51 protein-coding genes and 1 pseudogene (2 of these 52 cut by a window edge) are annotated in these 57,671 nt (G+C 57.3%); 33 read left to right on the top strand and 19 right to left on the bottom strand.

Translation table 11 applies throughout. The features are described from left to right. Positions 1-530, bottom strand: partial view of an asparaginase gene (locus ACT3UM_RS00515; protein WP_498895113.1) — the 5' portion only. The gene continues 466 nt to the left of window position 1, outside the view; 530 of the gene's 996 nt are visible here — the first part of the coding sequence; the start codon lies at positions 528-530; the stop codon falls past the left edge of the window. Between the two features lie 217 nt (positions 531-747). On the opposite strand from ACT3UM_RS00515, the gene ACT3UM_RS00510 reads away from it, so the two are divergent. Next, positions 748-1,506, top strand: coding sequence for a FadR/GntR family transcriptional regulator (locus ACT3UM_RS00510; RefSeq protein ID WP_144809570.1), 759 nt, complete (start codon positions 748-750; stop codon positions 1,504-1,506). On the opposite strand, the gene ACT3UM_RS00505 is transcribed toward ACT3UM_RS00510, so the two are convergent. Then, complete coding sequence (locus ACT3UM_RS00505; protein ID WP_498895111.1) at positions 1,503-2,408, bottom strand: LysR family transcriptional regulator; 906 nt, start codon at positions 2,406-2,408, stop codon at positions 1,503-1,505. The genes ACT3UM_RS00510 and ACT3UM_RS00505 overlap by 4 nt on opposite strands. Before the next feature lie 110 nt (positions 2,409-2,518). Between ACT3UM_RS00505 and ACT3UM_RS00500 the strand changes: the two genes are divergently transcribed. Together ACT3UM_RS00500 and ACT3UM_RS00495 are read left to right on the top strand one after the other, a co-directional pair. Continuing rightward, complete coding sequence (locus ACT3UM_RS00500) at positions 2,519-3,157, top strand: NAD(P)-dependent oxidoreductase (RefSeq protein WP_498895109.1); 639 nt, start codon at positions 2,519-2,521, stop codon at positions 3,155-3,157. A gap of 378 nt (positions 3,158-3,535) precedes the next feature. Further along, positions 3,536-4,381: an alpha/beta fold hydrolase gene (locus ACT3UM_RS00495; protein WP_498895107.1), complete on the top strand. Its 846-nt coding sequence runs from the start codon at positions 3,536-3,538 to the stop codon at positions 4,379-4,381. A 116-nt stretch (positions 4,382-4,497) separates the two neighbouring features. On the opposite strand, the gene ACT3UM_RS00490 is transcribed toward ACT3UM_RS00495, so the two are convergent. After that, positions 4,498-5,793: an amidohydrolase gene (locus tag ACT3UM_RS00490; RefSeq protein WP_498895105.1), complete on the bottom strand. Its 1,296-nt coding sequence runs from the start codon at positions 5,791-5,793 to the stop codon at positions 4,498-4,500. Between the two features lie 15 nt (positions 5,794-5,808). Next, entirely contained in the window at positions 5,809-6,678 is an 870-nt protein-coding gene (locus ACT3UM_RS00485) for a GNAT family N-acetyltransferase (RefSeq protein WP_498895103.1), read from the bottom strand. A gap of 265 nt (positions 6,679-6,943) precedes the next feature. On the opposite strand from ACT3UM_RS00485, the gene ACT3UM_RS00480 reads away from it, so the two are divergent. The 9 genes from ACT3UM_RS00480 (at position 6,944) to ACT3UM_RS00440 (ending at position 18,890) form a co-directional block, all read left to right on the top strand. Continuing rightward, positions 6,944-8,419, top strand: coding sequence for an aldehyde dehydrogenase family protein (locus ACT3UM_RS00480; RefSeq protein ID WP_498895101.1), 1,476 nt, complete (start codon positions 6,944-6,946; stop codon positions 8,417-8,419). Between the two features lie 51 nt (positions 8,420-8,470). Then, positions 8,471-9,802 (top strand): NAD(P)/FAD-dependent oxidoreductase, encoded by a 1,332-nt coding sequence (locus ACT3UM_RS00475; protein WP_498895099.1) that lies wholly within the window; start codon positions 8,471-8,473, stop codon positions 9,800-9,802. 168 nt (positions 9,803-9,970) lie between these two features. Continuing rightward, complete coding sequence (locus ACT3UM_RS00470) at positions 9,971-10,645, top strand: haloacid dehalogenase type II (protein ID WP_498895097.1); 675 nt, start codon at positions 9,971-9,973, stop codon at positions 10,643-10,645. A gap of 34 nt (positions 10,646-10,679) precedes the next feature. After that, positions 10,680-11,954: an NAD(P)/FAD-dependent oxidoreductase gene (locus ACT3UM_RS00465; protein ID WP_498895095.1), complete on the top strand. Its 1,275-nt coding sequence runs from the start codon at positions 10,680-10,682 to the stop codon at positions 11,952-11,954. Between the two features lie 175 nt (positions 11,955-12,129). After that, positions 12,130-13,770, top strand: coding sequence for an ABC transporter substrate-binding protein (locus ACT3UM_RS00460; RefSeq protein ID WP_498895093.1), 1,641 nt, complete (start codon positions 12,130-12,132; stop codon positions 13,768-13,770). Positions 13,771-13,872: 102 nt separating this feature from the next. After that, complete coding sequence (locus tag ACT3UM_RS00455) at positions 13,873-14,829, top strand: ABC transporter permease (RefSeq protein ID WP_498895091.1); 957 nt, start codon at positions 13,873-13,875, stop codon at positions 14,827-14,829. Continuing rightward, positions 14,826-15,734 (top strand): ABC transporter permease, encoded by a 909-nt coding sequence (locus tag ACT3UM_RS00450; RefSeq protein ID WP_498895089.1) that lies wholly within the window; start codon positions 14,826-14,828, stop codon positions 15,732-15,734. The genes ACT3UM_RS00455 and ACT3UM_RS00450 overlap by 4 nt, the downstream gene beginning before the upstream one ends. 4 nt (positions 15,735-15,738) lie before the next feature. Continuing rightward, on the top strand, positions 15,739-17,397 hold the full coding sequence (locus tag ACT3UM_RS00445) for an ABC transporter ATP-binding protein (protein WP_498895087.1): 1,659 nt from the start codon (positions 15,739-15,741) through the stop codon (positions 17,395-17,397). 32 nt (positions 17,398-17,429) lie between these two features. Continuing rightward, positions 17,430-18,890, top strand: coding sequence for an NAD-dependent succinate-semialdehyde dehydrogenase (locus ACT3UM_RS00440; protein ID WP_498895085.1), 1,461 nt, complete (start codon positions 17,430-17,432; stop codon positions 18,888-18,890). A gap of 72 nt (positions 18,891-18,962) precedes the next feature. Here ACT3UM_RS00440 and ACT3UM_RS00435 read toward each other — a convergent pair whose 3' ends face one another. Continuing rightward, complete coding sequence (locus ACT3UM_RS00435; RefSeq protein ID WP_498895083.1) at positions 18,963-19,889, bottom strand: 2-hydroxyacid dehydrogenase; 927 nt, start codon at positions 19,887-19,889, stop codon at positions 18,963-18,965. 340 nt (positions 19,890-20,229) lie between these two features. On the opposite strand from ACT3UM_RS00435, the gene gabT reads away from it, so the two are divergent. The 3 genes from gabT (at position 20,230) to ACT3UM_RS00420 (ending at position 22,762) form a co-directional block, all read left to right on the top strand. After that, entirely contained in the window at positions 20,230-21,522 is a 1,293-nt protein-coding gene (gene gabT / locus ACT3UM_RS00430) for a 4-aminobutyrate--2-oxoglutarate transaminase (protein ID WP_498895081.1), read from the top strand. A gap of 31 nt (positions 21,523-21,553) precedes the next feature. Continuing rightward, positions 21,554-22,198 carry a hypothetical protein gene (locus ACT3UM_RS00425; protein WP_498895079.1) on the top strand — a complete coding sequence of 215 codons (645 nt, stop codon included), beginning with the start codon at positions 21,554-21,556 and terminating at the stop codon, positions 22,196-22,198. 75 nt (positions 22,199-22,273) lie between these two features. Then, complete coding sequence (locus ACT3UM_RS00420) at positions 22,274-22,762, top strand: Lrp/AsnC family transcriptional regulator (protein WP_039857397.1); 489 nt, start codon at positions 22,274-22,276, stop codon at positions 22,760-22,762. A gap of 7 nt (positions 22,763-22,769) precedes the next feature. On the opposite strand, the gene ACT3UM_RS00415 is transcribed toward ACT3UM_RS00420, so the two are convergent. Continuing rightward, positions 22,770-23,663 carry a LysR substrate-binding domain-containing protein gene (locus ACT3UM_RS00415; protein ID WP_498895076.1) on the bottom strand — a complete coding sequence of 298 codons (894 nt, stop codon included), beginning with the start codon at positions 23,661-23,663 and terminating at the stop codon, positions 22,770-22,772. Positions 23,664-23,848: 185 nt separating this feature from the next. Here ACT3UM_RS00415 and ACT3UM_RS00410 point away from each other — a divergent pair, with 185 nt between their 5' ends. After that, positions 23,849-24,184 (top strand): hypothetical protein, encoded by a 336-nt coding sequence (locus ACT3UM_RS00410; RefSeq protein WP_498895074.1) that lies wholly within the window; start codon positions 23,849-23,851, stop codon positions 24,182-24,184. 75 nt (positions 24,185-24,259) lie between these two features. On the opposite strand, the gene ACT3UM_RS00405 is transcribed toward ACT3UM_RS00410, so the two are convergent. Further along, positions 24,260-26,395, bottom strand: a complete 2,136-nt coding sequence (locus tag ACT3UM_RS00405) for a PhoX family protein (RefSeq protein WP_498895072.1) — start codon at positions 26,393-26,395, stop codon at positions 24,260-24,262. A gap of 208 nt (positions 26,396-26,603) precedes the next feature. Between ACT3UM_RS00405 and hemP the strand changes: the two genes are divergently transcribed. The 7 genes and pseudogenes from hemP to ACT3UM_RS00370 all read left to right on the top strand — a co-directional run bounded on the left by hemP (position 26,604) and on the right by ACT3UM_RS00370 (position 33,172). Beyond that, a complete protein-coding gene (gene hemP, locus ACT3UM_RS00400; RefSeq protein ID WP_498895070.1) occupies positions 26,604-26,789 on the top strand; it encodes a hemin uptake protein HemP in 186 nt (61 codons plus the stop codon). 119 nt (positions 26,790-26,908) lie between these two features. Further along, a complete protein-coding gene (locus tag ACT3UM_RS00395; RefSeq protein ID WP_498895068.1) occupies positions 26,909-28,885 on the top strand; it encodes a TonB-dependent receptor domain-containing protein in 1,977 nt (658 codons plus the stop codon). A gap of 32 nt (positions 28,886-28,917) precedes the next feature. Beyond that, a complete protein-coding gene (locus tag ACT3UM_RS00390) occupies positions 28,918-29,973 on the top strand; it encodes a ChuX/HutX family heme-like substrate-binding protein (protein ID WP_498895066.1) in 1,056 nt (351 codons plus the stop codon). Then, positions 29,970-30,878, top strand: a complete 909-nt coding sequence (locus ACT3UM_RS00385) for a heme/hemin ABC transporter substrate-binding protein (RefSeq protein WP_498895064.1) — start codon at positions 29,970-29,972, stop codon at positions 30,876-30,878. The genes ACT3UM_RS00390 and ACT3UM_RS00385 overlap by 4 nt, the downstream gene beginning before the upstream one ends. After that, entirely contained in the window at positions 30,875-31,915 is a 1,041-nt protein-coding gene (locus ACT3UM_RS00380) for a FecCD family ABC transporter permease (RefSeq protein ID WP_498895062.1), read from the top strand. Before ACT3UM_RS00385 ends, ACT3UM_RS00380 begins: the two co-directional genes overlap by 4 nt. A gap of 53 nt (positions 31,916-31,968) precedes the next feature. Continuing rightward, positions 31,969-32,670: pseudogene (locus tag ACT3UM_RS00375) on the top strand (ATP-binding cassette domain-containing protein); the annotation flags it as partial. A 121-nt stretch (positions 32,671-32,791) separates the two neighbouring features. Then, positions 32,792-33,172, top strand: a complete 381-nt coding sequence (locus tag ACT3UM_RS00370) for a YbaN family protein (protein WP_498895060.1) — start codon at positions 32,792-32,794, stop codon at positions 33,170-33,172. A gap of 36 nt (positions 33,173-33,208) precedes the next feature. Here ACT3UM_RS00370 and ACT3UM_RS00365 read toward each other — a convergent pair whose 3' ends face one another. The 3 genes from ACT3UM_RS00365 to ACT3UM_RS00355 are packed head-to-tail and all read right to left on the bottom strand — an operon-like array spanning position 33,209 to position 36,128. After that, on the bottom strand, positions 33,209-34,474 hold the full coding sequence (locus tag ACT3UM_RS00365; RefSeq protein ID WP_498895058.1) for a hydroxymethylglutaryl-CoA reductase, degradative: 1,266 nt from the start codon (positions 34,472-34,474) through the stop codon (positions 33,209-33,211). A gap of 56 nt (positions 34,475-34,530) precedes the next feature. Then, positions 34,531-35,892: a tripartite tricarboxylate transporter permease gene (locus tag ACT3UM_RS00360; RefSeq protein WP_498895056.1), complete on the bottom strand. Its 1,362-nt coding sequence runs from the start codon at positions 35,890-35,892 to the stop codon at positions 34,531-34,533. A 2-nt stretch (positions 35,893-35,894) separates the two neighbouring features. Then, complete coding sequence (locus ACT3UM_RS00355; protein ID WP_498895054.1) at positions 35,895-36,128, bottom strand: hypothetical protein; 234 nt, start codon at positions 36,126-36,128, stop codon at positions 35,895-35,897. Between the two features lie 162 nt (positions 36,129-36,290). On the opposite strand from ACT3UM_RS00355, the gene ACT3UM_RS00350 reads away from it, so the two are divergent. Further along, complete coding sequence (locus ACT3UM_RS00350; RefSeq protein ID WP_498895052.1) at positions 36,291-37,664, top strand: aminotransferase-like domain-containing protein; 1,374 nt, start codon at positions 36,291-36,293, stop codon at positions 37,662-37,664. A 22-nt stretch (positions 37,665-37,686) separates the two neighbouring features. Here the strand turns inward: ACT3UM_RS00350 and ACT3UM_RS00345 are convergent, their stop codons facing one another. Then, positions 37,687-38,388: a GntR family transcriptional regulator gene (locus ACT3UM_RS00345; RefSeq protein ID WP_498895050.1), complete on the bottom strand. Its 702-nt coding sequence runs from the start codon at positions 38,386-38,388 to the stop codon at positions 37,687-37,689. Between the two features lie 245 nt (positions 38,389-38,633). On the opposite strand from ACT3UM_RS00345, the gene ACT3UM_RS00340 reads away from it, so the two are divergent. The 6 genes from ACT3UM_RS00340 to otnC all read left to right on the top strand — a co-directional run bounded on the left by ACT3UM_RS00340 (position 38,634) and on the right by otnC (position 45,193). Further along, the gene (locus ACT3UM_RS00340; RefSeq protein WP_498895048.1) at positions 38,634-40,058 is read left to right on the top strand and encodes a flagellar biosynthesis protein FlgA; all 1,425 of its coding nucleotides are present in this window, start codon (positions 38,634-38,636) and stop codon (positions 40,056-40,058) included. Positions 40,059-40,108: 50 nt separating this feature from the next. Then, the gene (locus ACT3UM_RS00335; protein ID WP_498895046.1) at positions 40,109-41,077 is read left to right on the top strand and encodes a Bug family tripartite tricarboxylate transporter substrate binding protein; all 969 of its coding nucleotides are present in this window, start codon (positions 40,109-40,111) and stop codon (positions 41,075-41,077) included. A gap of 113 nt (positions 41,078-41,190) precedes the next feature. Continuing rightward, on the top strand, positions 41,191-41,679 hold the full coding sequence (locus ACT3UM_RS00330) for a tripartite tricarboxylate transporter TctB family protein (protein WP_498895044.1): 489 nt from the start codon (positions 41,191-41,193) through the stop codon (positions 41,677-41,679). 58 nt (positions 41,680-41,737) lie between these two features. After that, complete coding sequence (locus ACT3UM_RS00325) at positions 41,738-43,228, top strand: tripartite tricarboxylate transporter permease (RefSeq protein ID WP_498895042.1); 1,491 nt, start codon at positions 41,738-41,740, stop codon at positions 43,226-43,228. Between the two features lie 22 nt (positions 43,229-43,250). Further along, positions 43,251-44,537: a 3-oxo-tetronate kinase gene (gene otnK, locus ACT3UM_RS00320; RefSeq protein ID WP_498895040.1), complete on the top strand. Its 1,287-nt coding sequence runs from the start codon at positions 43,251-43,253 to the stop codon at positions 44,535-44,537. After that, on the top strand, positions 44,534-45,193 hold the full coding sequence (gene otnC, locus ACT3UM_RS00315) for a 3-oxo-tetronate 4-phosphate decarboxylase (protein WP_498895038.1): 660 nt from the start codon (positions 44,534-44,536) through the stop codon (positions 45,191-45,193). Before otnK ends, otnC begins: the two co-directional genes overlap by 4 nt. Here otnC and ACT3UM_RS00310 read toward each other — a convergent pair. Next, positions 45,190-45,696, bottom strand: coding sequence for an Lrp/AsnC family transcriptional regulator (locus ACT3UM_RS00310; RefSeq protein ID WP_498895036.1), 507 nt, complete (start codon positions 45,694-45,696; stop codon positions 45,190-45,192). The genes otnC and ACT3UM_RS00310 overlap by 4 nt on opposite strands. 203 nt (positions 45,697-45,899) lie before the next feature. On the opposite strand from ACT3UM_RS00310, the gene ACT3UM_RS00305 reads away from it, so the two are divergent. From ACT3UM_RS00305 to mgtE, 3 genes are all read left to right on the top strand, one after another. Beyond that, positions 45,900-46,916, top strand: coding sequence for a 1-aminocyclopropane-1-carboxylate deaminase (locus tag ACT3UM_RS00305; RefSeq protein ID WP_498895034.1), 1,017 nt, complete (start codon positions 45,900-45,902; stop codon positions 46,914-46,916). A gap of 129 nt (positions 46,917-47,045) precedes the next feature. Beyond that, positions 47,046-47,387 (top strand): DUF6482 family protein, encoded by a 342-nt coding sequence (locus tag ACT3UM_RS00300; RefSeq protein WP_498895032.1) that lies wholly within the window; start codon positions 47,046-47,048, stop codon positions 47,385-47,387. A 74-nt stretch (positions 47,388-47,461) separates the two neighbouring features. Then, positions 47,462-48,817 (top strand): magnesium transporter, encoded by a 1,356-nt coding sequence (mgtE, locus tag ACT3UM_RS00295; protein ID WP_498895031.1) that lies wholly within the window; start codon positions 47,462-47,464, stop codon positions 48,815-48,817. A gap of 67 nt (positions 48,818-48,884) precedes the next feature. On the opposite strand, the gene ACT3UM_RS00290 is transcribed toward mgtE, so the two are convergent. The 7 genes from ACT3UM_RS00290 to ACT3UM_RS00260 form a co-directional block, all read right to left on the bottom strand. Further along, positions 48,885-50,006: a Gfo/Idh/MocA family protein gene (locus tag ACT3UM_RS00290; RefSeq protein WP_498895029.1), complete on the bottom strand. Its 1,122-nt coding sequence runs from the start codon at positions 50,004-50,006 to the stop codon at positions 48,885-48,887. Between the two features lie 75 nt (positions 50,007-50,081). Then, positions 50,082-51,584: a CoA-acylating methylmalonate-semialdehyde dehydrogenase gene (locus ACT3UM_RS00285; RefSeq protein WP_498895027.1), complete on the bottom strand. Its 1,503-nt coding sequence runs from the start codon at positions 51,582-51,584 to the stop codon at positions 50,082-50,084. 28 nt (positions 51,585-51,612) lie between these two features. Then, positions 51,613-52,515, bottom strand: coding sequence for a myo-inosose-2 dehydratase (iolE, locus tag ACT3UM_RS00280; RefSeq protein ID WP_498895025.1), 903 nt, complete (start codon positions 52,513-52,515; stop codon positions 51,613-51,615). A 38-nt stretch (positions 52,516-52,553) separates the two neighbouring features. Next, on the bottom strand, positions 52,554-54,401 hold the full coding sequence (gene iolD, locus ACT3UM_RS00275; protein ID WP_498895023.1) for a 3D-(3,5/4)-trihydroxycyclohexane-1,2-dione acylhydrolase (decyclizing): 1,848 nt from the start codon (positions 54,399-54,401) through the stop codon (positions 52,554-52,556). 1 nt (position 54,402) lies between these two features. Next, entirely contained in the window at positions 54,403-56,361 is a 1,959-nt protein-coding gene (locus ACT3UM_RS00270) for a bifunctional 5-dehydro-2-deoxygluconokinase/5-dehydro-2-deoxyphosphogluconate aldolase (RefSeq protein ID WP_498895021.1), read from the bottom strand. Positions 56,362-56,461: 100 nt separating this feature from the next. Further along, complete coding sequence (locus tag ACT3UM_RS00265) at positions 56,462-57,259, bottom strand: TIM barrel protein (RefSeq protein WP_498895019.1); 798 nt, start codon at positions 57,257-57,259, stop codon at positions 56,462-56,464. A gap of 9 nt (positions 57,260-57,268) precedes the next feature. Beyond that, a protein-coding gene (locus ACT3UM_RS00260; protein WP_498895017.1) for an ATP-binding cassette domain-containing protein crosses the window boundary here: on the bottom strand, positions 57,269-57,671 show its 3' portion. The gene runs 488 nt beyond the window's last position; 403 of the gene's 891 nt are visible here — the last part of the coding sequence; its start codon lies off the right edge, out of view; the stop codon is at positions 57,269-57,271.

Below are 57,671 nucleotides of genomic sequence, written 5' to 3'. Positions count from 1 at the left end.
TGGGCCTCAAATCCGTTGAGCTGAAAGCTGTTCACCTTGCGGGCATAGCGCGCCGCAAACAGCGACTCGTTGAACGCCACGACACAGCCAAGCTGGCTGAGTTGCGGGCTTGCCGCCGCCACGATGGCATCGCAGATATTTTTAAACGCATCGGTGCCTAGCTGGTGAGGCGCCCGCTGGGAACCGGTGATAACACACGGTTTGTCAGCGGGCAGCGTGAGCGATAGAAAGTAAGCAGTCTCTTCTAAGGTATCGGTGCCGTGGGTGATCACCAGGCCGTCCACATCCGCTCGCGCCAATGCTATTCGTCCTTGGCGATGGAGCTCAGCAAGATCGGCGAGGGAGACGGCATTACTGGGTTTCTGCAGAATCGACATCACCTCTACCGTAACGTCGACGCCCTGGGGCAGCGCCACCCGATCAAGTAGCTGCTCCCCGCTTAATGCCCCTGACTGGCTACGCCCTGAATCACTGGGCTTGCTGGCAATAGTGCCGCCCGTGGTCAACACCACGATGTGCTTTTGGCTCATGCAGATTCTCTTGTTTTATGTCTAGCTAATACAAACACCAGACATCAGATGTCTGATTTCAGACTAGACTAAAGCACAAGCCATTAGCAAGTCGGGCATATAAACCGAAACAAAATAAACAAATTACTTTTAAATATATGCCATCAGATGTCTTAAGCCGCTAGGCTTATGGCATTGATAGGATGCAAAAAACACCGATGAGCCACGCGAGGCCCCCATGAGTTTTAAACGCCAGCCCGAGATTACCTCGACCACTACAACGTCTTTTGGGGATTCGATGGAGCGCAGCTCCGTTGCGCTGCAACTGCTAGAGCGCATTAAAAGCGCCTTGATACGTGGAGACCTCAAACCAGGGGATTATCTACCTTCAGAGACTGAATTGACCCACAGTTTGGGGATTGGCAAATCGAGCGTGCGTGAAGCCATCAAAATGCTGCAAGCCATTGGCATTGTGGAAGTCAAACGCGGCCAGGGCACCATGATTCGCCGCGAACCAGGCACGCCACTCGTCGACCCGATGGCATTTGGAATGATCTTGGCGCGAGGCATGACGCGGGACGTACTGGAGTTCCGCCTGATGTTTGAACCGGCGTATACCCTGCAAGCGATGGGTAGCGCGACAGCAGAGGATCATCAACGCATTCAGCAAAGTATCGACGCCATGGAAGAGGCGATCCGCTCAGGTGCACAAACCTCTCAGCACGATATCGCCTTCCATCGCGCCATTTTGCACAGTACCCATAACCCCATGACTATTCGCGTCGGTGAAACACTGCTGCAGCTCATTGAAGCAGCGTTGGAAACCTCCATGCGGTCATTACCGGAAACCGCACTCAAAGACCACAAAGCTATTTATACCGCTTTCAAAGCAGGCGATAGCGCAGGCGTTCAGGCGGCGATTGCCGTTAGTAGCGAAAGCTGGGAAACCAATCTTACCTATGAAGGCGACACCGAGCTGAGTGCAGCACCGCGTTAGGGCTCTCTTTGCAGCCATGCGTCAAAAAAGCTCATAAATGCGCGCGCTTTGGCGGTTACGTGCCGCCCTGGCGGGTAAACCGCATAAACACCGCCTTCCGGTAACGCCCACTCGCCCAATACGCGCACTAAACGTCCGGCGGCTATCTCAGGTGCCGCGGTAATATCCGGCAATACTGAGAGACCACCGCCAGCGACCATCAGCGCGACTAAACTCACCGTTGAGTTGGCTGCCAACCCCGCGCTCATTTGCACCTCACACTGCTCATCCCGGCGCTGGAAAGCCCAGGTTAACGGCGCTTTTAACGGTGTAAAGGCGATCCACGCATGGGCTTCCAGCGCTTTGGGATGCGAGGGTGTGCCGTGGCGTTGCAAATAATCAGGAGCAGCCACCACATGCTGTTGAAAAGTACCTATCCGACGGGCGCGTAGCGTGGAGTCTTTTAGCCAGCCTAAACGAAACGCTAAATCGATACCGTCCTGGACCATATCGCTTACTTGGTCGCCGCTACGTAGCTCTATATGCAGCGCTGGGTGCAAACGGCTAAACGCTACCACCGCTTCGCTCAACACTCCGGCGGCGTAATCTTCAGGGGCCGTGATACGCAACTCGCCGTGCAACTGCTGGGTGTCACTTACTGCGCTGGCAAGCGCCCCCTGTAGGTCGGTTAACAGCGGATGGCATTGATGATAGAGCGCCTCTCCGGCCTGGGTAAGCTGAACCCGCCGCGTGGTGCGTAGGAACAGCGTTACGCCCAGGCGCGTTTCCAACTGGCGAATTTGCAGGCTTACCCGGGTTTTTGTACAGCCTAGCCGCTCCGCCGCCTTGGTAAAGCTGCCAGCTTCCACCAGAGCGACAAAAATCGGTAAACCGTTTAAATCGAACTCGTTGGCGGTGGTCATAGAGCGCTCTATTGTTATGGAATCAACAACAGTAAATTACGTTATCCGCTATTTTTCAAATCAATAAAGCGTCCGACAATGCAGCGACTACCCACTTAAGGAGTACTGCTATGAAGATTGCACTGATTGGCGCTAGCGGATTCATTGGATCCGCCCTGTTAACCGAAGCGCTCTCCCGGGGCCATCATGTGACGGCGTTAGTGACTCGCCCTGAACGGGTAGCGCCGCAGGAAAATCTCACTACCGTTAAAAGCGATGTGTTAAATACCAATGTGCTTACCGAGCAGCTACGCGGTTTTGAAGCTGTTATCAGCGCCTTTAGCGGCCATGCCCAGGAGGATGTTTACGACTACTACCTCAAAGGCTTTAATTCGATTTTGGCCGCCACTCAACACGCCTCTGTTCCTAGGCTACTGATAGTGGGTGGCGCAGCAACGCTCGAGGTAGCACCGGGTAAGCTTTTGTTAGATGCACCGGGTTTTCCAGCAGAGTACCGAGCCACGGCGGAAGGGGCGCAAACGGCCCTTGAAACTCTGCGCGCACAAACGGCTCAAGCGTGGACATTTCTCTCCCCCGCCGCTGAGATTTTCCCTGGCGAACGCACGGGCAGTTTCCGGCTTGGCACCGATACGCTACTCACTGATAGCGAAGGTAATAGCCGTATTTCCGTGCAGGATTACGCCATCGCCATGATCGATGAGCTGGAAAACTCACACCACATCAATCAGCGTTTCTGCGTTGCGTACTGAGCAAGTTCCCATAACCCCCTCACCAGAAATAGGTGAGGGGGTTATCTTTAATTCCCTGCAATACTCATCAGTCATATTTAACTACGCGAATTAATCCAAACACCACCCGACTACACATTAATTAACAACTGCGTATTAAAAAGTTACTTATAAGTAATTTCTTACATAGATATAGCGAATCTCTTACAAATACTATCAGCAATATCCTACATACACAGCCGCCAATACCTTCAACAATCATGTAGACATAAATAAAGAAATACTAAAAAACTTGCACACTTGTGACAGCTAATGAACTTGATAGGTTCAGAATCGATTACTCAGACATGCACGCATTAGACTCGCATTAACTGACCCAATTACTGCAAGGAAAATATCATGAAAGCCAATACCGACCTCGTAAAGATAGGCAATCATTGCGTGCATGTAGAAACCTACCAACAGCCACAAAATACTGAAAGTATTATTATGGTCAACGGCGCGCTAGCCACCACAGCCTCTTTTACCAATTGTGTCAAATACTTGAATGACGGATTAAACGTTATCCTGTTTGATTTGCCTTTTGCTGGCCAGTCGAAACCGCATAACCCTGTGGGTGGTATCATTACCAAGGACGATGAAGTTAATATCCTCCTAGCCCTGATTGAACGTTACCAACCCACTTCGTTACTTTCCGTTTCTTGGGGAGGCTATGCCGCCATGATGGCATTGGCGCAATCCCCCACATCTATTAAAAGAGCGGTGCTAGCCTCATTTTCAACTCAGCTTAACGACGGCATGTTGCGCTATATCAATGGTGCTCGCCATTATATTCAAATTGGCGATGTCAAAACCGCTGCTAACCTGCTTAATGAAGAAGTAGGAAAATACTTACCCCGCTTATTAAAATATATCAATTACCGGCACCTCTCACGGTTAGATGATCAGGAACTTCACCAGGTTTGCTTTCATATCGAGCAAATACTTTCCATGAACGACACCGATTATGAGCAACTGCTGGGTAATATTGAGATACCGACACTGTTCGTGAATGGCAAATTGGATGAGTACACAGCGCCGGAAGACATTCTGATTGCCGACGACTATATGCCGAAATGCACGTTCGAAGTCGTGCCCAACGCAGGGCATTTTCTTGACCTTGAGCATGCTGACGCACGCCAGAGAATGGAGAAAATCCTACGCGGCTTCTTGATTCCTGGCGAACTTGAAAGACAGGTTGCCTAATGCAAGACGGGGCTGACTATCGCTGCTCTTCAACAACACAAAGCCACCTCGCTAAGCACCATAGCCGCTTAGCGAGGTGTTTTGATATTCCCTTTAGCAACATAGCGACCGCGTACTCAAGGATTAAGGGCTATCTGCATCAACGCGCCGACTGCCAGTGGCATCACTGCCTCATCAAAATCAAAGCAGGCGTGGTGGTGGCCAGCCGCAAGATCCGCACCGAAAATCATATAGGTCGCCTGCCCTCCGCGCTCCATCACCTTGGCCATTAGCGAGGTGGCATCCTCTGAGCCCGAGGGCGTTACATCGCGCTTCACTAGCTGGGTGATGCCAGGGTAATCGGTAAGGCAAGTGGCAATTTTCTCTACCAGATCAGGGCTGGCGGCGCAGGCGCTGGCGGCACCAACGCGCTCAACCGAGACATCAACGCCCTGCATGGCAGCAGCGCCTTTAAGTACCTCAAACGCACGGTTTTCCATATAGCGGTTGATGTCTTCCGTAGCACCACGGGTCTCCAGCGTTAACAGCGCGCTATCGGCAATGATATTGCGCCCACTCCCGGCATGCAGTTGACCCACATTAATTCGCGCAGCGCCTTGGCTGTGAGGGGCGATGGCGTGCAAACCAAGCGTCGCCTGGGCGGCCGCCAGTAACGCATTGTGGCCAATCTCCGGCTGCCCGCCGGCATGGGCCGCCTTGCCTGAAAAGCGCACATCCAGCTTGGTGGTGGCAAGAAAGCCATCCGCCGCGCATATCACTTGGCCGCTGGGGTGACCGAGGCCCAGATGCGTGGCGACCAATCTATCAACGTCATCGACGACACCCGCCTCGACCATCGACTGCGCGCCCCGCACGCCCTCTTCGGCAGGCTGAAAAATCAATTTTATTTTGCCGCACAGCTGGCTGGAAAATTGGCTCAGCAGCTCTGCAACCCCCAACCCAATGGTGGTATGGCCATCATGGCCGCAGGCGTGCATTGAGCCTTGGTTGAGCGAGTTAAAGCCTTCTTGGTAAGGGCGGTGATCACCCTCGCTGGACTCAACAATTGGCAGGGCATCAAGGTCAAAGCGGAACGCCTGGGTCGGCCCCGGGCGCTGCGTATCCAGCGTACCCACCACGCCGGTAAAGCCCCCTTCCAGGGCAGGCAGCCAGCGCTCCACAGCGCCCTGAGTCCGCGCACGCGCCAAGGCGTCGTTCAGGGTTTGTGCATCCGGCACGCCCATACGTGCGCGTTCACTCACCACCGCTTGCCCCAACTGAACGCTAAAACCCAGTTGGCTAAGCCGTTCAGCCACAAGGCTGGCGGTGCGGAACTCCATCCACCCCTGCTCGGGGTAGCAATGAAAGTCACGTCGCTGGGCAGAAAGCTGGGAGGCGATGGCGTTAGCGGCATCCACGATATTCGCGTTCATAAGCTGCCTCCACCGTTAGCCCAGCGCCTGAGTCAGCATGCCAAAGCGCGTTAACGCCCCCTCCTCGACGGCCTCGCCACAGCGCATGCGGGTGATTTGATCGACGCAGGTGAGCCCTAACGCCGTCAGCCAGCTATCGTCGCCGGGATCGACTAAATCAATGCGTATAAAATCACCCTCCGCATCCGTCAGCAGCGCCAACACCAGCGCCTGCGCCTGTTCGGCACTGCGCGCCAGAATGGGGCCAATATGCTCGCCGCGCCCATAGGTACGCTTCAGCGCAACCCCTTCAATGACACCTGCTTTTTCAATCACCACCCCTCTATTAGCCGATTGAACGGCCACCGCATGAGCCGGGCTGTCGGGAGAGAGCGCGATCAGTGACGCCTGATCGCTTGCCTCCATCGAACGTAAACCCGGCTCACGCGGCGCAGGCAGTGCGCCGGTGACCACTCCTTGGTATTGGCAGATACGATTGCACTGCTCAAAGCCCAGTTTTTGGTACAGCGGCTGGCCCGCTTTCGTGGCGACCAACATCAGCGTTCGTGGGCCCGCCAGCGCCATCAGCCGTGCCATCATCTCCCGCCCCAGCCCGAGGCCCTGCCACTCGTCGCTAATCACTACCAGACCCAGGGTGGCCACAGCCCCTTGATTGAAGCAGAGCCCAGTGCCCACCAGCTCACCGTCAACGCTTTCCAGAACGACGCCCTCCCCCACCTCAAGCATCTGGTGCCAATCGTCGACGCGGTGGGGCCAGCCGAGCTTATGGGACAGGCGATGCGCCGCCTCAAGATCGTTAACGGTCATCGGTCGCCACGTTAAGTTCTCACGTTCAAAGCGGGCGGGGGCACTAGCTGAAACAGACATCGAAGGGGAGTGAGTCATCGCACTATTTTCCTTGCGCTGGAGTTGTTTGGTTTGCCGCTACTTTGGCACTCAGGGCGGCGTGATGCCACGCCATAAAAGGGCGCTTGGTGCAATTCAGCAGATTTAACCGTCGCTGCTATAGGTGAGCGCATCACCTGCGTCCAAGCCCCCTGTACTCAGCACCCCATGCTGGGGCATCCGACCTAGGATGGTAGGCAAGCAAGACACCAATTGGATGCCGTCACCATTCCTTATTATTAAATCTCTCTAATCAAGGACTAACATGCCAAGTTTCGATCCTGCCCGCATCGCCCTGCCCTGTGCGCACTTTATTCAGGGCCAGCGCGTCACTGACCCCAGCGCGCTGAGCGTATCGCGCCCCTCCGACGGGGCCGTCTATGCCGAGCTGCCCCTGGCCGATGCCAGTCGCGTCGATGATGCCGTCGCCAGCGCCCACCAGGCGTTTATGCACGGTGACTGGTCACGCTGCGCGCCGCGGGAGCGGGCACGGGTTATGCGCCGCTGGGCAGACCTGATTGAAGCCGATATTGACTATCTCGCCCCGCTGGAATCGCTTGGCTCCACCCGGCCGATCGATCAGTCCCGGGCCTGGGATGTGCCCTACACCGCCGAGGGTATTCGCTTCTTTGCAGAATTCGCCGACAAGCACGGCGGTGAGGTCGCGGCGACCGCCCACGACCACCTGGGCATGCAGATTGCCGAGCCGTTGGGCGTCGTCGGGGCCATCGCGCCCTGGAATTTCCCTCTCAGCATGACCTGCTGGAAAGTCGCCCCCGCTTTGGCCGCAGGCAACACGGTGGTGCTCAAACCCTCCGAGATGACCCCTTTCACCGCCGTGCGGCTGGCCGAGCTAGCCATCGAGGCGGGTATGCCGCCAGGGGTGTTCAACGTCATTCAGGGTAATGGGCCGGTCACTGGCGATGCGCTCTGCCGCCACCCTTATGTGGCCAAGGTCACTTTCACCGGCTCAACGGTGACCGGGCGCACCATCATGGGCGCCTGTGCAGAAACCGGGCCCAAGCCGGTCACCCTGGAGCTGGGTGGCAAAAGCCCGCAACTGGTGTTTGCCGATATCCCGGATATTGATCGCACCGCCAAAACCCTTGCCTCCGCGATTACCGGCAACGCCGGGCAAGTGTGCGTCGCCGGCTCACGGCTATTGATCCAACGGGAACTGCTTGAGCCCATGGTTGAGCGGCTTAGTGGGCTGTTCAAGACCCTCACCCCTGGCCACACCTGGCAGGCTGGCGGTTGGTTTTCGCCGATTATCTCCGCTACCCAGTTGAGTCGTATCGAATCTATCGTAACCCGCTCCCGCGAAGCGGGCGCTGAATTGCTGTCCGGTGGAGAGCGCTTTGAACGACATGATGGTGGCCACTTTTACCAACCCACCCTGCTACATACAATCGACCGCCATAATCCCGCCGTGACGGAAGAAATCTTCGGCCCGGTGTTAACTATCCAAACCTTCGAAAATGAAGAAGAGGCGCTAGCGCTGGCTGAGCACGATGTTTACGGTTTGGCTGCGGGCGTTCATACCGCTGACCTGGGGCGTGCGCTGCGCACGGTAAGAAAACTCTCGGCGGGCACGGTATGGGTTAACCGCTACGGTCGCAGTAACGATTACATTCTGCCCACTGGCGGTTACAAGCGCTCTGGCGTGGGCCGGGATCTGGGCCGTGCGGCCTTTGACGCCTGCCTGCAGCATAAAAGCGTATTGATTGATCTCGACCAGTGAGTGACACCGCGTACTGTATGGTGACTTTATCTACCAACTAGAGGTAGCAGCATGTTTATCAATGTGGACGCCGTGCACGACAGCCCGGCCCTTCCCGAGCAGGTGGATGTGGTGGTAATCGGTGGCGGTATTGTGGGAACGACCGCCGCCTATGAGTTGGCTCGTCAAGGGGTCTCGGTGGCGCTGCTGGAGAAGGGGCTTATCGGCGCTGAGCAGTCAAGCCGCAACTGGGGCTGGGTGCGCCAGCAGAATCGCGATATGTTCGAGCTGCCGCTGGCCATGTATAGCCTTGACCGCTGGGAGGCGTTCTCCCAAGAGATAGGCCGCGACGTGGGGTTTCGACGCAACGGCATCGTTTACACCACGGATAGCCCAGAGAGCCTTGCCAAATGGGAGGCCTGGGGGCAGCAAGCCCGTGAACGTGGCTTTATCAGCCATATGTTGAGCGCTGAAGAAGCCCGCAAGCGCGCCCCCGGCACCACGTCACCCTGTATTGGCGGCGTATGGTCGCCCAGCGATGCCCAGGCCGAACCCTCGATGGCCTGCTCGGCCATTGCTACTGGGGCCCGTGAACACGGCGCCTACCTTCACCAAAACTGTGCGGTGCGCGGTCTGGATCTGCACGACGGGCGAGTGAGCGGCGTTTGGACGGAGCACGGATTGATCAAAACCTCGACGGTCATCTGTGCGGGTGGGGCCTGGAGTTCTCGCTTCTGCCGTCGCCACGGCGTTGAGCTACCTTCGGCCAATATCATGGGCACCGCGCTGCAAACCACCGCTGCGCCGGAGGTCACACCGGGCTGCTTGATCACCCCCAAGGTCGCACTGCGCCGCCGCCTTGATGGCAGCTACACCTTGGCGCTGCCAGGGCTTGGCCGGGTGGAGATCAGTCCCCAAGGGCTTCGCTACGCGAGCAAATTCTACGCCGCCTACCGCAGCAAATTAGCCAAGAAGCTGCAGATCCGCATTGGCGCGTCGTTCTTCAACGGGCCAGAAGCGGCAGGTAGTTGGCAGTTCGATCAGATATCGCCGTTTGAGCGCCAGCGCGTGCTTGACCCCACCCCTGATCTACCTCAGGCACGTGCCGCTCTGGCAGAACTGAAGGCAGAGTACCCCGAACTGAAAGGTATCCATATTGCCCGGGCCTGGGCCGGCATGATCGATACCACGCCGGATATGATTCCGATCATCTCCCCGGTTGAGAGCATCCACGGCTTTATCGTCGCCGCTGGCTTTAGCGGCCACGGCTTTGGCATTGGGCCTGGTGCGGGCAGGCTGGCGGCGGACTTAGCGACCAATGCAACGCCGGTTGTAGATCCCGAGCCTTACCACATCAAACGCTTCTCCGATGGCAGCCGTATCCGCCAGCCAGAAATGATGTGATCGGCCTGCCGCATTCTGTGCTGCATCCCTCCCAAAAAAAGGCGGTTTGTGTTAGCCGGGCGCGCACTTTCAGCGTCTGGCGCCTGCTCAAGAATGCTGTAATGAAATGAGTCGTTGCGCTAAGGACTCTCCCATTACCCCAATCATGACAAAAGAGGAACAAGCACCATGAGCGAGATTATGCGCCCTAAGTACATCACCTTTGATTGTTACGGCACACTCACCAACTTCCAGATGGGGCGCATGACGCGCGAAATTTTTGCTGATCGCATCCCCGATGCCGAGCGCATGGAGCGCTTCGTGCAGGATTTTGGCACCTACCGTTACGACGAAGTCCTCGGCGAGTGGAAGCCCTACGCCGAGGTTCTCTGTGCGGCGCTGGAGCGCACCTGCAAACGTTGGGGCATCGAATACCGCGACAACGAAGGCATGCTCTATTACAACGCCGTCCCTACCTGGGGCCCACACCCGGACGTGATTGAGGGGCTTTCGAAAATTGCCGACAAAATCCCCCTGGTGATTTACTCCAACGCCGATGACAGCCAGATCATGTCGAACGTGCAGAAGCTTGAGGTGCCCTTTCACAAGGTCTTCACCGCCGATACGTTCAAAGTTTACAAGCCACGTCTAGCCGCCTTCGAAGCCATGATCGACAACCTGGACTGCCACCCCGAAGAGCTGCTGCACGTTTCCTCGAGCTTCCGCTATGACCTTATTTCAGCTCACCTGATGGGCATCAAGAACAAGGCGTTTGTGGCGCGCAACCACGAGCCCTATTGCGACGGCTACGGGGCGACCAAAATTAACGATATCCGCGACTTGCCCGCGTTAGTCGGTCTCTAAGCTGACTGTTTCGCCCACCGTGCAGGAGCCGCCCATGCAACTCAACTCCTATTGGCTGTCCACAGCGCCCCCCTTTACCGGGGGCCAGCCGGCACTCACCCAAGAGCACTACGATGTTGCGGTGGTGGGCGGCGGTTTTACCGGGCTGTCGGCTGCACGCACGCTGGCCCGGGGCGGGGCCAGCGTGGCGCTGCTGGAGGCAGGCCAAATCATTGGTGAAGCCTCGGGGCGCAACGGCGGCCAGTGCAACACCGGCGTGGCCCAAGACTACGCCAGTCTGGTCGAGCAGCTTGGCCGCGATCGTGCGATTGCCCACTACACCACCTATGCCGAGGCGGTCGCCAGCGTCGAGCAGGTGATGGCCGAAGAGGCGATCGACTGCGACTACCTGCACCACGGCAAGCTGAAGCTGGCGGCTAAACCAGAGCACTACGACAAGCTCGCGCGTACCTGCGACGCCATTCGCCGTGATGTGGATAGCGACGTGGAGATGCTCTCCGCCGCCGCCGTTAGAGAGGAGGTCGACTCACCGCTCTACCATGGCGGGCTGCTGCAGCGTAACGGCGGCCAGATGCATATGGGCCGTTTCGGCGTCGGCTTGGCCGAAGCGGCAGCCAGGCATGGCGCGCATATTTTTGAACGTACGCCGATGACCCGTATCACCCGCGAGAAGTCCACGTACCGGCTAGGCACACCCAGCGGTGACATTCGCGCCGAAAACGTTCTGCTAGCCACCGGCGCTTCGCAAAAAGGCCCGCTCAGCTGGTTTCGCCGCCGCCTGGTGCCGGTGGGCAGTTTTATCGTCGTCACCGAGCCGCTTTCAGCCGCCCAGTGTGCCCAGCTACTACCCCAGAGGCGCTCTTACGTTACCAGCCGCATCGTCGGTCACTACTTCCGGCTTACCGCCGACAATCGGCTGCTGTTCGGCGGGCGGGCACGGTTTGCCATGTCCGGCAGCCAATCGGATGCCAAAAGCGGCGAGATACTGCGGCGCGGCCTGGAAGAGGCCTTTCCCCAACTGAAAGGGGTGCGGCTCGACTACTGCTGGGGCGGGCTGGTGGATATGAGCAAAGACCGGTTTCCCCATGCAGGACAGCACAATGGCATGTACTACGCCATGGGCTATAGCGGCCATGGGGTACAGATGTCGGTGCATATGGGGAATGTATTAGCCGAGGTGATGCTTGGCAACCGCCAAAACCATCCTTGGCAGGATACCAAGTGGCCAGCTATCCCCGGCCATTTTGGCAAACCGTGGTTTTTACCCCTGGTGGGCAGTTGGTACCGACTACAGGATAGATTGCATTAGACCATCACCACAGCACTCACACGACTTTCCAAACTCACCAAGAGAGGGATCAAAATAGCGATTACAAAACAAGGCAATTAAGAACAAGGCTATTAAAAACAGGGCCATTAAAAAAACAGCTAAGCACGCGCTGCCAGACTCACAACAACACTTAATCGCAGTAAGGAGAAGGCTTATGACACGTGAAAAAAATCCTAATGATCTGTTTGTTTCTCCCGAACAAAGCATGCAGGTTTACAACGCCATGCAGCGCGGGCTGTCTCGACGCGAGGCCATGAAAGTCCTTGGCGCGGCGGGCGTCTTTGCCGCCGCGTCTGGCGCCTTTCCCGGTTTCTCCTCGGCCTGGGCGGCGGATAGCGAAAGCGCAGCGCCCCAGTACGGCGGCCGTATCCGCATAGCGGCACACTCGGCATCCACTAAAGACACCCTGGATCCCGCCTTAGGGGCGACGGCCATCGACTATGTCCGCGCCTACATGTTTTATAACGGCTTGACCCAGTACGATGAAGATCTGACGCCCCAGCCCTGCCTGGCGGAGTCGTTCGAGAATACCGATAACGGCAGCCACTGGATCTTTACCCTGCGGCGCGGCGTTACCTTCCACGATGGCAAACCGCTCACACCCCAGGATGTGATCTTTTCGATCATGCGCCATCAGGATCCCGCGACGGGTTCAAAGGTCGCCTCCATGGTCGAGCAGATCGACAGTATCCGGGCACTGGACGATCACCGCGTCGAATTCAACCTCTCCTCGCCCAATATCGAGTTACCCTCCATCCTGGCCGTTTCGCACCTGGTGATTGTGGCAGACGGCACGACCGACTTCTCGAAAGGGCTGGGAACCGGCGCCTTTAAGTGCCAGGAGTTTACCCCCGGCGTGCGTTCGATCGGCGTTAGGAATGAGAACTACTGGCGTAATGGCCATCCCTATCTGGATGCCATTGAGGTGGTGGGGATTAGCGACGAATCATCACGGGTTAATGCACTGCTCTCTGGCGATGTGCAGATGATCAACGAAGTCAGTGGCAACTCCGCAGAGCGCTTGAAAACCAGTGACGGCTACCAGGTAAAAGCGACGAACGCCGGTAACTACACCGACCTGGTCATGCGCTTTGACCAGCAGCCCACCAGCCGCCCCGAATTCCGCGAGGCGATGAAGTATCTCTTCGACCGCGAGCAGATCAAGCGCGTCGCCCTGCGCGGCTATGGGGAGATCGCCAACGACCAACCGATTATCTCCAGCTCCCCCTACTACTTCGATGGGCTACCCCAGCGAGAGTACGACCCGGAGCGGGCGGCCTCCTTGCTTGCCAAGGCAGGGCTGGCAGGCGCAACCGTGCCACTCGTGGCGTCGCCTGCGGCTTCCTCGTCGGAAGATATGGCCGTGCTTCTCCAACAGTCCGCGGCTCAGGCAGGGCTCAACCTTAATATCAACCGGGTTCCCTCGGACGGCTACTGGTCTAACCACTGGATGAAACACCCGCTGGGCTTCGGCAATATCAATCCCCGCCCCACCGCGAATATTTTGCTTTCACAGTTTTTCCTCTCCAGCGCAGCCTGGAACGAATCCGGCTGGCACAACGAGCAGTTTGATCAATTGGTGATTGCCTCGCGGGGAGAGCCGGATTTGGCCACCCGCAAGCAGATGTACGCCGACATGCAGACCATGATCCATGAAGAGGGAGGCATCGGCATCCCCGTCTTCCTAAGCAGCATTGAAAGCTTCGATGCCCGCATTGGCGGCATGGATCGTACCGTCCCCCTGGGCAGTTTCATGGGCTATATGTTCGCCGAGCATATCTGGTGGAAAGGTTAATTCCTGCTCTCCCTACTGTCATCACGAGCCATGGGCATTATCACAAAAGCGGCTAACGACGCTTGGTGATGGCGAACATGGCTCTTGAGCCGGAGAAGAAATATGCGCGACTCACTCTTTGGACTGGTACTAGGTCGCTTAGCCTCCAGTCTTATTACTCTGCTGATGGTATCGCTGGTGATCTTTGCGATTACCTCGCTGCTGCCAGGGGACACCGCCCAGCAGGTACTGGGGCAGTTTGCCACGCCGGAACAGGTAGAGGCGCTGCGCGCCCAGCTAGGCCTAAATCAGCCGCCCTTGCTGCGCTACTGGCAATGGCTAAGTGGCTTTGCCACTGGCGACCTTGGGCGCTCCGCCAGTAATGGCGTGGATGTCATACAACTGGTCAATGACCGGCTCCCCAATTCGCTACTCCTAGCCGCGATTACCACCGCTATCTCAGTCCCCGTGGCGCTGATCATGGGTATCGCCGCCGCCATGCGCCGGGGTGGCGTGCTTGACCGCACCCTAAACCTGATCACCCTTTCGATGGTAGCGGTGCCCGAGTTTCTGGTCGCCACCCTGGCGGTACTGATTTTCGCCGTGCAACTCGGCTGGCTACCGGCGCTCTCCTACGTCTCCACTGTCGATAGTTTGGGCGCCTTTATGAAAGTTTACGCCATGCCGGTGCTCACCCTGTGCAGCGTGTTGATTGCCCAGATGGCACGTATGACCCGGGCGGCCTTAATCGATCAGCTCGACAGCGCGTATGTGGAGATGGCACGGCTCAAAGGCGTCCCACCGATGCGACGTGTCTTGCGCCATGCGCTGCCTAACGCCGTCGGCCCGATTGCCAATGCGGTGGCCCTGAGCCTCTCTTATCTACTGGGCGGGGTCATCATTGTCGAAACCATCTTCAACTATCCAGGCATCGCCAGCTTAATGGTCGATGCGGTTTCCAATCGCGATCTCGCCCTGGTACAGGCCTGCGCCATGATCTTTTGCGGCGCTTATCTGCTGCTGGTCATGCTGGCCGACCTGTGTGCGATCCTCTCCAACCCGAGGCTGCGAAACCGATGAACGACACCAAGACAATGCCCGCTAGCAAGGGCAACCGTCCCCCCTATGTCTCGCCCAGAAGCCGCCTGCCCATAGCGGTCCCCAAACAACGCAACCGCTCCCGGCTGCAACTCACCCGCTGGATCGGTCTTGGTTTGTTCAGCTTCTGGCTACTGGTGGCCATGTTTGGGCCACTGTTGGCGCCCTATCCCATGGGCGCGTTTGTCTCTGATCAGATTTATGGCGGTGCGAGCACAGCCCACCTGCTGGGCACCGACTATATGGGCCGCGATATGCTCAGCCGCATGCTCACCGGAGCGCGCTATACCGTGGGGCTGGCGCTAGTGGCCGCGCTGCTGTCAACTCTGGTTGGTGCGGGCTTTGGCATGTTGACGGTGCTCCTGCCGCGCTGGCTCGAGGAGAGCGTTCGGCGGATATTCGATACGCTCATCTCGATCCCCAGCAAAATGATGGCCCTGGTGATGGTCTCCGCCTTTGGCACCTCTATCCCGCTGCTGATTCTGGCGGCGGTGCTCAGCTACGCGCCGGGCTCGTTTCGTATTGCCCATAGCCTGGCCAAAAACCTCTCCACCCTGGAGTACGTTCAAGTCGCCCATACCCGGGGAGAGGGACGTCTGTATATCGCCGCCGTGGAAATTTTTCCCAATATGATCCAGCCCGTGCTCACCGATATGGGCATGCGCTTTGTGTTTATCGTACTGCTGCTTAGCGGCATGAGCTTTCTGGGCTTAGGCGTGCAACCACCAGTCGCCGACCTGGGCTCCCTGGTGCGTGAAAACATCGGCGGTCTTAGCCAGGGGGCGTTGGCAGTGATTGCGCCAGCCTTGGCGATTGGCTCATTAACCGTCGGTGCCAACCTGTTGATCGACAGCCTCTCGAACAGCCGCGATAACCAGAAGGAGTGATGCCATGCAAGGTGAATCGCTGATCGTACGCGATCTTGATATCTGTGCGACCCCGCCTGGTGAGGAGGAGCGCACGATCGTCAGCCAGATCAATTTCGCGCTCCAACCAGGCGAGGTGATGGCACTAATCGGTGAATCCGGTTCAGGCAAGACCACCATTGCGCTGGCCATGATGGGTTACGCCAGGCGCGGCTGCCGGATCGCCGGGGGCAGTGTGCAACTGGGAGAGACCGACATACTCACCCTCTCTGCGGTGGAAACCCGCGCGCTTCGCGGCCACCGGGTGACCTACATTGCCCAAAGCGCCGCGGCCGCCTTCAACCCCTCGCGCCGCCTGATGGATCAGGTCATCGAAGGCGCGCTTATCCATGGCGTTATGGATCGACAGCAAGCGCAGCAGAAAGCCATTCAACTGTTTGGCGAGCTGGCCCTGCCCGACCCAGAACATATCGGCGACCGATACCCCCACCAGGTCTCCGGGGGCCAGCTACAGCGCCTTATGGCCGCCATGGCCTTGATTACCGATCCCGCCCTGGTGATTCTGGATGAACCGACCACGGCACTGGATGTGACCACCCAGGTCGATGTGCTGCGGGCCTTCAAGCGCGTTATGCGCGAGCGGGGTACCACGGCGCTGTATGTCTCTCACGACCTCGCCGTGGTGGCGCAGATTGCCGATCACGTGCTGGTGCTACAGGCCGGGGAGGAGCAGGAGCAAGGGCCCATAGGGCAAATCCTGGACAATCCAGGCCATGCCTACACGCGTAGCTTATTGGCGGCGGCACGACCGGAGACCCGCGTGCCCACCAGCCTTCCGGCAAGCGGCGACGAACTGTTGCGCATTGATGATCTTCAAGTGGGCTACGGACGCTGTGATCGCAATGGGCTGCCGAATAATGTCGTGCTGGATCATATCCAACTGCGCATTGATCGCGGCCAGGCGTTAGGCGTGATTGGTGAATCCGGCTCAGGCAAGTCAACGCTTGCCCGAGCAGTCGCTGGCCTGGTGGCACCGTCACGGGGTGAAGTACAGTTCAATCGCCGGGAGCTATCTCCCACGCTGCGCGGACGCACATCAGAGCAGTTTCGGCGTATCCAGATTGTCTTTCAGAGCGCCGACAATGCGCTCAACCCAGCCCACACGGTTAGTCGGCTACTCAACCGACCGCTGGAAACCTATTTCCAGATGAGTCACGATGCTCGCCGCCAGCGAGTGGAAGAGTTAATGGATCTGGTCAAACTGCCGCGCACCCTGCTCGACCGCAAGCCCAGCGAGCTGTCAGGTGGCCAGAAGCAGCGCGTCAACCTCGCCCGGGCGCTGGCCGCGGAGCCCGATCTGATCCTCTGCGATGAAGTGACCTCGGCGCTGGATACCGTTGTAGGCGCTGCGATTCTCGAGCTGCTGGCCGAACTGCGCCGTGAACTGGGCGTTGCCTACCTGTTTATCAGCCACGATATCTCGACGGTGCGCTCGCTGTGCGACGACGTCATGGTGCTTTACCAGGGGGAGTGTGTGGAGTTCGGCCCCTGCAGCACGGTGCTCAACCAGCCACAGCACGACTACACCCGCAAGCTGATCGGCTCGGTGCCTGAACTCCAGCCAGGCTGGCTGGAGGGGTGCCAATGGTCGACCCATACACAGCCGTCAACCGCGCCCGTTTAATCACTAGCCCTATTCATGACAAGGAGAAAAGCATGCCGACGCTGCCCCTCAATGACAGTAACCTGCTACGTGAGCAGGCCTTTATCAACGCACAATGGTGCGTCGCCGACGATGCGGCCACGCTGACCGTCACCAACCCCGCCAGCGGCGAAGCGCTGGCTAGCATACCCAGCATGGGTGCCAACGAGACCCGCCGGGCAATCGAGGCCGCCGAAGCGGCGTGGCCCGCCTGGCGTTCGCAAACAGCGGCAGCGCGCGCAGCACTGCTGGAGCGCTGGCATGCGCTGATACTGGAAAACAGTGAGGACTTGGCGGTATTGATGACCCTGGAACAGGGAAAGCCGCTAGCCGAATCACGAGGAGAGGTTCAGTACGGCGCAAGTTTTATCAAGTGGTTTGCGGAAGAAGCACGCCGCGCCTATGGCGAGACCATCCCCTCCCCCAGCGCGGATCGCCGCATTGTGATCCTCAAACAGCCGGTAGGCGTGTGTGGTGCGATTACCCCCTGGAACTTCCCCATCGCCATGATTACCCGCAAGTGCGCCCCGGCCCTGGCGGCGGGGTGCCCGATTGTCATCAAACCGTCGGAGCTGACGCCGCTGTCAGCACTGGCCTTAGCAGTCCTCGCGGAGCGTGCTGGCTTTCCCCCGGGCGTGGTGAATATCGTCACCGGGTTGCCCGAAGGGATTGGTGGCGAACTGACCTCCAACCCCACCGTGCGCAAGCTATCGTTCACCGGTTCGACCCGGGTGGGCAGCCTGCTGATGCGCCAGAGCGCCGACGATATCAAGCGCCTCAGCCTGGAGCTGGGCGGCAATGCCCCGCTGATCGTGTTTGACGATGCCGACCTGGAACTGGCGGTGGCCGGGGCAATGGCGAGCAAGTTCCGCAACGCGGGCCAGACCTGTGTTTGCGCCAACCGCATCCTGGTTCAATCCGGCATTCATGACCGCTTTGTCGCCCGCTTGGCGACCGAAATCGAGGCGTTGCGCTGTGGCGACGGCATGCAGGAAGGCACCACGATCGGCCCACTGATCAATGACCAGGCGGTGAGCAAAGTCGCCCGCCATCTCGATGACGCCTTGTCCCACGGTGCTGAACGGGTGGTCGGTGAGGTTCCCAGTGGTCAGGATCGCTTTGTGGCGCCGGTACTGCTCACCAAGGTAACCGAAGCCATGCTGGTCACCCAGGAAGAGACCTTTGGCCCCGTCGCCCCCATTATGCAATTTGACAGCGAAGAAGACGCCATCCGTATTGCCAACGCGACTCCCTTTGGGCTAGCCGCCTACTTCTTCACCGAAAGCGTGCGCCGGGCCTGGCGGGTCGGCGAAGCGCTGGAGTTCGGCATGGTCGGCCTCAACACCGGCTCCATTTCCATGGAAGTGGCACCCTTTGGTGGCATGAAACAGTCGGGGCTGGGGCGTGAAGGTGCCCGCCAGGGGCTGGATGAGTACCTGGAAGAGAAAGCGTTTCATATGGGCGGGTTGGACTAACGCGGACTTAACGAACGCCGACATACCCCACTCGCTCGCCGATACAGAGCGGGCGAGTGGGGAAACGCTATGCTAGTAACCACGCTGCAGATCGACACGGCCAATCATTGGCTCACCGCGTTGATAACGACGCAAGTTGTCTAGCAGAACAGGGAAAGCGCTATCCGGCTGCGTCATCGCGGCCACGTGGGGCGTCAGCAAAATCCGCTCGTCTCGCCAGAAGGGATGGTCATCGGCGGGCGGCTCTTCACTCAACACGTCCAGCACCGCAGCGCTCAGATGCCCGTCGTCGAGGGCTTGCGTCAGGTCGTGGTCAACCAGGTGCTCGCCACGGCCAATGTTGATCAAGGCCGCGCCTTCGGGCATGCGTGCAAAAAGGTCTGCGTTGAGAATACCGCGAGTGGCGTCGGTCAGCGGCAACACGCAGATCACAATATCGCTTTCAGCCAGGAACCCATCCAGCGCTGTCTGGCCGCTGTGGCAGTGAACATTCGCCACCTGCTTTGGCGAACGCGACCAGCCGCGCACGTCAAAACCGTAACCTGCCAGATGGGTGGCGATGGCGCAGCCAAGCTGGCCTAAACCGAGGATACCGATGCGTCGTTTTTCAGTAGGGACAAGCATATGCGCCTGCCATTTTCCCTCGCGCTGCTGGCGCACATAGTCGCCCATGCGACGGTGCAACCACAGCGTGGCGAAGGTGGCGTACTCGATCATGCCGCGCTCAATGGCGGGGTCGAGCATCCGTACCACCGGCAGCTCTGAAGGCAGTGCGTCAAAATCAAACTGATCGACTCCCGCAGAGGTGGCAAACAGCACTTCAAGGGAGGGCAGGCACGCCATGATGTTTTCCGGGGGCGTCCACGCCAACAAATAGCGGATCTCATTAGGGTCGCCGATATCGGGCCATTGGCGGAACTCAATATCAGGCGCGTGTTGGGCAAACAGTTCTTTCCACCGAGCCCCGCGCACCGGGTCAGATTTATACAGCAGTGCCATAGCGCGTCTCCTTAGCTAAAACGTCATCCTACGGTGGTTTGAGAGGCAGCGGATACCGTTTTGGCAGTGGTGAAGCGAAGCCATGGGCCTAAATCCGCCCTCAAGGCGCAGATTACGCTGCGCTCCCCCATGACAGTGGATGATGCTGCGCAGGCTGGAAAATACGAAGGATTACGCGGTTACCGACGCCATGCCAAGCGTATCTAGCTTGCTAACAACGGTAAGCTCAAGAACGTATGGGTATTGGCGCTCGCTCTCTCGTTCTATCTAAAGGCGGCGCCAACACACCACAACATGAATATCGTGACTATAACCGTGAATATGTTTAAGGAGCCCGCAGATGAAGACCGACGCCCACCCTTCCCACGCCATGCTAAGCCAGCGCGAGCAGTGCATTCCCCGCGGCGTGGTGAATGCCCACCCTATCGTCATTTCCCATGCCCGCGGCAGCGAAGTCTTTGACGTCGACGGCAAGCGCTATTTGGATTTTGTGGGGGGTATCGGCGTGCTCAATGTCGGCCACAATCACCCCCGCGTCGTCGCGGCAGTTCAGGCCCAGGTGGAACGTATTTCCCATATGAGTTTCCAGGTGGCTGCCTACCCTGGCTATATAGAGCTGGCCAGCCAGCTGGCCAAGCTGGTCGGCGGCACACAGGACTACCAAAGCGTGCTCTTTACCTCCGGCGCTGAAGCGGTGGAAAACGCTATTAAGATTGCCCGCTCCTATACAGGGCGCCCCAACGTGATCGCCTTTCGCGGCGGCTTTCATGGACGCACACTGTTGGGCACTACGCTCACGGGTATGAGCCAGCCCTATCGGCAAAATTTTGGCCCTTTTGCCCCCGCTATCCACCACGTGAGCTACCCGGATGCGCTGCGTGGCGTCAGCAGTGAGGACGTGCTTGCCGAGCTTGATACGCTGTTCGCCACGGAAGTCGTCCCCGAGCAGGTCGCCGCTATCCTGATCGAGCCGGTACAGGGTGATGGTGGCTTCCTGCCTGCGCCGGTCGAGTTTATGCAGGCACTGCGCGCCTTGACTGAACGCCACGGCATTGTGCTTATCGCCGATGAAATTCAGACCGGCTTCGGTCGCACGGGCAAGATGTTTGGCTTTGAACACAGCCATATCCAGCCAGACCTGGTCACTGTCGCCAAGAGCCTGGGCGGTGGCTTGCCCATTTCAGGCGTGGTTGGTCGCACTGAGATCATGCAAGCGCCCGCGCCGGGTGGGCTCGGCGGTACCTATGGCGGCAGCGCGCTAAGCTGTGCGGCGGCGCTGGCGGTGCTGGATATTTTTGCCGATGAGCAACTGCTTGAACGTGGTATCGCCATGGGCAAACGCCTGGAAACAGGATTGCGCCAGCTGCAAACCAAGCACCCTTTGATTGCCGACGTACGCGGGCACGGCCCCATGCTTGCCATCGAGCTTCTCAACGGCCCGCGGGCCACACCGGAAGACGCCGCCCTGGTGCAACAGGTCATCGATCACTGCCGTGCAGCGGGTTTGCTGGTGATCAAGTGCGGTGTTCACCGCAATGTCATTCGCTTCCTGGCGCCGCTGAATACCAGCGACGAACACATCGACGAAGCAGTGGCGATGTTGGACAACGCCTTATCGAACACCACCCACTAATTCATCGCCAACGCCAGGAGAGCAGGACGTCATGCAACTGACCGACTATACGACGCTATGCATGGATGCCCATGGCGTGCTGATCGATCGTGATAGAGATATTGTGCGGGGCTTATCGCCACTGCTAGCGTTGATGCGTGCCCCACCAACGCAAGAGCAGGTATTAGCAGACTATGTGCAGGCGCTACATGAACTCACGGATGAGCAGATGGGCGCCGTTTCGGCTCACTGTACTGTCTATCGCGCCCTGGCCAACCGCTGGGGGCTGGAGGTGGATTGGCAAGAAGGGATCGAGTTTGCCAGCTCACTTGGCTTTGGCTCACTTTATGAAGATGCCCCTGGGGCTATTCACTATCTGCGCAAGTTCTATCAGCTCAGAGTCGTGACGTCCCTCAATGAGCAGGAGTTCTCTGCGTTTAATCAGCGCATAGGCCTTTCAGCGAATGAGCGGCTCACCACTGGCAGCTTTGTGGCCGCGCGCGCCAAGCTTCGGGAGATGGAGGCGGATAATCACGTCCTGCTCTTAACCGCCGGCCCCGCTCCCGTCAATCGCCGAGGCGGGCACTGTCGTATCACGCGCAGTGCCAAAGCGGACCAGCCCCTAACGCCGTCGTGTATCTCGCTAAGCGACTTTATTTATCAGCATCAGCTTGCTCTACGCGGCGAATTGCTTTAGACAAAGGTATTAGCCCAAACTAATGGGGCGTTTTTACCGCCCCCTTAACAACCCTAATAATGCAGAGGAACTTGCATGGTGGCCAGCGTTCGTCTTGATCGTATCGACATTAACATTCTCGTTCAGCTTCAAGCGGATGGCAGAATGACTAACGTTCATTTGGCCGATGCTGTCGGGCTATCGCCCAGCCCCTGTTTGCAGCGCGTCAAACGATTGGAAGCCGCTGGCTATATCACTTCCTTTCAAGCCCGGCTCAACCTTTCGAAAATGATGGAGAGCGTGACCGTTTTTACAGAGGTCACCCTGTCAGACCACCACCGGGAAGACTTTCTGCGTTTCGAGCAAAAAATTCGCCAGGTCGATGAGGTCATGGAGTGCCACCTGATTAGCGGCGGCTATGACTATTTACTGCGCTTTATAGCGCGTAGCATTGCCCATTATCAACGCGTCATGGAGGCACTTATCGAGGACGAAATCGGCATTGAAAAGTACTTCAGCTATATCGTTATCAAGACGCCCATCAATAAAGAGCAGCTCCCGCTGCGCACCTTAATGGAGGGCTAGACAATTCTTAACCCTCCCGGAACGCCTCGACCACCTGTTCAGCCAATACCTCACTGGCATCGCCACTGCCTGCTCGCTTCACCAGCGCCACCTGGTAATCGCCTAGCGGGGGCAGCGATTCGTTGTGCAGACGTTTGAGCGGCGGACGAACCAAGCTTTTTGGAAATGCCGTCACGGCCAAATCGGCCAGCATGGCGGCCTCCTGCCCGGCACAGTGGTCACAGGAGTAAGCAATGCGGTAAGCAATCCCCGCTTGATCAAGGGCATTGAGGGTAATTCGACGCCACGCGCACCCCTGTTGGGCCAGGGTCACCGGCAGTGGCGTTCGTTGCACGGCAACGCCATCCTCGCGCCCCGCCCACACCAGCGGTTCGCTGTGGACGATCTCTCCACGTCCGGCCTGACCAGGCCCTCCGGCCATCACGAGGGCGAGATCAAGCTCGCCCTCGTCCAACCTGGCGAGCAGATCTTTGCTGCGTCCCACCTCGACATCGACCTGCACCGCCGGGTGCGAGCGTGCAAACTGGGCCAGTACAGTGGGCAAAATACGCCCCACCACGTCGTCGGTTATCCCCAGCCCCACGCGTCCCTCGATGGCAGGCGCTAGAAACTGGGTCACGGCTTCAGCGTTGAGTTTAAGCAGCCGGCGACCATAGCCCAGCAGTACTTCCCCCTCAGCCGTCAGGCGGACATGCCGCGCCTCGCGTACAAACAGCGTCTGGCCGAGGATCTCTTCCAGCCGTTTGATCTGCATACTTAGCGCGGAAGGAGTGCGAAATAGCTGCTGGGCGGCGCGTGTAAAACTGCCGCTTTCCGCAATCGTCACGAAAGTGCGCAGCACCTCGCTATCCAGTAGCGGCAAGGCGTCCCGACTGGGTGGCAGGGTAGAGAGTTGGTTCATCACGCTCACCTTTCAGGAAATCTTAATGCTAAGTGTAGATCTTTTCGTTTGATTGATCCAATAATGCGTATCAAGCTACTCCTCAGAGGTCGCGACCCTCCTGCTTATTAATCACAGCTCACACCTGCCCAGTCGGTGCTTAGGCGCCGCTTTCTGTGCAGCGGGGGTGACAATGGAGGTGCGAGATGAAGCGCGAAGCCCTGACCCAACATGCCCATGACGCCTGGGAAAAAGCCAGCCAGTTGGCGCCGCCGCCCAAGCCGCCAAAATTGCATTTTTACATGCCGGCCATGCCGTCAATGCGGCTGATTCGAGCGCTCGATATGCGCTTGTGGCGCTACCGGCGTCGGCGGCTATTTCGACGTCATATCTTGCCGCTACTGGCTTACGACGATCAGTTGTTACAGGATCTTGGCCATTGCCGCGAAGATATTCTCTGGGCCAACCAGCTGCCACTAAAGGTCGATGCCATTCAGGCGCTAGAGGCTCGTAAGAAAACATGCCATGTAGCGCAACGCTAGCATCAAAAAAAGCGTCGAACCTGGGAGAGGTTCGACGCTTGTATAGGCTTGCTACTGTGTATTTAAGCCTGGCTCTTAAACCCCTACAGGCCCTCCGTCACGCTTTTGAATCACCACGGTTGATGCCCGCGGGCGGACTTGGCCGCTAGCGGCAACGGTGGCATCTTGGGTCAGCGCACTGCCATCGGCAGGCCAGTTACCGGGGTGCTGAATGTTAATGAACAGCGCGGTTTTATCCGGCGTGGCAAAGATACCCGTCACTTCGCAGCCATTGGGCCCCACTGCAAAGCGCTTGAGCTGCTGCTGGTTGCTGTTGTTGATCACCGGGCCGGTTCCCTGGATATCGTCCAGCCCATTGGGGACTACTGCAAGCAACTGGTCGTTGGTGTACTCCGTAATGCCTTCGTAGCCGTTATCGGTCTGAATCCAAAGAATGCCCTGCCCATCATCGCGCTCGTCAAACCAAAGCCCATCTGGGCTGGCGAACTGGTTCATTGCGGTCAAGCCCGAAAGGTTATCAGCATCGTCAACGGCAGCACCAAACACAAACACTTCCCAAGTAAAGGCATTGGGCAGCCGGCTTTCCCGCCAGCGAATAATATGCCCCGCTTCGTTATTGGCGCGAGGGTTGGGGGCATTGGTGGGCGCTAAATCGTAACCAACTCCTGCTTGTTCCAGGTGCTCTCCGTCATTAGTGTAAGTTGGGGCTGTCTCTTCAGCGGTACGCTGCGTGTTATTGGTTAAGGTGAGATACACCTCTCCTGATGCCGGATCGACGGAAGCCCACTCAGGACGATCCATTGGCGTGGCACCCAACAAATCTGCTGCATCACAGGTGTTGATGATGATACCTGCCGCATCGTCGTCGGCTAGCCCCAACGCCGCCGCCAGCGTGCGGCCATCGCGCGTTTGAGCACTGGGCGTTAGCGGCAGCCACTCACCGCTGCCGTCGGCGTGAAAGCGGGCCACGTAGAGCGTGCCGTTATCCATATATTTGTTGCCAATGGCAAGACGGTCATATGCCTCGCCTGGCCGATTGGCATCGGCGGGATCCCAGGCCGCGTCGGAGACGTACTTATACACGTACTCGTTGCGGGCATCGTGGCCTGAGTAGTAAACGATTGGCTTGCCAGCTTCCAGCTTGCCTAACCAGCAGCCTTCATGGCGAAAACGCCCGAGGGCTGTGCGCTTAACGGCTCGAGCATCACTGTAAGGGTCGATTTCGACCTGATAACCAAAGGTACGGGCCTCATTGCGATAATCGTCTTCTGCGCGCTCGCCCCTTGGGGTGATATCAAAGCGGGCAAACTCGTCATTTTCTTCTGAGGCGTCACCCGCCGAGGTTTCCCAGGCATAGCGGCCGCGTTCAGTGGGAATACCGATGCGCGCGTCGTCCTGGAAGCGCTCGCCAGTATGAACAAAGACGTTTGGCCAGTTCTCTTCGCAGGCAATATAGGTGCCCCAGGGTGTTACCCCGTTACCGCAGTTATTGTTGGTACCACGGGTTTGGGTGCCCGCTGGCGAAAAGCGCGTTTTGACGTAGTCACTGCCCGCCACGGGGCCAGCCAGATCCATTTCCGTTGCGCTGGTAAAGCGGCGGTTATAGCGGGAGCCCGGCACATGCGCCCATTGGCCGCTGGCGTCTTTTTCCACCTCGACAAGGGTGACACCGTGAGCATTGATCTCGGTGCGTGACTCCTCGGCCGGACGCTTGCCCTCATCTGCATTGGTGGGGCCGCCCTGGGGCGCCCAGAGTGCCGACTGGTCGATATACTCATTGTTAAGCGCCAGCACAAAACGCCGTGAGGCGTTGTCGGTATCCAGGGCAAAGCCAGCCATACCGTCGTGGTGCATGCCCACACTAGAGGCTTGGCGCTCGGCGGTCATTGGCTGGTCAGACTGCCAGCTGTCGCCAGCGCTTAACGGCGTCCCCCAAGGCACTAAGATTTGGGCCACGTAACCTTCTGGCACCACCACAGCATCGGTAAGTGATCCTTGAACCGCCTCAAACGCCAGTGTCAGGGGTGTTTTTTGGGCTCCGCTGGAGGCAAGCGCTTGAGCAGCGCCGCCAAAGCTAAGCATCGAGGCTGCCGCCATGCTCAAACCACCGCGCATTACATCGCGCCGGGATACATGGTGCGCCAATACTTCTGCGAAAGGTTGATTGCCGCTGTGGTTAAACAGGCGATGATCTTCGATCTCTTTACTCATTCTGGTCTCCCCCTGATCGTTTGTAGGCCAACGATTGAACGTTAGGAGACACTAAAGAAGCTAAATGACAACGCGATGACGTAGTGGCTGCATTTAGATGAAGAACGTGTGGTTAACCCGCCTATCCTCTCCAAATCCTATTGAGAGATATCGACAACTCTGCTAAATTAACGCTAATAGTTATCATTAACACAGGAGTTATCCTCTCATGCAGCTCGCCGATAAGGGCACTCGCCAGGGGGATACACCCCAAAGGGATACATCGACCTCAGCGCCCCGCGAAGTAGATAGCAGCGAATTGCTTGGTAGCTCAGGCCACCTGGTGATTCACCATGAACAGCGCCGCTATGTGTTGCGCCGCACTAAAAGCGGCAAGCTCATCCTCAATGCTTAAAGCGGTAAACACTTCAGGCCCTGATTAATTTAAAGATTTATACAGCAAAGCCAGCCAGGTAGCCCATCGCACCCAGCCAGCGACCTCTTCCACTTATCCCGGTTGGAACTCTCTGGCTTATGAACCACACACGCGCTTTTAGTGGCCTCTTGTTAACCCTGCTCCCGCTGCTCGCCGCCCAAGCAGACGACGCCGAACTTGACCCGGTAACGGTCACCGGCACCCGGGTGCCTACCGACCTTTCCCGGGCACCGCTGATTATCGATATTATTGATCGCGATGACGCCGTGCTAGCCACCGCCAGCCGGGTCGAAGACGTGCTTAGCCGCCAACCCGGCCTGCACGTTGCCGGGCAAGGCCGCCGTAATGGCCAAACCTTGAGTATGCGTGGCTTTGGGCGCGCAGGCGTACTGGTACGCCTGGATGGCGTTCGTCAGGATATCTCCACCGGCCACATCGGTAACTTCTTCCTTGACCCCGGCTTGATTCAAGAAGTCCAGGTTGCCCGTGGTGCGCTCTCCAGCCTGTATGGCAGCAATGCCATGGGTGGAGTGGTCAGCTTCACCAGTGTGGAAGCTAAGGATCTGCTTGCCCCCGGCGAAGAGAGCGGCGTACGCCTTTCCGTGGGCGGCGCGACGGCCAGCGACGAAATGCGGGGGAGTCTAACCGCCTTCGGTCGTCGCGATACCGCCCGTGGGCAGGTGGATGGTCTGTTCTCGATCGGCCGCAGTGAATCCGGCGATATTCGCCGCGCCGGGGGCGAAGAAGCCGAAGAAGACGCTGCCCTCAATAGCCTGCTGCTAAAAGGCGGTTGGGAGCCAAGCGATGAGCAGCGAGTGTTTATGAGCTGGCAGCACTACGACGAACGCGCTACCCAACCCGCCAACCCACAGCAGCTCTCCACCGATGCCAGCAATCCGCTGCGCGACCGCGATGTGGAGAGCAACAACGTCCAACTGGGCCACCGCTGGCAGCCCAGCGCTGCCACAGACATCACCTCCCGGCTTACCTTTAGCCAGCAGGATATTGACGAGCCCCAGGCCAATCGTACCTTAGAACGCGTCGGGCTACAGAGCGACGGCTACCACCGCATGGATCACGGCTGGCTCTCGCAAACGCTGGTATTCGGCGCCGAACTGGAGCAAGCCCGCCAACGGCCGGACGGCGAAGCCAACGGCTTCCCTAACGCCGATATCGATACCCAGGCAGCCTATCTCGACACCACCCTTACCGCTGGACGCTATCTAGCCGATGGCGGTGCCGGGCAGTTTGATGTGGGTCTTGGCGCCCGCTATGACCGCTACGACGCCAGCGGTCAAAACGATGCCGATAGCGTTCACGACCAGGTATCGCCGCGTTTTCGCCTTGCTTGGCGGCCCAACGACGCCTTGATGCTGTTCTCGGGATACGCTGAAGCGTTTCGTGCCCCTAGCCTTTCTGAGCTTTACGCCAACGAGCGCCACTTTGCCGGTTTCTGCGCTGGGCCCACCTTCTGCACGCCGGATAACTACTGGATCCCTAACCCCAACCTATCGCCCGAGACGAGCAGCACATGGGAAAGCGGCGTGGTCTGGCATCAAGGCGACTGGCAGGTTCGCGCCAGCTACTTCGATACCCGCGCCGACGATTTTATCGACACCCAGGTCGACATCATGGCAGGCACCACCCAGGCGGTGAACGTTCAGCGTGCCCAGCTATGGGGCTATGACGCCCGGGTGACCTGGCAGCCCAGCGCCTTCCCGTTACTGACCAGCTTTGTGGGCCTTTCGGAAGTCTCCGGTAAAGACCGCGACTCCGGCGAGCCACTGGGCAGTCAAACACCGCTGGAAGCGACCTTGGGTAGCGAGGTGGCACTCTACAGCAGCGACGTGCGCCTCGGGTGGCAAGCGCGCTTTGCCCAGTCTTTCGATAAACAGGGCGACGATGAACGCCTGCCCGGCTATGGCCTGCACGATGTCCATCTCGCCTGGCAAATCACTCCGGCCGTCGATACCTCGCTGCGCCTTGCCAATTTGGCTGACAAGGTGTGGTACCGCCCCGACGGTAGCCTGGGCGATGGGCGCAGCCTGTTCGCCACCCTCAACTGGCAGTGGTAAACCCCACCAGTGAACCATAAAAGAGGTGCGTTATGATGCCATCCCAACAGATCGCCATTCTCGAAGCCCTTGATGCGGCGCGCGCCGCTCAGCCGCGCCTTCCCGCCATTGAGATTGCCGAACGCTTAGCGATCAGCGAAGGCGAACTCCAGGCCGCTCGCTTGGGCCGCGATGTATGGACGCTGCCCCTCTCGCCTAACGAGCTTGCCGCTTACTTGCCACAGTTGGGGCGAGTGAAAGCGTTGACCCGCTCCCGGCTGGCCGTGCTGGAACAAACCGGTGATTACCCTGAACTCAGCGGCGGGCCGCAAACTGGACTGCTGCTCGACCCCGGCGGCCTGGATCTGCGCTTGCTCTACACCCACTGGCACTGGGCCTGCTTGATTCGTGACCCTATGCCCTCCATCAACAGTGAAGAGCCGCAGTGGCGGTGGAGTGTCCAGATATTTAATCAGCATGGCTGCGCCGTGCATAAATGCTTTGGCCTGGAGCTTCCGTTACCGCGCCCCTGGGGTGCACTTGCAGCCTTGGGCACGAGTGACACGCCGGCGTTTACCCAGAGCATGCCCCGCCAGAAACGCCCATTGCCCGAAGCCCCCACCTTGGCCAGCGAATGGGGCGCGATGCGCGATGTGCACCAATTTTTTGCGCTGCTACAGCGCCACCGCTTGGAGCGCATTGAAGCCAACCAACTAATGGAAGGCCGCTATACCCGGGCGTTACCTACGCACGCACTGGAGATGGTGCTTCAGCACGCCAGCCAGCGCGGGCTGCCGCTGATGCTGTTTGTCGCCAGTCCCGGCTGCGTGCAGATTCGTACCGGCACACTGCCCGCTCCGCAACGCGCCCGTGGTTGGCTAAACCTGTTTGGCGAGCAGTTCACCCTGCACCTTGATGACGCCGCAATTGACCAGGTTTGGCAAGTCAGCAAGCCCAACCGCGACGGCGGCGTGACCAGCATCGAGGCCTTCGATGCCGAAGGCTCGCTGGTGCTGCAGCTCTACGCAGAGCGCCAGGAAGGCCGCGCGGAGCGCCGAGAGTGGCGGCAATTGCTGGATGAACTCGGCAAGCAAGAGGCGGTGGCATGAATGCAAAACGCTCGATGCGCCGCTTACTGGCAACCCTGCTGATGGGGTGGTTGAGCATCGGGGCTGCACTGGCCAGCGAACGTTGGGTGGTGCTGGGCGGCGATATCGCCGAAACCCTGGCCGCCTTGAATGCCGATATCAACGTGATCGCCCGGGATGACACAGTAGTGCATCCACCCGCCATGGCGACGCTGCCCTCGGTGGGTTACCTGCGCCAGCTCTCCGCTGAAAGCGTCCTGTCGGTTAAACCTGACCGGGTGTTAGCCGCCGGGCACGCAGGCCCCAAGGAAGTACTGGAGCAGTTGGCAGCTGTCGGTGTCAGCGTAGAGATTATCAGCGCCCCACCCACCCTCAATGCCATTGCCGATAAAGTCCTCGCCGTCGGCCAACTAACTGACCGTCGCGACGCGGCAGAGGCCTTGGCGGATACCTTGAACGACAAACTCACCCGGCTAGCCAGCCTGCCCGCCCTCCCGACGACCCGCGCTATGTTTATCATGCAGCATAGCGGCTTAACCCCAAGAGCGGCGGGCAGCGATACGGCAGCGCATGCCGCACTTGAAGCGGTGGGCCTGGAGAATGCCTTTGCCGAGATGCAGGGCTACCACAGCGTGGGCGCCGAAGCGCTGGCCAAGGAGGCACCCGAGGTTGTCATTGTCTCCGAGCGTGGGCTCGCGGCACTGGGCGGTGAAGCCGCTCTATGGCAACTTCCCGGTATGGCGTTAACGCCAGCGGGTCGAAAGCAGCAACTAATTGTGATCAATGACCAAGCGCTGCTCGGCTTTGGCCCACGCACGCCCGACCAGCTACTTACCTTGCGCCAGAGCGTTGAAGCGCTACTGGGCTCGACAGCTAACGCTCAACCCCGTTCTGACCAAACCACCACCGCCCAAGTAAGCCCATGATTGCGATTCTTAACGCCTACCGTTTCCGGTTACGGCAGCCACTTAGCCGAACCAGCCGCGTGCTCGCCGGTTTAACTGCAGCGCTGCTGCTGGCCTTAGCTTGGGCGGCCGCCTCCGGTACGTTGGGCGTTTCCCCCTGGGGACTCATCAGCGGCCAAGCAGACCCGCTCAGTGTTCAGGTGTGGTGGCAACTGCGCCTGCCGCGCTTACTGCTGGGCATCGCGGTGGGCGCGATGCTCGCCGGTAGCGGTGCCGCCATGCAGGGGCTATTTCGTAACCCGCTGGCCGACCCAACCCTGCTCGGCCTTGCCAGCGGCGCGGGGCTGTTTGTGGCGCTTTGGATTGTGCTGTTTCAAGACAGCGGCGCTGGCAGCCTTTACGGCCAGTTTGCGGCGGGTTTTCTGGGCGCTTTATGCGTCTGTTTGATTGTGTTTGGCCTAGCCAAGCGCCAGGGCGGCGGCAGTGCCGCGGTGATGACCCTGCTACTGGCGGGTTTGGCGATCAATACCCTGGCCGGGGCGGGCGGTGGAGTTCTAGCCTTTATCGCCAGCGATGAACAGCTGCGCCAGCTTAGTTTATGGGGCATGGGCACGCTGACGAATGCCCTGTGGCGCACCACGGCGCTCGCCCTGGTGCTGATTGCCGTTGCCCTGTGGCTGTTAATGCGCAGCGCGCGCGAACTCGACCTACTGCAGCTAGGCGAAGCAACCGCCCACTCGGCGGGGCTGGATGCGAGCCGTTTAAAACGCCGGGTGGTGGTCGCGACCTCGCTGGGCGTAGGGCTCTGCGTAGCGCTTACCGGTGTGATTGGCTTCCTGGGCCTGCTGGTGCCCCACTGCCTGCGGCTCTGGTTAGGTCCCGGTCATCGGCTGCTGCTGCCCGCTTCAATGTTAGGCGGTGCGCTGCTGTTGGTCGTGGCCGACACCTTGGCCCGCACCGTTGCTGCGCCTGCGGAAATCCCAGTAGGGCTACTCACCAGCCTGCTGGGCGGCCCCTACTTCCTGTACCTACTGATGCGCAGGAACCGAGCATGCTAACGCTTCATCAGGCGGGTTTAACCACCGCGCCCGCCATCGCTCCCCTGGACGGCACCCTTCGCCCCGGCGAGCTGCTGGCTATTGTCGGCCCCAACGGCGCGGGCAAGAGCACGCTACTTAGCATGCTGTCAGGCTTTCGCCCTGCCGAGCAGGGCGAACTACATCTGGATGGCAAACCCCTGCGCGAATGGCCCATCGCTGAGCTTGCCAACCGACGGGCGCTAGTCGCCCAGCAGGAGCTGCCCGGCTTTGACTGGCAAACCGATGAGCTGGTGAGTCTTGGCAGCAACCCGGCCAAATCACTGGTAGCGGCACTGCTGGATGACCTGGATCTCACCCACCTCGCCAAGCGCAGCGTGCTCTCGCTCTCCGGTGGCGAACGCCAGCGGGCAATGATTGCCCGAGGCGCCTGCCAACTCCTCTCAAGGTGTTCTCCTACCGCCAAGGATGGCGGTATTCTATTGCTGGATGAGCCCACCAGCGCTCTGGATATCGGCCAGCAGCAGCGCCTGATGCGCCAGCTACATGCCTGGGCCGCGCAGCACCGCATGTCGGTGGTCTGCGTACTCCACGACCTGAATCTCGCCAGCACCTACGCCGACCGGGTATGGCTGCTGCATCAAGGGCAGCGGATTGACCACGGCCTGCCCAACCAAGTACTTAACCCCGCGACCATCGCCAAGGTTTACGCAGCCAAGCTGCAGCATGTACAGGGCGCTCCCCATGGCAAGCCTCTGCTAGCACTAGCGCCTTAAGACAGCTAGCAGCCACCATCAAGCACTATCCTACTGGGTGGCAAAGCCATAATATGAGTCCATACTTATCCGCACGTAACGGGCCATTGTTGCGCCACCGCGTGCCAAATTGGGAGCAAGAATGAGACTGATCCGCCTCCTCTGGGTGGTGCTGGCAGGGGTGAGTTTTGGCATCGGCGTACTGGGTATTTTTCTACCTCTGCTGCCCACCACGGTGTTTATGCTGATGGCGGTTTACTGCGCCTCCAAAGGCTCGCCACGCTTTGAAGCCTGGATCCGCTCCCGCCACTATGTCGGCCCCTTGCTGGTCACCTGGGAGCAAGAGCGCGCCATCCCCCGCCGCGCCAAGCTGGCAGCCGTTAGCATGATCGCATTGAGTGCGCTGATCACCGGCTGGTCACTCGGCCCCGGCTGGCAACGCTGGGGAGTGATCGCTCTACTGGTGCTGATTGCCCTGTGGCTGGCTACCCGGCCAGAGCCTTCTTCTTCCTCTGCAAAGTAGCGTTCTGGCATGCTCACACTGCATATTCAAGCCGCTTCATTCGGGTTTAGACCGTAGCTTGGCCAGCGCCGCCTGCGCTATATCAACACGCACACTCCCTTGCTTCACTAATACGTCGGCGACCAACGCCACTTCCGCCCCTTCCGCGCCTGCCATTAGGGCGATATTTTTAGCATGCAGCGCCATATGTCCTTTTTGAATACCGGTGGTAGCCAACGCTTTTAATGCGGCAAAGTTCTGCGCTAGCCCAACCGCAACAATGATACGGGCTAAACGATCCGCGCTATTGACGCCTAAAATCTCAAGGCACCGCCGTGCGGTTGGGTGCGCTCGCGTAGCGCCGCCTATTAATCCCACTGGCATGGGCATCTCAAGGGTGCCGGTTAGATTCCCATCAAGATCCGCTTCCCAATGGGTAAGTGACCGATAACGCCCGGTACGTGCGGCATAGGCATGAGCACCCGCTTCTACCGCACGAGTATCATTTCCCGTCGCTAACACCACCGCACTCACCCCGTTCATCACCCCTTTGTTATGGGTAGCTGCACGGTAAGGATCCAAGTCCGCAAAACGGTAAGCCGCCAATATACCGTCGCGCACCGACTCCCCGCCTATTTGATCAAGGTGCCAGGTTGCTCTGACTCTTGCCAAACGACGGTCAGCCAGGTTGGACAAAATTCGCAAACGACTCTTGCCTCCCGACCACTCAGCTAACGACGGTGCTACCGCTTCTGCCATCGAGTTCACCGCATTGGCACCCATGGCATCGCGCACATCCACTAGCAGATGCACAATGACCATATCTTCAAGCACGCGCACCTCTATATCCTGGAAACCACCGCCGTGCTCTAACAGCACCGGATCTGTCGCGTCACAAATACGCTTAATCTCTTCGCGGGCTTCTAATAAACGTAGCCGGGCAAAATCAGGATTAGAAACGCCTAGTAACTGAACCTGAGCAATCATAATCGGGGATGAGGTATCGGTATAAAAGCCGCCTGAAGCACGACACTGTCGCGCCGCATTACATACAGCAGCCACCACGGACGACTCTTCGGTTGCCATGGGCACCAGCGGCTCTTCACCATCAATCATTAAATTAGTGGCAACGCCAATCGGTATGTTTAAAGTGCCAATAACATTCTCGATCATGCTATCGGCTGTTTCTGCTGGCAGGTTACCGGTGTCTGCCAAATGGGCTTCCCCTGTCGCATCTAAGCCACTTAAAGCGGCCACTTTACGCAACCGCTCGCGTGGTGATAGTTGGTAAAATCCTGGAATCCGCGATGAATTTATTGTCATAACCGTTACCTAAAATGAATAAACTATTGGTGTAGCGTCACTTCAAAAGGAAGTGTTCAAGCCAACCAGCCCATTAGCCACGGGGCGGCATAAAGGGTCATAAACTGCACCCCATAATTCACGCCCCAGCGGTTTAATAGCCCCGCCACAAGCGCTAACACCGCGACACCTAAAATGCCCATCACACCCGCATCCATATAAGCCAACAGCACGACCAACGAGAAGAACATCGCCAGGAAGGCTTCATGAGGAATACGCTGGAAAACAAACACGCAAATGTGGCGGGCATAACGAACGGCGATGGGATACGTAATCAACAGCGCCACCCCAGCGCCCAAAATGCTGGCAACAGCGATTTCACCAAAGCTCATCAAGTGATGGGCATTCTGTTCCAACGTAAGTACTGGCGGCGCATTAAAGAAGGCGTTACCTGGCCCAATTGCCATGGGGCTCATCGGAATGCCCAGTGCTGCCAAGGGGATCAAAATGCCTGCGATATAAGCAGCATTAGTCACCGCATCCATTGAAGAGAGGGCACGACTGGCTTTCTCTACTGTGCCTTTTACCCAACTCGACATCACTTCACCCAGGAAAATAGTGATCCCTACCGGGCTCATAAAGAAGGTAACCGAGCCGAGCACCGAGCTGGCGGTTGCAGAAACAGCTTCTTGGCGCGTCAAAATACGAAAAGGGTTGGGGAAGCGGCTCTTATCATCACTATCATCTGCAGCGTAGATTTTGATTGTTTTAGGTTCACCGGTAGCCATTTTTCGCCGCTCTTCGCGCACGGTTAACTGGGCCAAATTGAAGATCATCGGCCCTATCGTGATACCCAGGAAGAACGAAATGAAGACCACCTGACCTTCAGGGATAACCCCCATTCCCCAGTAGAAGTGCCGTAAGGCCTGAATCAGCGCAGCCAAAATCACAATACTGATCAAGCTGATCACTTTTTCACGGCTCATCAGCGCTAAAAATACCGCCCCAACAAAAAATATCTGGCTAGCATACTGACTTAGCACATCCGCCAGCGGCGTTAGCAGGAAAGCCAGTAGCAAGCTCACGGGAATAGCAACGAGGGTGCCAATAACCGAACCCGACGCCATTTTGCGAATGGCCATTGTGGCGTGACCTTCACGCTTCAGTATCATTGCGTGCTCAACCATGGGGGCCGACATCACCCCTCCGGGTATCCCCGCCACCGAAACGGGTATTGAGTCGGTAAGCTTTTTGGCGACGATGGCAGCCATAAAGAAAGCCAATACCACTGGCAAGGGAACACCCGCCACCACCAACGCTAACGTCACCGGGGCAAGTACGGCGGTCTCATCGGTACCTGGCGCCACTCCAATCGCGGTATAAACCACCACACCGATTAAGGCAGCCATTAACATCTGCAGAAGTAATAGAGCGTCCATGGTTACGCCTCCCCATCAGTGTCGAGGCGTCGTTTCGGGCGTAAACAAACCGTATTAATAACAAACCCCAGCAGTGCGCCGCATAAGCCCACTATTAGAGGCATTGGCGCTGGCCCAGGGGTAAGAATGAAACCACCTAGTGTGAGAGGAGTGGAAATTACTAAGGCGCGCAGCAGGTCTCTGCCGGTCACCGTATCGTCCCAAACCGTTAGGTAAGAAGTTGTTTTATTTGGCATGCCTATTCTCCGCGGAGATCATTATTAGTGTTGTATACCCAAGTAGGCTGGCCCTAGCTTGTGGAAAGACAAGGCGCTGAGTAAGGTACAGTGATGCGAAGTGTATGAAGTACTGTACCTATAAAATAACAGGTACAGCTCCACCGCCATTGAGAGATATTCATGTCAAAATCTCGTCAGGTCGCCACCGCTCTGCTCAAAGCCATTGACGAAGGGCGCCTCTCGCCTGGTACCCGAGTGGCTTCCATCAGAGAAGCCGCTAAACAATTCGGTGTATCGAAAAATACCGTGATTGATGCCTACGACCAATTAGTTGCACTTGGTCATTTGAGCGCTCGCCAGGGCGCAGGCTTTTTTGTTTCGCGCCCCCGGCCAACGCCTATTGATGAGCCTACGCACGACCTTTCAGAGGCGGTGGATAGCGTGTCACTGCTGCGGGAGCAGTTAGTCGGGAATTTTGCAGTGCGCGTGGGCGATGGCAGGGCTCCCGCAAGCTGGATGGGTGGCACTGAACTGACGCGTTTAATACGACGAAGAAGTGGCTTATCTGATGAAATGAGCGACGTCGAATACGGCATGCCCCAGGGGTACTCTCCACTGCGCGAGAGCTTAGCTATGACATTGGCCGGGCGCTCCATCCATGCCTCACCGGATCAAGTCATGATGACCTTTGGTGCTAATCATGGCTTCGACTTAATTATTCGCCACTTCGTAGCCGCAGGCGAGAGTGTTCTGGTTGAAACGCCAGGCTACTACCCACTGTTTGGAAAACTTCGTCTCGCTAAAGCGAAGTTGGTGGGCGTTCCACGTACGACCGATGGCCCCGATTTAGAAGAGTTTGAGAGAAAAGCCAAGCAGTACCGTCCGCGGCTTTTTTTCTTACAGCCTAATGCTCACAACCCTACCGGTAGCACCATGTCGCTGAGTAATATGCATCGCCTGCTAAAGCTCGCCGACCACTATGGTGTCACCCTAGTGGAAGATGACGTGTTCGCTGACATTCTGCCCAAAGGCAGCGCCCACCTAGCCGCACTTGATGGATTAGAAAGAGTTATTTACGTAGGCACTTTTTCCAAAACGCTCTCCACCGGCTTGCGCTGTGGCTATATCGCTGGAGGGAGATCGATCATTCGCGCACTGGTCGATATCAAGATGCTGACTGTCGTCAACACTTCGACCTTCAATGAAATGATCGTGCACGAGCTGCTAGCCAGAGGCCGCTATCGCCGCCACCTTGCACAGTTGCGCGAGAGAGTGGCTAAGGCAAGCGCTACGGCGATAAGAGTGCTGGGGCAAATAGGCGTTCATGATGTGATTGGCCCCGGCGGTGGCTACTATCAATGGGCCAAACTGCCACCCCATATCAACACCACTGAGTTGGCTAAACGCGCCTCTGCAAAAGGCATTTTCATTGCGCCAGGCGCTATTTTTTCACTGCGTCCCGACAGTACCGATGCCAACTCAATGCGTATCAATATTGCCCATGCGAACGATCACCGGTTTCTGGAGTTCATCAGTAAGGCTCTCAACGAATAAACGTGTTGTAAATCAAACAGTACTAAGCCAACGGCTGTCCATTAGCATACTTAATCCATGTCTTGCCCAGGTGATTGCGTAGCTCTTGGCCTACACGTTCACCATCCCGCGCTTCCAAAGCAGCAAGAATGGCTTCGTGTTCTTCCATTGCCGTTGCCCATTTTTCATTTTTTTGATTTGAAAGGTAGCGGACTCGATATAGCTGACGGCTTAGGTTGGCATGCATATCAATCAGCGTCGTATTTCCCGACAGCGCCACAATCCGGTTGTGGATATCTTGGTTTAGGCGAAAGTAATTTTGCCTGTCTCGCCTTAAAAAAGAAGCCTTCATTTCGTAATGAAGCGCCTGCAACTCCGCAATATCATCATCGCTGGCGTTGGCGCAAGTTAGCTCTGCTGCGGCCTGCTCAAGCACACTTAAGACATACGCTTTCTCTTTCATATCAGCGGGACTTACATCCGCCACCACGGCACCCCGGTTTGGCGATATCACCACCAGACCTTCCGCAGCAAGTATCTTCAGCGCCTCCCGTAACGGGGTACGGGATACTTGAAGTTCAATCGCCAATGTTCGCTCGGGCAAACGTTGGCCAGGCTGAAAATGATCCATAACGATATGTTCACGCAGATAATTCGCGACTTTCTCCACAAGTCCGGGCTGATTTGGCTGGGCGACTTCTTCCATTGGCATATTCACATAGTAAGCGAACGCCAAGAATGGCATACCAAAAATATCCTTTCAAACAAATAGCGTTAAATCGCTGATTTTTTAAACCCATACTTATCAATACCATAAGTAGAAAAAAGGTCTACTCGATACCAAAGTATTAACACCAACCAATTGACCCCCAAAATGGTATACCACTACATTTCATGCATAGGATTTCTGAAAGGCTCACCTCTTTAGCGCCATGACGATAGAAAATGTCATCGCAGCAGTTTTACCAGTAAAGGGAATACCCACACCGTATGAACTACTTACAACATTTTGAAAAAGGCAAGGTGGTTGAGGCCTGCATCGCGGGTGCTGGTGACTTTGGCCGCGGCGTTTTGCGACAAGCGCGGCAGATGGAAAAACTATCAGCACGCATTGCAATCGATATTAATCCTGAAAAAGCAGCCGAAGCGTTGCGGCATGCAGGCATTTCTGATGCTCAGATAATGGTATGCCATTCTAAAAGTGACGCTGAAAAAGCGTGGCAAGAAGGGATGTTTATCGCCGCGGCTGCCTTTGAAACAATTCAAGCGCTGCCTTTCGATATTTTAGTGGAATCTACTGGCATACCTGATATAGGCGCACGCTATGCAGAAGCTGCTCTGCTCGCAGGTAAGCACGTTGGCATTGCTACCAAAGAGACCGAATCGGTGGTTGGCCCCTATTTAACCCGCCTGGCTTATCAGCAGGGGCGACTATTCACGCCGTTGGATGGTGACCAGCCTAGCCTGCTTATTGGCCTACTCACCTGGGCCAGAACCCTTGGCTTTGAGATCATTGCTGCAGGTAAAAGTAGCGAATATGACTTTATTTGGGATGAGGCAAGCGACACCGTTACTTGCAACGGTACCGACTTTCCTGCCGCTGGCTTGAAAGAACTTTGGAAATTACCGCCAGGCCAGGAGCGCGATATGGTGGAAGCACGCAGCAAGCTACTCGCTGCGATCCCGCAAATTTCGGTGCCTGATCTGTGCGAAATGGTCAACGTAGCCAATGCTACGGGGCTACGTCCTGATCGCCCTGAATTTCATGCCATGGTACTGCGCACAGCGGAAGTACCGACCCTTTTGGACATTCAGAGCCAAGGTGGGGTACTGCAAGGGCTTGAGCGCTTGGAAGTGTTTAATTGCCTACGCCGACCAGATGAACTGAGCTTTGCAGGAGGCGTTTTTGTGATCGTGCGCTGTGAAGACTCTCATGTATGGACTCTACTGCGGGATAAAGGCCATGTACTGAGCCACAGCGGCAATAGCGCGATGATTTACCTACCCCGACACCTGCTTGGCTTAGAAGCACCAATTTCACTTCTCGATGTAGTCATCAATGGTCAAACCTCCGGCGGTGGTCACGTGACGACACCCAGGTTTGACCTAACAGCGCGGGCAACCCAGCACATGAAAGCGGGCCAGCACCTCGAAATGCGCGGCCACCACAGGCACATCGAAGGGCTACGTCCAGAGCTGCATCCCGCCGCGGCGCTAGCACCAGAAGCAAAAGTGCCTTTTTATCTACTGCCAGGCGCTCATGTGATCCGAGACATAGCCCCCAATCAGCCCATTACCTTAGCGGATGTGGCACTGCCTGAATCAACCTTAAAACAGCTTCGTGAAAAGCAGGATCAGTTGTTTCAACAAAATACCTTAGTTCCTCAAGCCGCTATCGACAGCGCGCTAAATTAAACTTCCCCAGCGGGAATTAAAAGCAATAACAATCAGATAGGAGAAACACTATGCTCACTAAATCCACTCTCAAAATGGCAACACTCGGCGTCGCGCTTTTTAGCGTCGCCACAGCTGTCAACGCCGATGATGCAGCAGATTATCCGACAAAGACTATCCAGTTTTTGGTAGCGGCAGGCGCTGGTGGCGGCACGGATAACTTCGCTCGTGTGGTTCGCCCGATGTTTGAGGAAGCCCTTGGCGATGCTCGTATTAACGTGATTAACCTACCGTCTGCCTCCGGGGCGTTGGCCCACCAGCGTACTGCAAACGGTGCCCCAGATGGCCATACCCTTGATTTCGCTTCCACCACTTTAGTGACGTCATTAGCCGCAGGGCAGAACCCAATCGGCTTAGATCAACTCACCCCCGTGGCAAGGATGCAGTCAGATGTAATGGCTCTATTCGTCAATCCAGAGCGTTACCCGGATTTTGAATCGTTCTTGGAATACGCCAAGGAAAACCCAGGCGAGGTCACTGTAGGCGGCACTCACACCGCTAGCCCTGACCACGTTTCATTTCTGTCGTTGCGTGATGCATCAGGCCTGGATATGAATTTCATTCCTTACGACAGCACAGGCAATGCCACCGCTAATGTTCTGGGCAACAATATCGACGCGACCACCACGTCACTTAGCCCTTTGCTGAGCTATATGGAAGCGGGCCAAATGATGCCAATCCTGGTATTCAGCGATGAGCGTTTGGCCGATTATCCTGATGTTCCAACTACAGCTGAATACGAGTGGGATCTAACCGATGGCAACGACCGTGCAATTTTTGTCCACGCCGATACACCTGAACCGCTTCTGGAACGCTTAGAAGACACTTTCAAAAAGGTTTACGACTCTGAGGAGTACCAGACATACGCCGAGCGAGTAAACCTTACTTATCGTGAAGGCTGGATGGGCAGCGACGAATATCGTCAGCGCCTAGAAAATAACTATGAACTCTATTCGCGCCTACTTAATAACGATCAATAAAAATCGAATTAAATGCTAAGTGAAAGCAGGCAATTAATTTGCCTGCTTTTTAACTCACTGTCTGGGACTATTGTTATCAAGTAGACCCAGCCACGTTCCCTTCGGGGTTTATCATGCACGCCAGGATTTCTCTCTTCGCATTCGCGGTGGTGTTGCTAGCAGTGGTCAGCTTAGTGCCCACACTGCAGTTTCCCAGCTCCGCTGAGGTTTCTACCTTTATTGGCCCTCGCGTATGGCCTCTGACGCTAGTAATTACGCTTATTGGGTTGGGTAGCGCACTGCTACTGATCACTTGGCGTGATGCGCGGCGAGGCACCACTTATGACAATGAACCGGAAGAAGCTTCTCGTCCTCAGAACGATCCCGTCACGGCTCAACGCTTTTCCCTAGCGTCCACGCGACACTGGTGGCTGATTGCCGCCACCGTTATCTACACCTGGTTAATCAGCATGGTGGGCTTTTTAATCGCCAGTATCGCTTTCACATTGGTAGGTACGCTGCTGCTTGGGGCTCGCTCCTGGCGCACGATTCTAATTACCGTGGTGCTTGCCACACTGCTAATGCAGGGTGTCTTCGTCATGCTGCTTGGCATCCCGCTATGACACTTATTGTTAAGAAGTTTGCCGATAACCGCTACTGCTACCTGTTTAGGAGTTGATGATGCTAGAGAATTTTCTAGGCGGGCTGGCTGTAGTGATGCAGCCACTCAACCTGCTACTACTTACTTCAGCCGTTTTTATCGGATTTATCGGTGGTGCGTTACCCGGCATCAGCGGCGTTATTCTGGTGGTTATCCTGCTACCCATTACCTATGGCATGGACTCCACTACTGCCTTTATGTTGCTGACTGCCATCTATGGCGCGACTGTTTTTTCTGGTTTGATCACCGCCATTCTCTACCGTGCCCCCGGGACGCCAGAAGCGGTGATGACTGCCTTTGATGGCTACCCGATGACCCAGCAGGGCCAGGCAGGCAAAGCACTGGGCATTGGCGTACTGAGCTCTGCGATTGGCGGTTTAGTGGGTACCATTGCGTTGATTATCTTTACCCCAATGCTGGCTAAGATGGCATTAAGGTTCTCCTCCCCCGAATATTTTGCCCTTGCAGTGCTTGGCTTAACCGTTGTGGCCTCCTTAGGTGGCCGTCTGATCTACGGACTGATTGGCGCCACTATTGGGTTGTTTATTGCCACCATGGGGATCGACCCACTAACGGGTACCAGCCGCTATACCTTCGATAACCTAAACCTGATGGAAGGGGTGGGACTGATACCGATGATCGTGGGGCTGTTCGCCGTTTCTGAAGTGATGAAACGCTCTCTAGATCAAGACAGCCATCAGCCGATTACGAAAGTAAAAGTTAAAATCTTTGATCTACCTATCTTGCGCCAAATCGGCACCACGCTTACGCGCTCTTCTATTATTGGTGTGATTATTGGCATCTTACCGGGCATTGGAGCAAGCACAGCCGCTATGGTGAGCTATAGCGAAACAGTGCGTTGGTCTAAGCATCCCGAGAAATTTGGCAAAGGGGCACCGGAAGGGATTGCAGCGCCTGAGTCGGCAAACAATGCCGCTGCCATGGGCGCCTTAGTACCGTTGTTTGCCCTGGGCATTCCAGGTAGTGGCACCACAGCGGTCATTCTTGGGGCGTTTATCATGCACGGCCTGCAGCCGGGCCCAATGTTTATGATGACCCACAGCAGCCTAATCTATGCCGTGTTCGCGGGCCTGTTTATCGTCAACTTTATGATTTTGTTGTTCTCCAAGCCATTTATCACCCTGTTCACCAAGCTATTGAATGTGCCCTACTCGGCGCTCGGCCCGATCATTATTATGTGCTGCATCGTGGGTACCTACTCGGTGCGCAACTCCATGTTTGATGTTTGGTTGATGCTTGGCTTTGGCATCATGGGCTACCTGCTGGAAAAACTAAAATTCCCGCTGGTTTCGATCATCCTAGGCCTAGTACTAGGCCCCATTGCAGAGAGCGAGCTGCGCCGTGCGTTGTCGATGTCCCAGGGAGATATATCGATCTTCTTCACCCGCCCCATCAGCGCCACCTTATTGGCCATTGCAGCACTACTGTTGGCAGTGACGATTATCTCGCCACTGATTAAACGCGCTCGCATGAAAGCCGCCACTCCCTGAACCCTTACAACGGACGCAACGTATGACAATTGTATTAGGCGCTATTGCCGACGACTTCACTGGGGCCACGGATCTTGCAAATAACCTGGTGCGCGGTGGCATGCGCTGCCTGCAGGTGATTGGCGTGCCCCAGCAAGAGATTGACCTCACTGATATCGATGCGGTGGTCGTGGCGCTGAAATCGCGCTCCTGCCCGGTGGACGAAGCCGTGGAGGACTCTCTGGCCGCCCTTGAGTGGCTTCGCCAGCAGGGGGTTCGGCAACTGTTCTTCAAGTACTGCTCCACCTTTGACTCCACCGATCAGGGCAATATCGGCCCGGTGGCGGATGCGCTGCTGGAAGCGCTAGGAGCGCATCAAACGGTGATGGTGCCCGCTTTCCCGATTAACGGCCGTACGGTTTACCAAGGCCATCTGTTTGTGAGCGACCGCTTGCTCAACGACAGCGGTATGCAGCACCACCCGCTCACGCCGATGAAGGATGCCGACCTAGTTCGAGTACTCTCTCGCCAAACACCACACCCAGTGGGCTTAGCCAACCGTGCCGTGCTGGCCCAGGGGGCTGAAGCAGCCCGCGCTCACTTGTCGGCGCTGGCAGAGCAAGGTGTTCGCCATGTAGTTTGCGACTCCTTAGACGAGCAGGATCTGGACGTGCTTGCCGAAGCTACGGTTTTACTGCCCTTAGTTACCGGCGGCTCTGGACTGGGCCAGGCGCTCCCTGCCCAGTACCGACAACAGGGCTGGCTAGACACCATCACTGAGCCAGGGCGCTTATCTCCTGCCTTGGGTAGTGCGTTGGTGCTTTCCGGCAGTTGTTCCCGTGCCACGCTGGCCCAGGTGGCAAATTTTCTGGAACGACACCCATCGGGAGGCTTTGCACTGGATCCTTTATCGCTTAACGAAGGTAACAAACAGTGGGAGCAGGCGCTGGCCTTTGCCCTGGAACGCTTATCCAGCAACGTTCCAGTACTGATCTATGCCTCTGCAGATCCAACGAAAGTAGAAGCGGCTCAGCAAGCGTTAGGAGTAGAACGTGCCGGGCTACTAGTGGAAGAAGCATTGAGCCAACTGGCGGTCGCGCTAGTTAACGAAGGCGTGGGCCGGTTGCTGGTCGCCGGGGGCGAAACCTCCGGAGCAGTAGTCTCAGCGTTAGGGATAACTACCCTACGGATTGGTGAGCAGATTGACCCCGGCGTGCCCTGGACGCAAACCCCAATGGCGGGTCGCGAAGCACCGCTGTCGCTTGCGCTGAAGTCGGGCAACTTCGGTGACGTCGATTTCTTTACTCGGGCGTTTGAGGTGTTGGCATGAGCATCCACTTGCACTGCCATCACCAGAACAGCCTGCGGGAACAGATCAGCACCCTGGGCAAATCGTTGTTTGATCGCGGCCTGACCATGGGCTCCAGCGGCAATATTAGCGTGCGTCTGGAAGATGGCGGCTGGCTAATGACCCCCACCAACGCCTGTTTAGGGCGGCTGGATCCAGCGCGGATTTCCCATCTTGATAACAACGGCCAACTGGTAAGTGGCGACCAGCCCACCAAAGAGCAGTTTTTGCACATGGCAATGTACGAAGAGCGCCCGCAGTCTGGCGCTATAGTACACCTGCACTCCACCCACTCGGTGGCCGTCTCTTGTTTGCCGGGGGTAGATCCCTGCGACTGCATTCCCCCACTGACCGCCTACTACGTCATGCGGGTGGGCAAGCTGCCGCTGATTCCCTACCACATTCCCGGCGATCCTAAACTGGGCGATGCGGTGCGGGGCTTAGCCGGTAAACACAGCGCGGTATTGCTGGCCAACCACGGCCCAGTGGTAGCGGGGAAAAACCTCGAAGCGGCGGTGTATGCCACTGAAGAGCTGGAAGAGACCGCCAAGCTCTACCTGCTGCTACGGGGCGAGAACCCGCGCGGGCTAACGCCAGATCAGGTGGCCGAGCTGGAAGCGCGCTTTCCAAGAGACTAAACCAGCACCTTATGGGTCGAGACCACCTGTCGCAGCCCCATAAACGAGCGGATCTGGCGCACGCCGGGTAGATAGAGCAGTTGTTCGGCGTGCAGCCTGTTGAAGCTTTGGCTGTCCCGCGTGCGTACCAACATGAAATAGTCAAACTCCCCGGTAACCACGTGGCACTCCATACAGCCTGACACCTTCTGGGCCGCCTCCTCAAAGGCGGCGAAGGATTCCGGCGTCGAGCGATCCAATACGACTCCAATCAACACCACCATGCCTGCCTGTAGCTGCTCCGGGTCTAAATGCGCCACCACCCTGCTGATTACCCCATCCCGCTTGAGCCTTTCCACCCTGCGTAAGCACGCCGCCGGGCTCAAGTTCACCTGCTCTGCCAGCGCCACATTGGAGAGCGTGGCATCGTCCTGAAGCAGTTTCAGAATACGCCGATCGGTTCGGTCTAGCTCAGCCGCCGGATCATCAGGCTCAGGGCGTGAACGGGAGATTTTTGCGCGCACTATTATTTACCTTATTGGCCAGTAAACACCACTTAAACCCATATACATCATTTCTTACCATCTTTTATTGTCTCAAACCAACCAATTTTGCAACACAAAAAAAATAGCTAACACTTACTATAAATAGCAGAGAGCACGCCAATTGTTCACAACAACCTTAGCCACCCTATATCGCACCCAATGTTTTAAAGCTGGAGATTGCTATGAACCTCGAACGCTTCCCACGTTACCCACTCACCTTTGGCCCCTCTCCGATTACGCCGCTCAAGCGGCTAAGCGAACATTTAGGCGGTGAAGTAGAGCTCTACGCCAAGCGCGAAGACTGCAACAGCGGCTTGGCCTTTGGTGGCAATAAGACCCGCAAGCTGGAGTACTTGATTCCTGAAGCGCTGGAAAAAGGCTGCGATACGCTGGTATCGATTGGCGGCATTCAATCCAACCAGACCCGCCAAGTTGCTGCGGTGGCCGCTCACCTGGGCATGCAGTGCGTGCTGGTACAGGAGAACTGGGTCAACTACTCCGACGCGGTGTATGATCGCGTGGGCAATATCGAGATGTCGCGCATCATGGGTGCCGATGTACGCTTGGATGACGCAGGGTTCGATATCGGCATTCGCCCCAGTTGGGAACAGGCGATGGAGGATGTGCGCCAACGGGGCGGTAAGCCCTTCCCGATTCCCGCTGGCTGCTCCGAGCACCCTTACGGTGGCTTAGGCTTTGTAGGCTTTGCCGAAGAGGTGCGTCAGCAGGAGAAAGAGCTGGGTTTCACGTTTGACTATATCGTGGTGTGCTCGGTCACCGGCAGCACCCAGGCAGGCATGGTGGTGGGCTTTGCCGCCGATGGCCGTGCCCAGCGAGTGATTGGCATTGACGCCTCCGCCAAGCCTGAGCAAACCCGTGAACAGATCCTGCGCATCGCGCGCAATACGGCTGAGCTAGTGGAATTGGAAGGCGGTATTAGCGATGACGATATCATTTTGGATACCCGCTACGGCGGCCCCGAGTATGGCCTGCCCAACGAAGGCACGCTGGAAGCCATTCGCCTCTGTGCCCGTCTCGAGGGTGTGCTTACCGACCCGGTTTACGAAGGTAAATCCATGCACGGCATGATCGACATGGTGCGCAACGGCGAATTCCCGCCCGGCTCCAAAGTACTCTACGCCCACCTAGGCGGCGTACCTGCGTTAAATGCCTATAGTTTCCTGTTTAGAAATGGATAAGGAATAAAATACCTGCCTCGAACCGTCTGAACCAGCGCCTCAATGACGCCGGTCAGGCGGTTACTACTGTACAAATAAAGCACACCCTTTAGTCTTGGCGTATAAGATGTTCACTCATGAGGATACGCCATGTCTTCAACGCTTCCCGCCCACCTTACCCTTGACGAGCTTGCACACTGTTCAGCGCCGTTGCCCGACGTAGAAGTCCATGGGCTCGATATGGGTTGGTACATTGTTCGTTTGCATCAGGATAACAACGTCAGCTTGCTGATCGACCAGAATGGCGAGACGCAGCGCTTTACCGGTACGCAGTGGATTGGCCGCGCGCTGGCACCGCTGGGATTCACCCACGGCACGCTGACCTGGGCCGACGCCGCCGATGAAATGATAGGTACCGATGTTCCGTCCGTTTCCGCACAGCAGCGCTTAGCCTACGGCGTACGCGTGGCTTTCAACCAAGCCAGTCTATAAACTCACCAAAGCGAGCCGCCGAGAGTTTGCAATTCTATTGCCTTAACACCTAGTTTCCAAAAAGGACGGACGCTATGCGCGATGATGAAAAATATACCAATAACGAAGAGCTGCTACTCTACCTTCAAAAGCTTTTAGACACCCCAGACACAGCGGCTCTTCAGGAATTTTTCACTGAACTCGATATTTTAGACATTGCGCGAACCCTTGAGTCCTTCCCGGCCAAAACACGCGATTATCTTTGGGAATATGTGCCTGATGCGATAATCGGCGAGGTACTTGCCGAAGTTGACGAAGATATCCGCGCCGACTACATCGAGGATTTATCCGCCAGTGACGTAGAGCAAATTGTTAAAGGCCTGGATGCTCAAGAAGTTGCTGAAGTACTGGATGTTGCTGACGAGGCCATAAAAACCAGCGTTTACGCCAGCTTAGACCAGGACATACGTGCCCAGGTCGAGAATCTTCATGCCTATGAAGATGATGTGGTGGGGCGTTATATGGATCCCGAGACGGTTAATGTAAAACAGGGCGTCTCGTTAGAAGCCGTGCAGCGCTATATCCGCATTCATCATCTGCTTGATGATGAGTCTCAGCAGATCATGATTACGGATAAGGATAAACGCTTACTCGGCACCCTGACCCTGATTGATTTAATCAAGCAACCACAAGACGCCGTGGTTGATGATTATATGGATGATTTCTTCACCCTGAATGATCAAATGAAAGTCAGCGATGCCGCCGCGTTATTGCGCTCTAAAGAACTTCACTTTGTCCCCGTATGCGATAGTGAGGGGTTATTGGTCGGTCAGCTCAACTCCACCGATGTGTTGGAAATCACCCAAGATGATGCTGATATGACGCTTAAACATATGTCCGGCGTCAGTGATGAAGAAGAAGTCTTTACTCCCATCATGCGAAGCGCCAAAAGCCGCGGCATTTGGCTAGGTATCAATCTGTTAACGGCTTTTCTAGCCGCCTTCGTGATCGGACGGTTTGAAGTGGTCCTAGACCAAATTGTGGCGCTGGCGATTTTAATGCCGGTGGTTGCCAGCATGGGAGGGATTGCCGGAAGCCAGACGCTCACCGTCGTCATCCGCGGTTTAGCCCTGGGGCAGCTTGCGGGCAACAATATAAAGTGGCTTTACAACAAAGAGCTGTGGGTGGGTATGAGCAATGGCCTGGTGTGGGCGTTAGTAGTCGGCCTCATTTCGCACCTTTGGTTTGGCGACGCCATGATTACGCTGGTCATTACCCTGGCTATCTTTATCAATATGAGCCTGGCCAATGTTTCTGGGGTGCTGATTCCATTGGTGTTGAAAAAGCTGCAGATTGATCCCGCCTTATCCGGCGCGGTGATTCTAACTACCGTCACCGATGTGGTGGGATTTTTGTCATTTCTGGGGCTCGCGACGCTAATTATTTTGTGAGTTTTCCCTTCCAGGCAGGCGCTGGGCCTTCCCAAAGCAGAACCCAGCGCTTGGAGCGTAGCAACGACTATACCCCTACCCACTGCCCCGCCTGATCTGACCTTTCGATAGCATCGATCAGCCGATTGACCCGAGCCGCTTCGCGAAAATCGGGATAGAGGGGGCGGTGGTTAATAATGCCCTCGACCAGATCGCGCACCTCGATAATCTTCTGATCGTTATAGCCCAAGCCATGACCCGGCGCAGGGCTGAACGCTGCATAGTCGGGGTGTTCAGGGCCCGCTAACAGGGTGGTGAAGCCGCGCCTGCCGAGGGTATCGCCGTGGCGATATAGCTGTAGTTCGCTCATGCGCTCCTGGTCAAAAACGATGGCGCCTTTCGTGCCCGTTAGCGTATAGGCCAAGCCCATTTTGCGTCCAGCGGCCACCCGAGACGTCTCGATATTACCCATTAACCCCCGGTCAAAGCGCAACATGGCCTGGGCCTGGTCGTCGTTTTCCACTGCGGCCATACCACTACCGTCGGCCTTCGGTCGCATCGTGATAACGGTCTGTAGTTGGCCGCATACCTCGGTAATGCGCTGCCCGGTTAAAAACTCGGCCATATTGAGAATATGCGAGCCCACATCGCCTAACGCACCGGCGCCAGCGGTCGCCCGCTGGGTATGCCAGTCGTGGGGCTTTTGCGGGTCGAGCAGATAATCCTCGTTGTGCCGTCCACGAAAGTGAATCAGCTCACCAATTTCACCGCTGGCAACAATCTGGCGGGCCAGTTGGGTGGCGGAATTGCGAATATAGTTAAAGCCTACCAGGGTTTTGACGCCCGCCTTTTCAGCCGCAGCCACCATCTCGTCGGCATCGGCGCTACTTAGCGCCAGCGGCTTTTCAGCGTAAACATGCTTGCCAGCGGCAATGGCAGCCAGCGCCATCTCTTTATGCAGAAAGTTGGGCGCGCAGATATCCACCACGTCTACCTCACTATCTTCTACCAAGGCGCGCCAATCGTCGGTGGCGCGGGCAAATCCCCAAGCCCGCGCTCGGCTCTCTGCAGTGGCGAGGTCGACATCCGCCAGCAGTTCGCAAACGGGCTTGGCGGGCAACTCAAAAACGCTGGACGCTGCATTAAAGGCGATGGCGTGGGCTTTGCCCATAAAGCCGGTGCCGATTAGGCCAATCTTGAGGGTTTTCATTGTGATTATCCCTGTTGTAAAACAGTAACGCCGGGCTGGGCCCGGCGTTGAATGGTGTCGTGCCCAGTAAACTGTTTACATGGTCGGCATGGTGAAGTGGTTGGTCTCTTCACGAATGCCGCTGGGCCAGCGCTGGGTGATGGTTTTCATGCGGGTGTAGAAACGCACACCGTCGGGGCCGTGCATATGCAGCGGGCCAAACAGCGAGCGCTTCCAGCCGCCGAAGCTGTGGAACGCCATAGGCACCGGGATTGGTACGTTAACGCCGACCATGCCCACCTGGATCTGCTCGCAGTACTGACGCGCCGCATCGCCATCCCGGGTAAAGATCGCCGTGCCATTGCCGTACTCATGGGCGTTGATCATGCTGACCGCCTCGTCGAAGCTGGCCACGCGGGCAATCGCCAGCACCGGGCCAAAGATCTCCTCGGAGTGAATACGCATGCTGGGCGTCACATGGTCAAACAGACTGCCGCCGATAAAGTAGCCATCACCTGCCCCGTCAATCGTGGTCTGGCGACCGTCGACCACTAGCTCTGCGCCTTCATCCACGCCGGTTTGGATATAGCCTGCCACTTTGTCGCGGTGCTCGCGGGTGATCAGCGGCCCCATATCGTTATCCGGGCCATCGACCAGGCCAGGCCCGACCGTCAGCTTATCCAGTTCGGCCACCAGTTTTTCGCGCAGGCGGTTGGCGGTTTCGTCGCCTACGGGCACCGCCACCGAAATCGCCATGCAACGCTCGCCTGCGGAGCCATAGGCTGCGCCCATCAGGGCACCCACGGCTTGGTCGAGATCCGCATCGGGCATGATTACCATATGATTTTTAGCCCCGCCCAATGCCTGAACACGCTTGCCATGGGTTGATGCGGTAGCGTAGATGTACTCGGCGATTGGGGTAGAGCCCACAAAGCTGACAGCCTGGACACGCTCATCGGTAAGCAGCACATCCACCGCTTCTTTATCGCCATTGACGACATTGAAGACGCCATCCGGCAGGCCCGCTTCTTTAAGTAGCTCGGCTAGGCGCAGCGGCGTGGAGGGATCTTTTTCCGAAGGCTTCATGACGAAGGTGTTGCCGCAGGCCAGGGCGATGGGGAACATCCACATGGGTACCATGGCGGGGAAGTTGAACGGCGAGATACCGGCGCAAACGCCCAGCGGCTGCATCATTGAGTAGCTATCCACGCCGGTGCCGACGTTCATGGAGTGCTCGCCCTTCTGCAAGTGGGGAATGCCGCAGGCAAACTCAACCACTTCCAGACCGCGGGTCACTTCGCCTTTGGCGTCAGAAAACACCTTGCCGTGCTCGCTGGAGATCAGTCGCGCCAGCTCATCGGTGTGCTCTTCGACTAGCGCCTTGAACTTAAACAGGATACGCGAGCGCTTCAGCGGCGAGGTTTTTGACCAAGCGACAAAGGCCTCATCGGCAATGCGCACCGCTTCGCGGGTTTCATCGGCGGTAGCTAGTGCTACCTGAGCGCTCTGCTCACCGGTGGCCGGGTTATAAACCGGCGAAGTGCGCTGGCTCTGACCGGCAGAGAGCTGACCATTAAGATAGTGGGATAGCGTCTTCATACAAGCTCCTGATTAAAAGCGGTGCTGTTTAGCTGGCAACGTCGAAGCCTGCCTGCTCGGCAAGTTGGCGTAGGTTGCGGTAACCCAGGCGGGCGTAAGTCAGCGGATGGGCAACTTCCGGGTCTTGTTCGGCTTCAACCACTAACCAGCCCTGGTAGCCCTGTTCGCACAGGTGGGTTAAGGCGGGCAGGAAATCCACATCGCCATCCCCCGGCACCGTAAACAGGCCGTCTAACACGCCGTTTAAAAAGCTTTTGTCGCGGTTGCGTACCGCGTCCAGCACTGGGAAGCGCAGATCTTTGCAATGCACATGATGGATACGTTGGCTGTAGCGTTTGGCGACGGCGAGAGGGTCACCGCCAGCACCTCGCAAATGACCAAAATCAAGCAGCAGCCCCACGCCTTCGCCAGTGTTGTCCATTAAGCGTTTAACGTCGGCCTGGCTTTCGATCACCGTGCCCAGGTGGTGGTGATACACCAGCTGAATGCCCTGGGATTTCAGGTAGTCACCCACCACCTCTAGACCACTCAGCAGGCGTTGCCACTCTTGCTCGGATAAATGCGGACGCTGGGAGAGCGGGCGCTCCTGATCGCCGTGTACACAATGGGTGACTTCACACAGCACCATCACCTTCGCGCCACATTGCTTGAGCAGGTTCATATGATCCTGAATGGCTTCAATCTCTTCTTCAGGAGTGCGCTCCAGCAACTGCGCGGAATACCAGCCCGATACAAGCGCCAAGTCGTGGGCGCTAAGCACTTGATTCAGGGCGTCAGGCGTTCGGGGAAACTTGTTACCTAATTCAAAGCCACTAAACCCCGCTTCGCGGCCCTCTTTCAAACAGATTTCCAGTGGTGTTGCGCCGCCCAGGCTGGGCAAGTCGTCGTTCGTCCAGGTGAGCGGGTTGATGCCTAAAGTAACCGTTGGCATAGCGTATTCCTTATGACTATGTTTGTTAAAGAAGGTGATTAGCGGGCCTGACGCTGCTTAGCCTCGCGATAGCCTTGATAGGCTGTATTAACCTGCTCACGCTCGGAGACCTCGGGCACGGCCACTTCCCACCAGGCGCCGCCTTCTTGAGTGCTAGGTAACGGGTCGGTGTCCAGGGCAATCACATAGGTCGAGGTGGCGCTGCGAGCGCGCACCAGCGCCTGCTCCAGCTCCGCAATGCCGGTGACTGATTCAGACTCACAGCCCAACGCTTTGGCGTGAGCGGCAAAATCGGTTTTCGGGGCGCCCGCCTCGACAGTGCGGCAATCTTCCAGCAGGTTGTTGAACCCCGCGCCGCCGGTGGCCTGCTGCAGGCGGTTGATACAGCCATAGCCGCGGTTATCCAACACCACTACTATCAGCTTGTGGCCCAGCATCACCGAGGTTGCCAGTTCCGAGTTGTGCATCAGGTAGCTACCATCGCCCACCATCACCACCACTTCGTTGTCGGGCTTGGCCATCTTGACACCCAGCCCGCCCGCAATTTCATAGCCCATGCAGGAGAAACCGTACTCCACGTGATAGCTGCCAGGGCCCGAGCATTGCCAGAGTTTATGTAGCTCGCCGGGCAAGCCACCGGCGGCGCATACCACGGTGGTATCGTTGCCTGCCTGGCGATTGACCGCTCCGATCACCTGGGCATCGGTGGGCAGCGCCAGCCCTTGATCGTCGGTCACGTTGCGCACTATTTCGGCCCACTCGCGCTTGAGCGTGCCGGTCTGCTCGCGCCATTCATCGTCGCCCCGCCACTCGCCCAGCGCCGCGTCGAGTTGACCCAGCCCGACCAAGGCATCGCAGCTTAGCGGCAGCGCCTGATGCTTGAGGCTGTCGAAGCGGCCAACGTTGAGGGCGATTAACGTTTTATCGCTGCTTTCAAACAGCGCTCGGGAGCCGGTGGTAAAGTCCTGCAACCGCGTACCCACCGCCAAAATGACATCCGCCTGCTCCGCCAATTGGTTAGCCGCTGCGCTGCCGGTCACCCCAATGGCCCCCACCGAGCAAGGGTGGCTATCGGCCAGCGCGCCTTTCCCCGCCTGGGTTTCAGCTACCGGGATGCCGCGTGTTTTGGCAAACTCGGCCAAAGCGTCGCAGGCAGCGGCGTAATGCACGCCGCCACCGGCAATGATCAGCGGGCGCTTGGCCTGTTGCAGCGCGGCGATGGTTTGGCGAAGCTCGTAAGCATCCGGTGGCGAGCGGCGAATGCGATGCACCTTGGGAGCAAAAAAGGCCACCGGATAATCGTAGGCAAAGGTTTGCACATCCTGAGGCAGCGCCAGGGTTGCAGGGCCGCAATGCTCCGGGTCAAGCAGGGTGGCCATCGCCTGGGGCAAACTGGTCAGCAGCTGTTCCGGGCGGTTAATGCAGTCGAAGTAGCGCGACACCGGGCGAAAACAGTCGTTGACGCTAATGGTCGGGTCACCAAAATGCTCCACCTGCTGGAGTACCGGGTCGGGTTCGCGGGTGGCAAAGGTGTCCCCCGGCAGCAGTAGGATCGGCAAACGGTTGGCGTGAGCGAGCGCCGCGGCGGTGACCATATTGGTCGCCCCCGGGCCTATCGAGCTGGTCGCGGCCATTAAGCGCTGGCGATTATTGGCTTTGGCAAAGGCAATCGCCGCGTGGGCCATGGCCTGTTCGTTGTGGGCGCGAAAGGTGGGCAGCGTGTCTTGCACGTGGTAAAGCGCTTCCCCCATTCCGGCCACATTGCCATGACCAAAAATCGCAAACACGCCTTCAAACAGCGCCACTTCTTGGCCATCCACCTCTATACGTTGTGCAGCAAGGTACTTGACCAACGCCTGGGCCATGGTGAGTCGAATGGTGCTCATTTTACGCCTCCTCCGTGTGAGACAGCGCTTGCGGCTGCGCCTGCCTTAATTGCCGCCACGCCTTTATCAGCTCGGCATAGTTCTGGGCGACCCGCTCTACCAAGCGGGCATCGTCGATACGCCCGGCTAGCCAATCACGACTCGCGCTGGCAAATAGCGTGCGCCCAACGGTGAAACCCTTACAGCAGGCATGATTGGCCGCTGCTTCGAAACCACGTTTCATGTCGTCCATGGGGGCGTCTAGCCCAAGCAGCACGACCCCACGGCAGTAGGTATCTTCCCGCTCAATGGTGTCGCCAACCGCCTGCCAGGCAGCGTCTGACATGGCAGGTAGCTTCCACCAGTCTGGGCGAATACCCAGGTTGTAGAGCCGCTGAAGGCTGCGCGGCAAGGTGGTATCGTCATTGGGCATGTCGGCGGGCGGAATGACTTCAATCAGCAGCTCCAGCCCATACGCACAGGCCGCCTGGTAGAGCTGACGCAGACGCTCCTCCTGCTCCAGGCGCAGCGAGAGTTCATCGTCGGGATGATAGAACACTAGACATTTAATGATCTGCTCTCTAGGCCAGTTGCGCAGGCAGGCACCTAAATCATCGCCATGCTGGAAGCGCAAAGGTCGTGAGCCAGGAAGCTCCACCGGTCGACCAATCCACCAGCCTTTTCCACTGGCTTGATTGAGCGCGTCTTGACCCAGCACGTCGTCTACAAGGATCGCGGGCGTGGAAATACCGCCCAATTTGGCACCCTCTTCAGCGGCGGTGACCAGGAGTTTTTTAAGTGCTGGCAGCCGCGCGCTGTCGGCATACTCTTCGCGTGCCATATCGGTGAGCTGGCGGCGGTGGTCAAATGCCAACCCCAATACTTCGGGCCACTGAACGGGCACTCGGGTAGTGACGCGGTGTAAATGGTTTAGGCGCTGATCGATATCCGGACGGGGTACCTCATCGCGGCGTTCCAGGTAATCGAATAACTCATCTTCGGTGGGCATGGCCGGGGCACAGCCGTGGCGGGAGACCACCAGCGCGCCGCAGGCATTGGCATAACCGGCGCTGGTTTGCCAGGGTTCATTGCGCAGCCAGCCGCGTAGCAAGCCACTCATAAAGGCATCCCCGGCACCCAGCACATTGAGCACCTCGACCTGTACGCCCTTAACTAAAATGCCGTCTTCAATACGGTCAGGAATGGCGCCTTCAAACACCACACAGCCCATGGGCCCCAGCTTGCATACCAGAGTGGCTTCGCTAACCTCACGTACCGCGCGCAGAGCCGCTAAGGTGTCCGTGCTGCCGCCGGCAATATGAAACTCTTCTTCGGTGCCCACAATCAGATCAAAATCCGCCAGCCAGCGCTGCAGGTCGGTGGTCACTTTATCATCGGCGATAAAACGGGTTTCACCATCGCCAGGGTTAGTCAGCCCCCACAGCACGGGGCGATAGTCGATATCCAGCACCCGCTTCACGCCATAATGGGCGGCGGCGTCCAGTGCCTTGCGACACGCCCGCCGGGTGGTATCGGTAGAAAGATGCGTGCCGGTAATCGCCAGCGCCTTGGCCCGGGCGATAAATTCAGGGTCGATGGCCTCGGCATCAATGGCCATATCAGCACAGTCGCGGCGGTAAAATAGCAGCGGGAAGCTTTCGCGGTCTTTTAAAGCCAGCAGAACCAGGCCGGTGTGGCGCTCAGGGTCGGTTTGAAGCGCGGAGGTATCCACGCCCACCCGCTCCAGCTCTTCGCGCACGAAGTTGCCCATCTGCTCGTCGCCGACCCGCGAGAGCATGGCGGATTTCAACCCGAGGCGAGCGGTGCCGTAGGCCATATTGCCCGAGCTGCCGCCGAGGTACTTGGCAAAGCTGGCCACGTCTTCTAAACGACTGCCAATCTGCTCGGCGTAAAGATCGACCGCCACGCGTCCAAGACAAATCAGGTCAAGCGGTCGGTGTTGACTATTGTTATTCAGCATAAATGTCTCCCCACGTCACAAATTCGTGGTACTAGTCACAAGATGGCACTGGGCATACAAGCGTCTTGGGTGGCAAGCGATAAGGCTGATCAACCGTGGCTTAAAGTGAGAAGGCAGCACGGAATCGGTCGAGCGCGAGGTCGTCATCCCCAGAGGCCCAGCCTTCCAGCCCCACGGTGCCGCGATAACCTATGTCGTTCAGCACTTTGGCAATGGCCGGATAGTTAATCTCGCCGGTTCCCGGCTCGCAGCGCCCCGGCACATCAGCCACTTGTACTTCACCAATGTAAGGCCCACAGCGGCGAATCAATTCAATCAAATTACCCTCGCCAATCTGGGCGTGATAAACGTCCAACATAATGCGCAAGCTGGGCCGATCGACACTTTCCACAAGCGCTAGAACATCTTCCAAGCGGGCAAACGGCACGCCGGGGTGGTCAACGTCGGTATTGAGGTTTTCAAGCACAAAGGTGACGCCGTGCTGCTCACCGAGATCTGCCAACCGATTGAGGGTATCGCGGGCTTTAAGCCACATAGCGCCAGTCATCTGTTGGCAAGGTTTCACGGGCAGCCCATTACCATCCAACCCCGTGCCATGCAGGTTTAGTCGCGGAATGCCAAGGCGCTTTGCGACCTCAACCGACTCAGCGGCGGTGCGTAGCAGTTCATCTGCCCCGGCTGCATCCGCCAGGGTGCCGGTGACATAGCCGGTCATGGATGAAAACATCGCCCCGCTATTGGCCAGTGCGTCAATGTCGTGCTTAGTCCAGTCCCAGATTTCGACTTGAAAGCCCAAATCAGAAATGCGCTTAATTCGTTCCAACACGGGTAAATCGCGGAACACCATTTCAGCGCAAACGGCCAGCGTGAACGGGGATGATGGGGTAGGTTTATTCATCATGGCTCCTTAATAGCCGCTCGCAGTTCGCGGTGAAGGGGGTTCAGTGCTGCCTGTTTCATCCGAAGGTTGAGTGTCTTGTTCGGCTAAGCTGGCCTTCTTGGCTTTATCGTCCCGCTGGAATTCCGCAAGCTCTGCATCCAGGCTTTCAAGCTCAGCGCCACCCGCCATCATATTGAGCACCTCTTCGCGGCTGACTTCTTCTTTGCGGAAGGAGCCCAAACTGCCGCCGCGTGACAAAAGGGTGAACGCATCAGCCACTGGGTAAGCATGGTGGACGTTGTGGGTAATAAAGATGACCGCAAGCCCATCCGCGCGGGCTTTGGCAATGTAACGCAGTACGACAGAGGCCTGCTTAACCCCAAGCGCTGACGTAGGCTCATCAAGAATCAGCACTTTGGCGCCAAAATAA

Source organism: Halomonas sp. AOP13-D3-9 (genome assembly GCF_052379125.1).
GTDB lineage: Bacteria > Pseudomonadota > Gammaproteobacteria > Pseudomonadales > Halomonadaceae > Vreelandella.
The sequence above is the reverse complement of the archived record's forward strand: the minus strand, read 5'-3'. Positions and strand labels throughout refer to the sequence as shown.

Coding starts and splice junctions, on each gene's coding strand:
- ACT3UM_RS00510 (WP_144809570.1), top strand. CDS start 748: ATGAGTTTTAAACGCCAGCCCGAGATTACCTCGACCACTACAACGTCT.
- ACT3UM_RS00505 (WP_498895111.1), bottom strand. CDS start 2,408: ATGACCACCGCCAACGAGTTCGATTTAAACGGTTTACCGATTTTTGTC.
- ACT3UM_RS00500 (WP_498895109.1), top strand. CDS start 2,519: ATGAAGATTGCACTGATTGGCGCTAGCGGATTCATTGGATCCGCCCTG.
- ACT3UM_RS00495 (WP_498895107.1), top strand. CDS start 3,536: ATGAAAGCCAATACCGACCTCGTAAAGATAGGCAATCATTGCGTGCAT.
- ACT3UM_RS00490 (WP_498895105.1), bottom strand. CDS start 5,793: ATGAACGCGAATATCGTGGATGCCGCTAACGCCATCGCCTCCCAGCTT.
- ACT3UM_RS00485 (WP_498895103.1), bottom strand. CDS start 6,678: ATGACTCACTCCCCTTCGATGTCTGTTTCAGCTAGTGCCCCCGCCCGC.
- ACT3UM_RS00480 (WP_498895101.1), top strand. CDS start 6,944: ATGCCAAGTTTCGATCCTGCCCGCATCGCCCTGCCCTGTGCGCACTTT.
- ACT3UM_RS00475 (WP_498895099.1), top strand. CDS start 8,471: ATGTTTATCAATGTGGACGCCGTGCACGACAGCCCGGCCCTTCCCGAG.
- ACT3UM_RS00470 (WP_498895097.1), top strand. CDS start 9,971: ATGAGCGAGATTATGCGCCCTAAGTACATCACCTTTGATTGTTACGGC.
- ACT3UM_RS00465 (WP_498895095.1), top strand. CDS start 10,680: ATGCAACTCAACTCCTATTGGCTGTCCACAGCGCCCCCCTTTACCGGG.
- ACT3UM_RS00460 (WP_498895093.1), top strand. CDS start 12,130: ATGACACGTGAAAAAAATCCTAATGATCTGTTTGTTTCTCCCGAACAA.
- ACT3UM_RS00455 (WP_498895091.1), top strand. CDS start 13,873: ATGCGCGACTCACTCTTTGGACTGGTACTAGGTCGCTTAGCCTCCAGT.
- ACT3UM_RS00450 (WP_498895089.1), top strand. CDS start 14,826: ATGAACGACACCAAGACAATGCCCGCTAGCAAGGGCAACCGTCCCCCC.
- ACT3UM_RS00445 (WP_498895087.1), top strand. CDS start 15,739: ATGCAAGGTGAATCGCTGATCGTACGCGATCTTGATATCTGTGCGACC.
- ACT3UM_RS00440 (WP_498895085.1), top strand. CDS start 17,430: ATGCCGACGCTGCCCCTCAATGACAGTAACCTGCTACGTGAGCAGGCC.
- ACT3UM_RS00435 (WP_498895083.1), bottom strand. CDS start 19,889: ATGGCACTGCTGTATAAATCTGACCCGGTGCGCGGGGCTCGGTGGAAA.
- gabT (WP_498895081.1), top strand. CDS start 20,230: ATGAAGACCGACGCCCACCCTTCCCACGCCATGCTAAGCCAGCGCGAG.
- ACT3UM_RS00425 (WP_498895079.1), top strand. CDS start 21,554: ATGCAACTGACCGACTATACGACGCTATGCATGGATGCCCATGGCGTG.
- ACT3UM_RS00420 (WP_039857397.1), top strand. CDS start 22,274: ATGGTGGCCAGCGTTCGTCTTGATCGTATCGACATTAACATTCTCGTT.
- ACT3UM_RS00415 (WP_498895076.1), bottom strand. CDS start 23,663: ATGAACCAACTCTCTACCCTGCCACCCAGTCGGGACGCCTTGCCGCTA.
- ACT3UM_RS00410 (WP_498895074.1), top strand. CDS start 23,849: ATGAAGCGCGAAGCCCTGACCCAACATGCCCATGACGCCTGGGAAAAA.
- ACT3UM_RS00405 (WP_498895072.1), bottom strand. CDS start 26,395: ATGAGTAAAGAGATCGAAGATCATCGCCTGTTTAACCACAGCGGCAAT.
- hemP (WP_498895070.1), top strand. CDS start 26,604: ATGCAGCTCGCCGATAAGGGCACTCGCCAGGGGGATACACCCCAAAGG.
- ACT3UM_RS00395 (WP_498895068.1), top strand. CDS start 26,909: ATGAACCACACACGCGCTTTTAGTGGCCTCTTGTTAACCCTGCTCCCG.
- ACT3UM_RS00390 (WP_498895066.1), top strand. CDS start 28,918: ATGATGCCATCCCAACAGATCGCCATTCTCGAAGCCCTTGATGCGGCG.
- ACT3UM_RS00385 (WP_498895064.1), top strand. CDS start 29,970: ATGAATGCAAAACGCTCGATGCGCCGCTTACTGGCAACCCTGCTGATG.
- ACT3UM_RS00380 (WP_498895062.1), top strand. CDS start 30,875: ATGATTGCGATTCTTAACGCCTACCGTTTCCGGTTACGGCAGCCACTT.
- ACT3UM_RS00370 (WP_498895060.1), top strand. CDS start 32,792: ATGAGACTGATCCGCCTCCTCTGGGTGGTGCTGGCAGGGGTGAGTTTT.
- ACT3UM_RS00365 (WP_498895058.1), bottom strand. CDS start 34,474: ATGACAATAAATTCATCGCGGATTCCAGGATTTTACCAACTATCACCA.
- ACT3UM_RS00360 (WP_498895056.1), bottom strand. CDS start 35,892: ATGGACGCTCTATTACTTCTGCAGATGTTAATGGCTGCCTTAATCGGT.
- ACT3UM_RS00355 (WP_498895054.1), bottom strand. CDS start 36,128: ATGCCAAATAAAACAACTTCTTACCTAACGGTTTGGGACGATACGGTG.
- ACT3UM_RS00350 (WP_498895052.1), top strand. CDS start 36,291: ATGTCAAAATCTCGTCAGGTCGCCACCGCTCTGCTCAAAGCCATTGAC.
- ACT3UM_RS00345 (WP_498895050.1), bottom strand. CDS start 38,388: ATGCCATTCTTGGCGTTCGCTTACTATGTGAATATGCCAATGGAAGAA.
- ACT3UM_RS00340 (WP_498895048.1), top strand. CDS start 38,634: ATGAACTACTTACAACATTTTGAAAAAGGCAAGGTGGTTGAGGCCTGC.
- ACT3UM_RS00335 (WP_498895046.1), top strand. CDS start 40,109: ATGCTCACTAAATCCACTCTCAAAATGGCAACACTCGGCGTCGCGCTT.
- ACT3UM_RS00330 (WP_498895044.1), top strand. CDS start 41,191: ATGCACGCCAGGATTTCTCTCTTCGCATTCGCGGTGGTGTTGCTAGCA.
- ACT3UM_RS00325 (WP_498895042.1), top strand. CDS start 41,738: ATGCTAGAGAATTTTCTAGGCGGGCTGGCTGTAGTGATGCAGCCACTC.
- otnK (WP_498895040.1), top strand. CDS start 43,251: ATGACAATTGTATTAGGCGCTATTGCCGACGACTTCACTGGGGCCACG.
- otnC (WP_498895038.1), top strand. CDS start 44,534: ATGAGCATCCACTTGCACTGCCATCACCAGAACAGCCTGCGGGAACAG.
- ACT3UM_RS00305 (WP_498895034.1), top strand. CDS start 45,900: ATGAACCTCGAACGCTTCCCACGTTACCCACTCACCTTTGGCCCCTCT.
- ACT3UM_RS00300 (WP_498895032.1), top strand. CDS start 47,046: ATGTCTTCAACGCTTCCCGCCCACCTTACCCTTGACGAGCTTGCACAC.
- mgtE (WP_498895031.1), top strand. CDS start 47,462: ATGCGCGATGATGAAAAATATACCAATAACGAAGAGCTGCTACTCTAC.
- ACT3UM_RS00290 (WP_498895029.1), bottom strand. CDS start 50,006: ATGAAAACCCTCAAGATTGGCCTAATCGGCACCGGCTTTATGGGCAAA.
- ACT3UM_RS00285 (WP_498895027.1), bottom strand. CDS start 51,584: ATGAAGACGCTATCCCACTATCTTAATGGTCAGCTCTCTGCCGGTCAG.
- iolE (WP_498895025.1), bottom strand. CDS start 52,515: ATGCCAACGGTTACTTTAGGCATCAACCCGCTCACCTGGACGAACGAC.
- iolD (WP_498895023.1), bottom strand. CDS start 54,401: ATGAGCACCATTCGACTCACCATGGCCCAGGCGTTGGTCAAGTACCTT.
- ACT3UM_RS00270 (WP_498895021.1), bottom strand. CDS start 56,361: ATGCTGAATAACAATAGTCAACACCGACCGCTTGACCTGATTTGTCTT.
- ACT3UM_RS00265 (WP_498895019.1), bottom strand. CDS start 57,259: ATGAATAAACCTACCCCATCATCCCCGTTCACGCTGGCCGTTTGCGCT.